We start from the raw sequence: 57,671 nt of genomic DNA on the forward strand, positions 1-57,671 counted from the left end.
CGGCCTTCTTTACTGCAACCTTGCGGCCGGTCTTCTTGACGGCAACCTTTTTCGCTGCCGACTTCTTGACCGCCTTCTTCGCGACAACCTTCTTTGCTGCGCCCTTCTTGACCGCGGCCTTCTTCGGGGCGGCCTTCTTGACGGCCACCTTCTTCGAAGCCCCCTTCTTCACGGCCTTCTTGGCGGCAGCCTTCTTCGGAGCGGCCTTCTTCACCGCCTTCTTGGCGGCGACCTTCTTCGAAGCGGCTTTCTTCACGGCCTTCTTGGCCGCAGCCTTCTTCGGAGCGGCTTTCTTTGCAGCCTTCTTGGACGCAGCCTTGGTCGGCGCGGCCTTCTTGGCAGCCTTCTTGGCGGCGGCCTTCTTCGGAGCGGCCTTCTTGCCGGCCTTCTTCGAAGCAGCCTTCACCGGTGCTTCTTCAGCAGCAGCGGCCTTCTTCGCCGGGGCCTTCTTCGCAGCCTTTTTGGCCGGAGCGGCTTCGACGACAGCCGGCTTCGCAGCCGCCTTCTTGACCACCTTGCGAGCCTTCTTCGCCGGCGCCGGAGCGGCCGGTTCATCGGCAACCACCGGGGCCACGTCAGCCACCGGAGCGGCTTCGGCTGCAACCGGCTTGGGCTTCTTCACGGCCGGCTTGCGCGGCTTCTTGATCTTGGCGACCGGGGCTTCGTCGGACACCGGGTGATCGGCGAAGTCGGAATCGCTGTGATCGGCCGTGCCTTCGAACAAGTCGGCGGGAGCCGGAGCGGCCTCGATGACCTTCCTGGCGACCGGCTTCTTCTTCACCACCGGCTTCGGGGCGACCGGAGCGGCGGTGTCTTCGACCGACTCGGCCGAGGCATGGGTGTCGTCGGAGGCAGCGTCTTCACCGGTGACGGTGGTGACGTTGTCTTCGGGCTGGATGTCGTTTACGGGCAACTCGCCCTCGACGGTCTGGTTTTCAATGGACATAGGTTTCCCTCTCCGCGGGGTTTCAGAACTTGCCGTAATAACCTTCCTTCAGGGCATCGAAGAGGTTGGCGGCGGTGTGCATCTCGCCGTCATATTCAACTTCTTCATTGCCCTTCAGTTCGACAACGCTACCGTCTTCCAATTCGAAGCGGTAGTGGGTGCTCTCAAGATCGGCTTCCTTGACGAGTACACCCTGGAACGCGGCGGGGTTGAAACGGAAGGTGGTACAGCCCTTCAGACCCTGCTTGTAGGCGTAAAAATAGATGTCCTTGAAGTCGTCGTAAGGATAATCGGTAGGGACGTTCGCTGTCTTGGAAATCGAGCTGTCGATCCACTTCTGCGAGGCGGCCTGGATGTCCACGTGCTCTTTCGGGCCGATGTCGTCGGCCGCCACGAAGTATTCCGGCAGCCGGATCTTCGGATCGTCGGTGAATGGCATCGCCTCGCTGTTGATCAGCGCCCGGTAGGCCAGCAGCTCGTAGCTGTACACCTCGACCTTTTCTTTCGATTTCTTTCCTTCGCGGATCACGTTGCGCGAATAGTGATGGGCGAAGCTGGGCTCGATGCCGTTGGAGGCGTTGTTGGCCAGGCTCAGCGAGATGGTGCCGGTGGGGGCAATGGAGGTGTGGTGGGTGAAGCGGGCACCGGTCTCGGCCAGGGCGTCCACCAGGGCCGGCGCCACGCCGGCCACGCGCTGCATGTAGCGGGAATACCTGGCGTGGAGCACGCTGCCGCGGATACGGTCGCCGGATTCCCATCCATCCCTCGCCATTTCCGGGCGCTTGCGCAGCATGTCGCCCGTAACGACGTACTCGCGCGCCAGCACCGGTGCCGGGCCTTTTTCCTTCGCCAGGTCCAGCGCCACTTCCCAGCCGGCCACCGCCATCTCGCGGGATACATCCTCGGTGAAGGACACCGCCTCGGCGGAGCCGTAGCGCATCTTCAGCATGGTGAGGGTGGAACCCAGGCCGAGGAAGCCCATGCCGTGGCGGCGCTTGGACAGGATTTCCTCGCGCTGCTCTGCCAGCGGCAGGCCGTTGATCTCCACCACGTTGTCGAGCATGCGGGTGAACACGCGCACCACCTCGCGGTATTCGTCCCAGTCGAAGCGGGCCTTGGGGCCGAACGGGTCGCGCACGAACAGGGTGAGGTTCACCGAGCCGAGCAGGCACGAGCCGTAGGGCGGCAGCGGCTGCTCGCCGCAGGGGTTGGTGGCGCGGATCTGCTCGCACCACCAGTTGTTGTTCATCTCGTTGACGCGATCGATGAGGATGAAGCCGGGCTCGGCGTAGTCGTACGTCGAGACCATGATCATGTCCCACAAATGCCGCGCGCGGATCTGGCCGTAGATCTTGCAGGCCACCAGGCCGTCCTCGCGCACCACGTAGTTCTCGTGGATGGGCCATTCGCGCCAGAGAACCTTGCTGGCGTCGTCCAGGTCGATCTCGTCGCGCTCCTTCACGTGCACCGGGAAGACGGTGGGCCAGTCGCGGTCGTGCTCAACGGCGTCCATGAAGCCATCGGTGATCAGCAGCGAGAGGTTGAACTGGCGCAGCCGGCCGTTTTCGCGCTTGGCGCGGATGAACTCCCGGGCATCCGGATGGCTCACGTCGAAGGTGCCCATCTGCGCACCACGGCGGCCGCCGGCCGACGACACGGTGAAGCACATCTTGTCGTAGATATCCATGAAGGACAGCGGACCGGACGTGTAGGCGCCGGCACCGGACACATACGCGCCGCGCGGACGCAGCGTGGAAAACTCGTAGCCGATGCCGCAGCCGGCCTTCAGGGTGAGGCCCGCCTCGTGCACCTTCTGGAGGATGTCGTCCATCGAATCGGCGATGGTACCCGACACGGTGCAGTTGATCGTGGAGGTGGCGGGCTTGTGCGCCAGGGCACCGGCGTTGGAGGTGATGCGGCCGGCCGGAATCGCGCCACGGCGCAGCGCCCACAGGAAGCGGGCATTCCAGTGTTCGCGCAATTCGGGGGTGGCCTCCACGTCGGCCAGCGCACGGGCTACGCGCTGGAAGGTGCCGTCCACGGAGTCGTCCACGGGCTCGCCGGACTTGGCCTTCAGGCGGTACTTCTTGTCCCAGATGTCGTACGAGGCAGGCTGTAACGGAATGGCCGCGGGATCGATGCCCATCGCGTGCGCACGTGCAGTGCTCATGTCGTCGTCATCCTCTCAGCCGGATGCGTGTCCGGCCTGTTGCCATGGGAGCGTCGTCGCACCGTGTCGGAGCCCTCCCCCGGAAGCGGCGCCGACCCATCGACCGTCTCTGCGTTACCGCGCGCGGAAAACCGTTTGCGGGCGATGGTTTGAAGCAGGAATCTCACGAGCCACAACACCACTTCTTGATGATCATCAGTTAACGAAACACAAGATGTTGTGGTTGCTGACGTGGCGAACCTTACCCCCGGCGCATGGCGATGTAAAGTGTCGGAAAACGCTGTCGCGCATCATGAAACCGATGCGTGCCGGCGTGGTCGAATGCGGCGATCCACGTGCCCGGAGCACACCTGCCAAGGAGCGTTTCCATGACCTCTCGCCTTCACCGGCCACTTCCCTCCCTGCTGCTCGGCGCAGCCCTGGCCATGGCGCTGGCTCCGCCCGCCTTCGCCTCGCTGCCGCCGGCCGTCAACGGCGAACCCCTGCCCTCCCTCGCGCCGATGCTGGCGAAGGTGACGCCGGCGGTGGTGAACATCTCCACGAAGACACGCGTGCGCACGCGCAATGCGTATGCCGACGATCCGATCTTCCGCCAGCTGTTCGGCGGCCAGGGCGTGCCGCGCGAGCGCGTGGAGCAGAGCCTGGGCTCGGGCGTGATCGTGGATGCCGGGAAGGGCTATGTGCTCACCAACAACCATGTCGCCGGTGGTGCGGACGACATCACGGTCACCCTGCAGGACGGGCGCGACTTCAAGGCAAAGGTGGTCGGCACCGATCCGGATACCGACCTCGCGGTGTTGCAGATTCCCGCCGAGCGCTTGCAGGCCCTGCCCGTGGCCGATTCCTCGCAGCTGCGCGTCGGCGATTTCGTGGTGGCCGTGGGCGATCCGTTCGGCCTGGGACAGACGGCCACGTCGGGCATGGTCTCTGCACTGGGGCGTTCGGGCCTGGGCAAGGGCTTCCAGAATTTCATCCAGACGGATGCCTCGATCAATCCGGGCAATTCCGGTGGCGCGCTGGTGAACCTGCGCGGCGAGCTGGTGGGCATCAACTCGATGATCTTCACGCCCTCGGGCGGCAACGTGGGCATCGGCTTCGCCATTCCCACCGATCTGGCCACGGGCGTGATGAAGCAACTGCTCGCCTACGGCAAGGTCCGTCGCGGCAACCTGGGCGTGGAAGTGCAGGACATCACGCCACGCATCGCCCAGGCGCTGGGGCTGAAGGACACCAATGGCGCCGTGGTCACGCGGGTGAACCAGGGCTCGCCTGCCGATGGCGCGGGCTTGCAGACGGGCGACGTGCTTACCGCCATCGACGGCAAGCCGGTGCGCGGCGCACAGGACCTGCGCAATGCCGAGGGCCTGCTGCCGCTGGGCGCGCAGGTGAAGCTGGCGGTGCGCCGCGATGGTACGCCGCGCGATGTGGAGGCCACGATCGAGGCGGTGAAGCTGGCGACGCTGGATGGCGCGAAGGTGGACAAGCGCCTGGCGGGGGTCACGCTGAACGACCTGTCGTCGGACCAGAAATCGCAGGGGCTGTATGGCATCGTCCTGAGTGCGGTGTCGCGCAGTTCGGTGGCCTATCAGGCCGGATTACGTGACGGCGACGTGATTGTCGCCATCGCCCAGCAGCGCATCAACGGTGTGAAGTCACTGCCCACGACGGGCTCGCTGCCGGTGCGGCAGCTGCTGCTCTCGGTCGTCCGTGACGACGCCGTCTACTACGTCGTCCTGTAGGAGCGCGCCTTGCGCGCGACCGGGTCGGAAGATGTGAGCGGGTCGCTCCGATCCGGTCGCGCGCAAGGCGCGCTCCTACAAAAATGGGCGTGTGGGGGCGCGCTCCTACAGCGTCAGCTTTGGTTCGGCTTCGGGAGGGCAGGATGCTGAACGACGTCAATGGTGCGCGCGGGCCTTCAATAGCCCACAATTGCGCCCTTCAGCCTACCCCGTTCCTTCCGAGGTTCTTGCCGTCCATGTCTCTTCGTCTCGCGCGACTGTTCACCGCCACGCTGATCGGCCTTAGCGCCTCTGCCACCGTTCTTGCCGCTGGAACGCAACTTGTCTGGCGTGGCGACATCACCACCGCGCGTGGCGTGGTCACCGATGTTGCCAAGGCATGGGAGAAATCCGGCAAGGGCAAGATCGAACTGCAGCCCTTCAACACCGCCTCGGGCATCGATGCCGTGGTCAACGGCACGGCCGACCTCGCCGGTTCGGCTCGTCCGAGCGTGGGCGCCGCGGAACAGGCGCTGACCTTCACGCCGGTGGCGTGGGACGCGCTGGTCATGGTCACCTACCCGTCGAACCCGGTGAGCAACATCACGCTCAAGCAGCTGCATGACATCTACATGGGCCGCATCACCAACTGGAAGGACCTCGGCGGCGACGACGCGCCGATCAACCTCTACTCGGTGGCCAGCCCGGGCGACGGCGTGGAATACAGCATGCGCAAGCTGCTGTTCGGACGCGGCAACCAGCCGGTGGCAGCGCCCCGCCTCTACGTGAACGTGGCCAAGCTGGAAGAGGGTGTCACCCTCGACCGCCACGGCCTCGGCGCTAGCACGCTCGCCGGCGCGGCAGGCAACAAGAAGCTCAAGGTTCTTTCGATCGATGGCGTCGCGCCGTCGTCGTCCACGGTGGGCAGCGGCGCCTATCCGCTCTACACCGAGCTCTACCTGGTCACCAAGGACGCCAATCCGAAGGCGGCCGACATCAAGGAATTCCTGGCGTTTGTCACGTCCGGTTCCGGCAGCTCGCTGCTGCGTGCGCATAGCCTGGTGCCCTACGCCGATGGCCTGGCCCTCGCCTCGGGCGATGCCGCGCGTCGCGCGAAGATCGCCTCCGTGGTCGGTACCCGCGCGAACGTGGGCGAACCGATGACCACGCCAACCGCCGTGGCTGCCGCTCCGGCTGCTGCACCGGAAGCCGTCGCCAAGGCCGAAACCAAGGGCAAGGGTGGCAAGACGAAGGAGCCGAAGGCCGCGGTCGCCGCCGCCGAGCCGTCGCAGTTCGCGAAGGTGCAGGGCACCGTCGCCACCACCGCGCACGTCGGTTTCTCGGGTATCCACGCCGATGCCATCACCGTGTCCGACAACGGCAAGCGTGGCGGCAAGTTCGCCAAGGTCACGTCCGACGTGGTCACCGTGAAGGGCAAGCCGGTCGCCAAGCCCCTGGCTCCGGCCGACAGCTCCGAGAAGCCCTCGGGCAAGATCGAAACGCCGAAGGTGAGCGAAGCCAAGCCGGCCAAAGTGCAGGAGGCCAAGCCCGCCAAGGTGGAAAAGAAGGAAGTGGCCAAGGCCGAGAAGAAGCCTGCTGCTGCCTCGCACACCTACAAGGTGTCCACCGGCGACACGCTCTATTCCATCGCCAAGCGCCACAACATCGACGTGAACCAGCTTCGTGCCATGAACGGCCTGAAGGACAACAACGTCAAGCCCGGCCAGGTGCTCAAGGTCGGTGCCCGCTAAGCCGTGCTGATCCGCGCCGTCTCGCTCGACCTCGATGACACCCTGTGGCCGGTACTGCCGGCCCTGATCGAGGCCGAGCACTGCGCCGATCGCTGGCTCAAGGAGCATCACCCCGCGGTTGCCAGCGCATGGCCTATCCAGGCCATGCGCGAACTGCGCGAGAAGATCTCCAGCGACTACCCGCATCTCGCCCACGATTTCAGCGAGCAGCGTCGCCTCACCATCCGCCACGCCTTCGCCACCTGCGGCATCGAGGATGCCCCGGTCGAAGAGCTCTGGCGCATCTATTACGTGGCACGCAACAACGTCGAGCTGTATCCCGACAGCCTCGCGGCCCTGGAACGCATCGCTGCGAAAGTGCCTATCGCCAGCGTGTCCAACGGCAATGCCGACCTGGAAATGATCGGCCTGCACCACCTGTTCAAGGCCCGCCTCAGCGCCGGCCGCGTGGGCTTTGCCAAGCCAGACCCGAAGATCTTCCTAGCCGCAGCCCACGAGCTGGGCGTGAGCCCGGCCGAGATCCTGCATGTCGGCGACGACCCGCTGCTGGACGTGGTGGGTGCCCGCGAAGCCGGGCTGCGCACGGTGTGGCTGAATCGCACGGGCGAGCGCTGGTCGCATGGCCCCACACCCGATTTCGAGTTCACCGACATGACCGCTCTTGCCGACTGGATTGACAACTCGGTCGATGCCCGCCGGTAGAATAGCGGCCTTCAATTGCAATCATCCATTGTCGCGGTTGCCAACGACCGCGAGGCACGGGAGCCGTAATGTCGTTGATCGAACGCAAGTCTGGAAAACGTAACGTCGTCGCCATCGAAACCGTCGACGCCGCCGGCATGGCCGCGGTCGAGGCAAGGCTCAGCGCGACACACCGCCAGTGGCTGGCGGCGACCGGCTTCCGTCCCACGCCTGGCGCCCTGGCGCTGCTTCCCGACGCCAAGGGCCACATCCATCGCGTGCTGGTGGGCGTGGATCGCGCCGACCCGGTGTCCGCACTGGGCGACCTGGCGCGCAGGCTGCCGGAAGGCTCCTACGAGCTGGTCGAGGATGGCGTCATCGACGATCACGAGCTGCTGGCGCTCGGCTGGGCATTGGGTGCCTACCGTTTCGAGCGTTACCGCAGTACGGGCCGCGAACCGGCCTCGCTGTGCGTCGACGGCTCCACCCTGCGCACGTTGCAGCCGCTGATCGAGGCCACCGCGCAGGTGCGCGACCTCGTGAACACGCCCACCGAAGACATGGGGCCGGAGCAGTTGTCCGAGGCGATCCATGCGCATGCCGCCGAGCACAAGGCGAAGGTGCGCGAGTGGGTGGGCGACGAACTGCTGGAAGCCAACTTCCCCACCATCCACGCCGTGGGTCGCGCCAGCCATCGTCCGCCACGCCTCATCGAGCTCACCTGGGGCAAGAACTCCAACCCCAAGCTGGTCATCGTCGGCAAGGGCGTGTGCTTCGACACGGGCGGCCTGGACATCAAGCCGTCCGACGGCATGCGCTGGATGAAGAAGGACATGGGCGGCGCGGCGCATGCGATTGCGCTGGCCGGCCTGGTGATGCGCGCGCGTCTGCCGGTGCGCCTCACCCTGCTGGTGCCTGCGGTGGAGAACGCCATCGCCGGTAATGCCATGCGTCCGGGTGAGATCATTCGCACGCGCGGCGGTCATTCGGTGGAAGTGGACAACACCGATGCCGAGGGTCGCCTGGTCCTGTGCGACGCCCTCGCCTTCGCGGCCGAGCAGGCGCCGGATCTCATCGTGGATTTCGCCACGCTCACCGGTGCCGCGCGTATTGCGCTGGGTCCGGACCTACCCGCGTTGTTCACCAACCGCGACCAGCTCGCCGATCACGTGATCGGTTCGGCCGAGGCCGTGCACGATCCGATGTGGCGCCTGCCGCTGTGGCGTCCGTACCGTCGCATGCTGGATTCCTACCTCGCGGACTTTGCCAATGCGGGGCCGTCGCGTCATGCCGGTGCCATCACGGCGGCGCTGTATATGGAGCGCTTCATTCCCGACAGCCAGAACTGGATGCACCTGGACACCTACTCGTGGAACGACGGCGACCGCCCGGCGCATCCGCGCGGTGGCGAGGCCCAGGGCCTGCGCGCGTTCTTCCGCTTCCTGTCCGAACGTTATTCCTGATCGGCGCCTTCGCCGGCAACCTGCGCGCTCCTGGCTTTCCACGCGATGACCGCGCGCAGGTTGCGCTCCATTTCCGCGAGGGTGAGCGGGAAATAGTTATCGTCCCGGTCCGAGGCCTGCCAGCTGGCGATGCGCTGGTCGGTGGCCGGCACGCCGATGGCGTTGAGGGCCTGGCGCACGTCAGCGGGGTCGAGATCGGTAGCCTGCAACACCAGTTGCCATAGCCAGTTCATGCGCTGCGGATCGACGCCACGCGTCATCGGCGGCCGGGTGTATTCGCGCGCGGGGATGTCCTGGTCTGTCATGCGAAGGCCTTGGGGGAGTCGGCGGGTCAGTATGCCGTCATTGCGCCTTCGCCGCTCTTGTAGGAGCGCGCCTTGCGCGCGACCGGTATTGCGCGAACGTTGAACATGATCGCAGCATCCGGTCGCGCGCAAGGCGCGCTCCTACAGGGTGTGTGCTTCCGCTTGTGATCCCTGCATCCTCAGGCTTCCCGCTGCACCGGGCGCACGACGTACCCGACCGGTAACCAGCCCTGCGCCCCGGGTGCCAACGACACGGTCTCGTACTGCGTCGCATGGACGAAGTGCGCGATGAAGATCACGTTGAGGTAATCGCCTTCCGGCAGGCCCACGGGATCGCGGACGCGCGTCACCTCGAACCATTCGCGCGATTGCAGCGGCCCCCGATCGATCCGTATCCGGCGCAGGTAGCGTTGCCATTCGCCGCGCGGCACGCGCTTCTGCATCAAGGCCCCGGCTTCCAGCCACATGGCATCGGAACGCCTGCCGTCGGCCAGGCGCACCCAGTGGGTGGCACCGCTGACGGCGTTGTCGAGGGAGTTTGGCTGGGGACCGAGCCGCGGAGTACCCGCGACAGTGAGCAGCGCGCCGATGGCGGCGGCGCTGGGCGTGACGGTGGCGATCCGGGCACCGTGAAAGCTCGACACGCTCATGGGATGTCCTCCGTGGGTGACGGGGACAGGGTCGTATCGTTGGAGGAGTGAGGCAATCGGCCTGATGGTCTAGGCCTGGGTGGTGGGGTCGCGCGGCCGGGCGTTGTGGCTTTGCCGGTCGCGCGCAAGGCGCGCTCCTACAAGGGCATCGGCGACTCTTAGGAGTCGCGCCTCGCGCGCGACCATCAAGCAGCCGCACGACCAGATCAGCGCCTCCCTGTAGGAGCGCGCCTCGCGCGCGACCATCGAGCAGCAGCACGACCAGACTAGCGCTTCCCTGTAGGAGCGCGCCTCGCGCGCGACCGGCGAAGCCGAGAAGTAGCCCCTCAGCGCTTGCCGAACGCCAGCACTTCGGAGGTGTAGGTCTCGACCACCAGGCTGAAAGGCTCGTTGGCGGCCGTGTACAGCACCGCACGATGCCTCAGCACCTCGTGCGGAATCGTCAGCGCGCCTGCACGCGGTGCCGGCAGCGGGGCGTCCATTTCCCAGCCCTTCGGCAGCGGCGCCCACAGGAGGTCGGCGCTGATCGTCTGGCGGCGGAAGTGGAGGTCCTGCACGACCTTGCCGAACGGCTGGTCGGTGGTGTCGAGGATATGGTTCATCTCCGGCGTAAGCCGCGCGGGGACATACCAGTTATCCGCCTCGGAAAGCACATGCTCGCCGCAGGCCAGCTGCACGCGGCGATAGCGCACCGGCTCGTCGGCGCCGATGCCCAGCGTCTTGCGATCTTCATCCGCCAGCGGCTTGTCCTGTCCCTTCACCCGCCGGGCGAGGATCTTCGCCTCACCGGCCAGCCCGTGATCGCCACACCAGCGCTCCAGCGTGAGCGTGGCGCTGGGATGGCTGAGCAGGTCGGCGTTGAGGGTTTCCAGCAAGGCCAGGGCCTGCGTGCGCGAGGCGACATCGTCACTCCACGCTTCGCGGGCCTGCACGGGAGCATTGCTGGTGGCGGCCATGACAGCGATGGAACCGGCAGCGATGAGGATACGGGTATGCATGGCTTAAAGCCCCTTGGCCGCCTGCGCCACGGCGCGGAACAGCGCGCGGCCCTTGTTCATGGTTTCTTCCCACTCGGCGCCCGGGTCGGAGTCGTAGACCACGCCGCCGCCGGCCTGCACATGCAGGCGGCCGTCCTGGATGACCGCCGTGCGGATCGCGATGGCGGTGTCCGCATCGCCCCACCAGCCCAGCCAGCCGATGGCACCGGCGTAGATGTTGCGCTTGAAGGGTTCCAGCTCCTGAATGATCTCCAGCGCGCGGATCTTCGGCGCGCCGCTGACCGTGCCCGCCGGGAAGGTGGCCTTGATGACGTCCATGTACGACATGTCGCCCTTCAGGTTGCCTTCCACCTGGGACACGATGTGCATCACGTGGGAGTAGCGCTCCACCACGAAGGATTCCGTAAGCTCTACCGTGCCCGTCTCGCTCACCCGGCCCACGTCGTTGCGGCCGAGGTCGATCAGCATCAGGTGTTCGGCGCGCTCCTTCGGATCGGCCAGCAGCTCGGTTTCGAGCGCGGTGTCTTCGGCTTCGTCCTTGCCACGGCGACGCGTGCCGGCGATGGGACGCAGCACCACGCGGCCGTTCTTCAGGCGCACGAGGATTTCCGGCGACGAGCCGACGATCTGCGTGGTACCGATGTCGATGAAGAACATGTACGGCGAGGGATTCATCGCACGCAGGGCGCGGTAGACGTCCACGGGCCGCGCGTTGAAGCCGATGCTCAGGCGCTGCGAGGGCACCACCTGGAAGATGTCGCCGGCACGGATGTACTCCTGCGCCGTGCGCACCATGGCTTCGTATTCCTCGCGGGTGAACGAGGATTTGAAATCGGATTCATCGAGCGCCGCAGGCTGCAGCAGCTGCGGATACGACACGCCGCCCTGGCGCAGGCGGAAGGCCAGCGCGTCGAGGCGGCGCGAGGCTTCCGCGTAGGCCTGCGGACGCGAGGGATCGGCATGCACGATGAGGTACAGACGGCCCTTGAGGTTGTCGAACACGGCCACTTCGTCGGCCAGCATCAGCAGGACGTCGGGCGTGCCCAGTTCGTCGCGCTTGTCCCACTGGGCCAGGCGTTCTTCGATGTAGCCGATGGTCTCGAAGCCGAAATAGCCGACGAGACCGCCGGTGAAGTCCGGCAGGCCGGGCAGCCTGGGCACGTCGTACTGCTTGCGCAGTACTTCGATCTCGGCGAGCGGGTCGTCGAGGTGACGACGCTCGACCACCTCGCCGCTTTCTTCCACCTCCAGCTCGTGGCCGCGCAGGCGATACACGCGGCGCGCCGGCAGGCCGATGATGGAGTGGCGTCCCCAGGTGGCGCCGCCCTCGACCGATTCGAACAGGAAGGTATACGGGCCGTCGGCCAGCTTCAGGTACACCGACAGCGGGGTATCGAGGTCGGAGAAGACCTCGCGCACCAGCGGGATGCGGGTGTGGCCCTGCGCGGCGTAGGCGTCGAATTGTTCGCGGGAGATCATGGGGAGTGCATTGAGGGGTGACTCCCGATTGTAGGCCCACCCGACGACCAGAGGCACGCCCCTGTAGGAGCGCGCCTTGCGCGCGACCGGATAAACCGGAGCGTTCAGGCCAAAACCGGTCGCGCGCGAGGCGCGCTCCTACAGGGGATGCCATTCCGGTTTATCCGGTCGCGCGCGGGCGCGCTCCTACACGGAGAGGCGTTGTCGGGGCATGCCGCGCAGGTGGAGGGTGAAGGCGACGCCGTCGTCGATGTTGCGGGCGCTGGCGGTGCCGCTGTGGCGTTCGGCCACGAGGCGCACGACGTAGAGGCCCAGGCCTAGATGCGGGGCATCGCCGGGGGTGGCCTTGTCGCGCAGGCTCACCAGCGAATCGAACAGGCGGCCCTGCATGGCCTCCGGCAGGGGCGGTCCCTGGTTGGCCAGCTCGATCTCGGCGCCGTCGGCCACCGGCCGCAGGCCGATGCGCAGCCAGCCGTCGGCCGGGGTGAAGGACAAGGCGTTGTCGAACAGCTTGTCGAGCGCCTGGGCGATCAGCTCGGGGGCCACGTGCATGCGCACCGGGCCGGGCGGCAGCTCGGTCTGGATACGCCGCTGGCCGGCCAGCCCGCGATACCCCTCGGCGCAGCCGCGCACGATCTCGGCCAGGTCCACGTCCTCGGCTTCGGCCGCGGCGATGGCGCGCTCCATGCGGCTGGCCTCGCTCATGGCGCGCACCAGCGCACCAAGACGGGCCACGCCATCGCGAGCACGCGCCAGGTAGGGCTCGGCCTCCTTCGGCAGGCCGGCATGATCGAGGTTGTCCAGCGACGATTTCACGATCGCCAGGGGCGTATTGAGCTCATGCGACAGCTTGGAAGCCAGCGTTCGCAGGTAATCCGTATAGCCGCCCACCACCTCGAACAGGCGCTCGAAGCTGCGCGCGAGGTCACCCAGCTCGTCGGTGGCATCGGTAAGGGGGAAGGGGCCGTCCAGCCGTCCGTCGTTCTGCTGCGCGCGCTCGGCGGCATTGCGCAGGCGACGCAGGCGGAAGGTGAGCCGCGTGGCAAACAGCAGCAATACGCCCCCGGCCACCAGCAGCACGGCAAAGCTGGTGATCAGCAGGCCGAACAGTGCCCGGTTCGCCAGCAGCGGTACGGAGCGGCTGGGCTGTTCCAGCAGCACCAGGCCGTGCAGCTTGCCGCGCATGGTCACCGGCATCGCCGCCGCCAGCACCACGCTGCCGCGTGCCTCGCCGGCACGCCATGCCGTGGAGGGGTGATCCTGCTGGAGCGCACGGCGCACCTCGGGCAGGTCGATGCGTGGAGCATCCTCGGCCCAGGGAGCGGCATCGTCCAGGCGCGTGGCGAGCAACGAACGGTAGACCAGCGACGCGAACCAGCCCGGACGATCGGCAGCCGGCATGTCCGGCAGCGACAGCTTGCCGGCCTGCCCCAGCAGCCATGCATCGGGCGACAGCACGCGCACCCGCACGCCATCCGGCGCCAGACGCGCCAGCTCCTGCGACAGCGCCGTGGAGAAATCGAGCAGCGGCCGGTTGTCGGCAGACAACGGCTCGCCACCGCCATCGGCGGCCAGGTGCACGCCAATGCCGAAGTGATCGAGGCGCAGCCCACGCGGCAGGCGGAATTCCGCATGAAAGCCACCGCCGTCTTCCTGCCACTGGGCGTTGATCCGGTCGGGTAGCACGCCGGCACCGGGATCGAGCGCGATGGCCGTGGTGGGTCCGGGCGCGGCGCTCGCCAGCAGGTAGCGCTGCGCATCGTCGCCGCTGGCGATGGACACGATCAGATGATCGGCCGAGAGGGCCAGGCGATCACCCGCATCCGCACGACGGCGCGATGGCGCGCGTACGTCGATATAGACGTAGAACCAGTGATCGTCCTCGGCCAGCATCACCCGGCCGTTGCGATCCAGCGACTGCGCCCAGGGACTCAGCGGTGCCCAGTCATCGCCGTAACCATCGACGGTGATGGGCACGTTGGTCCGCTGCACGTACCAGGATTTGCCGGCCGGCGGCAGCGGCGCGTCCACCACGACGAGGCTGCGCGCAAGTGCGCGGGCGGAAGCCACCAGTGCCTGCGCCTGGCCTTCGCGCAGCAGGGTTTCCATCTGGCGCACGTACAGCCATCCGGCCACCGGCAGGGCCAGTGTGCAGAGGGCGACGAGAAGAAGTTTGCGACGAAGCGTCATACCAGGGCTGTTGTAGGAGCGCGCCTTGCGCGCGACCGGGTGTCTGGAAGATATCGCAGGGACGGTCGCGCGCGAGGCGCGCTCCTACAGCGACCGATCAGGGTGTCCAGCGGTAGCCGACGCCGTGCACCGTTTCGATGGCGTCGAAGTCTGGCGCCAGCGCCACGAACTTCTTGCGGATGCGCTTGATGTGCGAGGTGATGGTGGCATCGTCCACCACCAGTTCCGCTTCGCGCATGAGCTGGTCGCGATTCTTCACGTGGCCGGGGAAACGCACCAGCGTGTGCACCATCCAGAACTCGGTGACGGTGAGCGGAATCTCGATGTTGTTCCAGGTGACCCGCATGCGCTCGGATTCCAGGCGCAGCGGACCATGCTCGATCACCGTCTCGCTCGCCGCCGGCGTCTTCAGCGACTCGATGCGGCGGAACAGCGCCGCGATGCGCGCGGCGAGCTGGTGCAGGCTGGTGTCCTTCGACAGGTAATCGTCGGCGCCCAGGCGCAGGCCGGAGATCACGTCGAAATCGGAATCGCGCGCGGTGAGGAAGATCAGCGGCAGCGTGGCCGACTTGGCACGCAGTTCGCGGCACAGGTCGAAGCCGCCTTCCGGCTCGTCGCCCAGGCCGATGTCGATGATCACCAGCTCCGGCAAACGCATGGCGAAGGCGTTGGATGCCTCGGCGCGCGAGCCGTAGCCCCGCGCCTCATAGCCGAAGCGATTGAGCGCCTCGACGTAGTTGGCACGGATCAGGGGTTCGTCTTCGACAATGGCGATGCTGCGGGCCATGGGTATTTCCGTAAAGTGAATCGGCGTGCGCAGGGTGCAACGCGCAGGGCCTTACCGCAAGCGATTAAGCCCCTTCACGCCGCTTTGCCCGGGCTTTGCCATAAACGGCCTGTAGATTGCCCCGGCGTCGCCGCTGCCGCCGCCCCACCGGGCGATGAACTAGGCACCACGGCGGCCCGTACCCGACCCGCTCCGAAGAGACCCCATGAAGACCAAGCTCGACGCCGACAACACCGAACTGGAACGCAACTTCGAACCCCTGCGGGTGATGCTCGCCCTTGGCGCGCTCGTGCTGGGCATCCTGTTCGGTCTGCACTGACTTCGTGGAACGTGCCAGGGATGGCACAGGAGCGACCGGCGCGCAGGGAAGTGCGCCGGTCGAGGGGCCTGGACGCCGGTTCCCGTCGATTGACCCGTTTCCCCTCTGGACGCTCCTTCAGCCGGAGCCCCTTCACTCCCCCGCCGGTTGGCCGGGGGAGCTTTTTTGCGAGCGCGCCGAGGCATCGCCTATCGGCACCAGCTGCATGTCGCCGACGGTGACGTGGGTGGAATACCCGTAGAAGAACTCCGCCTTTCGCGTCTGCAGGAAACGGGTGAAGGACAGCGCGCTCTGGGCGCCTGCCATGCCGGGTGCCATGCCGTTGGGCGAGGTGAGGCCATCGATGAAGATGCCCCCGCCGAAGTCGGCCAGCCAGGCGATCTGCCGGTACTCGCGATCAAAGCGCCGCTCGGCTCTGGGAGCGGCTACCTCGTCGGCGTACTTCGTCTTCAGGTCCTTCCAGTAGACGTTGGCCTGGGCCAGTTCTTCGGGCGATACCGAGCGAAAGGCGGAAATGAAGGCCGGCTCATAGGTGGGGTCGTGCCGCTCGGCCGAAAGCGCCAGCCAGGCCAGGCCCAGCGGGCGGTTTTTCTCCATGCGATCGCCGTTGAAGTACATGATGCCCAGGGCGTACTGGGCCGGCTTGCTGGCCCAGGCGGCGGCATCCTTGAGGCTTTCGCGCGCCGCGCCGAATTCGCCGCTCCAGTAATGGCGCGTTGCCGAGCAGAAGTAGTATTCGCCGGGCAGGAAGCGCTCCAGGCCGCCTGGACAGAGCGAAAGCAACTCCCCCACCTTGTCTTTCTGGTCGGGCAACGGTTGCGGGCGTTCGCCGGCAGATGCGCTGCCGGCGAGGATCAGTCCAAGGCACAACGATAGAACGACAGTCGTCTTCATCGGCGGTTCCTCCGCGATTCGCTCCCCCGAGCGAAGGGGAACATATCACCTGTCGCGTTGGCTCGCCGTGGAGCGATTCAGCCGGCGTCGATCGCCGCGTGCATGCGGCGGATCACGTCCGCGTAATCGGAGGCCGTGAAGATGGCCGAACCGGCGACGAAGGTGTCTGCGCCGGCGGCGGCGATCTGGCCGATATTGTCGGTGTTGACGCCACCGTCCACTTCGAGACGGATGGCGCGGCCGCTGGCATCGATGCGCTCGCGCGCCTGGCGGATCTTCTCCAGTGCATGCGGGATGAACTTCTGGCCGCCGAAGCCCGGGTTCACCGACATGATCAGCACGATGTCGATCTTGTCGATCACGTGATCGAGCCAGTTCAGCGGCGTGGCCGGGTTGAATACGAGACCGGCTTCGCAACCTTCGTCCTTGATGAGCTGGATGGTGCGGTCTACATGTTCGGACGCTTCGGGATGGAAGCTGATGCTGCGCGCGCCGGCCTTCGCGAAGTCGGGCACGATGCGATCCACCGGCTTCACCATGAGGTGCACGTCGATGTGCTCGGTGATGCCGTAGTCGCGCAGCGCCTTGAGCACCATGGGGCCGATGGTGAGATTGGGGACGTAGTGGTTGTCCATCACGTCGAAATGCACCCACTGTGCACCGGCGTCGAGCACCTTGCGCGTGTCCTCGCCGAGCCGGGCGAAATCGGCGGAGAGAATGGACGGGGCGATGATGGGGGATTGCTTGGCCATGGGGGGATACCGTTCGGTTTCAGCACAAGCCGCCAGATTACCGCAGTCCGCTTCCGTAGGAGCGCGCCTTGCGCGCGACCGGTATGGACGGGGTTTATTGGCGTACCTGATCCGGGGGCATCTGGAAGCTGCGCTTTGTGGCGATAGGTGCGGCTTTTTTGCTTCGTTGGCTGTCGCGCGCGAGGCGCGCTCCTACAGAAGGCTGGCGGCTGACAGGGCTTACTTGAAGCCGCGTTCGGCCTTGATGCGTTCGTAGGCGGCGTTGATTTCGCTGGCGCGCGCTTCTGCGCGGCGGCGCATGTCTTCCGGCAGGTCGCCCAGACGGTCGGGGTGGTGCTCGGAGATCAGCTTTCGGTAGGCGCGCTTGATTGCTCGTTCATCGGAATCGCGCTGGATGCCGAGCACGGCATAAGGATCAGGCCCCTGCGTGTTCCGCTGCGGAGGCACGTAGCCGCCACCGCCGCCACCGTAGGAACGATTGCCACCGCCCGTGCCGGCGTTCCACGCATAGCCCTTCATGGCCATCAGCGCCATGAGCTCCATGTCGCTCACGCGCAGCGCAAAGGCCAGCTGGCGCAGGATCGCCATCTTCTCCGGCGACGGCGCGCCTTCGGCCAGCACGGTGTCGATCACCACGTCGATCACCGGGAAGGCGTGGTCACGGCGATGGCCAACCCACTGGCGCAGTTCGTCGATGACTTCAGTGGCATTGAACTCGGGCTGCTTGCCCTCGTTGAACGCCTCGATGGCCCGGCGGCGCTCGTCCTGGTCGAGGCCCATGCGCGACATCATGCGTTCGGCAATGGCGATTTCCGCTTCGGAAATGCGGCCATCGGCCTTGGCGACCGCGCCGATCAGCGCGAACAGCGGCCCCACGTAACCGCCCTGGGCAGGCGTGCGGCGACGTTGCTGGCGACTGGCGTCGAACATGAAGCCCAGCGCACCGCCGATGAGGGCGCCGAGCAGGTTGTGGGTGAGCCACATGCCGATGACGGCGCCGATGAGCGTACCGGAGAAGTTCATGGAGCGGCCCTGGAGGGGGTCTGTGCGGAGAACCACTCGGCAAGCTGGTCGAGTTCCGCGTCATTGAGGGGACCGACCGCCGCACGCATCACGGGGATGTTGCGGCGGCCGTCGCGATACTGGTGCAAGGCTTCGCGCAGGTAGTCGAGCTTCTGTCCAGCGAGATTCGGCGCCCCGGGAATCCGCGCCATGCCGTTTTCGCCGTGGCACGCCGCGCACAGGCCCAGGCGCGCCGGCTTCGTGGGCGGCGCGGCGAGGACGGGGGCGGAGAGGGCCAGGGCGATAGCCGCGGTCGTCAGGATTCGCATGGACAAGGTGTGGGGACGGAAGCGCCCGATTCTAGCAGGCCCCTCACCTCCCCCGTGCTGCCCCAACCTACACCGCGCGATCTGTAGGAGCGCGCCTGCGCGCAACCGGGTTCAGAGAGGTGCGCTGGACGGCGCTACCCCCTCAAAGCTATCGATTCCATGGCGGTTTCGCTTCGTCGGCTGTCGCGCGCGAGGCGCGCTCCTACAGGCAGGGTCGGTACAATGGGGGGATTCCCCGCCTCACCGGAGCCCCGCCGTGCCCACCACCCTGAGCCAATCCGACCTGCCCGGCCTGGACCTCATCCATCGCGGCAAGGTCCGCGACGTCTACGCCCTGCCCGGCAACCGCCTGCTCATGGTGGCGACGGACCGGCTCTCGGCCTTCGACGTGGTGCTGCCCGACCCGATTCCGGGCAAGGGCGAGATGCTCACCCAGATTTCCAACTTCTGGTTCGCCAAGACGGCCCATATCATTCCGAATCACCTCACCGGCGAGGATGTCGCCTCGGTGCTGCCGCCCGGTGTCGATCCGGCGCTGTACGCGAAGCGCGCGGTCGTCACCAAGCGCCTGAAGCCGGTGCCGGTGGAAGCCATCGCACGCGGCTACATCATCGGTTCGGGCTGGAAGTCGTACCAGGCCACGGGCGATATCTGCGGCATCCGCCTGCCGGAAGGCCTGAAGCAGGCACAGAAGCTGCCGGAGCCGATCTTCACCCCGTCGACCAAGGCGGCCGTGGGCGACCACGACGAGAATGTCAGCTTCGAGAAGGTGGTGGCCGACGTGGGCGCCGACCTGGCCAACGCCGTGCGCGAGGCCACGCTGAAGATCTATCGCTTCGCTGCCGAATACGCGGCCGAGCGCGGTGTGATCATCGCCGATACCAAGCTGGAATTCGGTACCGACGAACACGGCGTGCTGCACGTGATGGACGAGATGCTCACCCCGGATTCCTCGCGTTTCTGGCCGGCCGACGAATACCAGGTGGGCATCAGCCCGCCTAGCTACGACAAGCAGTTCGTGCGCGACTACCTGGAGCGGATTGGCTGGAACAAGCAGCCGCCGGCTCCGAAGGTGCCTGCCGATGTCATCGACGGCACGGCCGCGAAGTACGCCGAAGCGCTGGCAAAGCTGGCCGACCTGCGCCTGGGCTGAGCCTTCCGCCCGTGGCGAAATGCGGCATCGCGAATTGAGCCGGATGCCCGGGCGGTGTAGAAGGTGGAAGCGTCCAATGCAGGACGCTTTCCGCCAAGGCAGACCACCCAACCCATGCGCGATGCAGCTACCTGGTTCGGCAACTACAGCCGCGACCACCAGAACCCCACCAACCGCCTGATCCACTGGATCTGCGTGCCGGCGATCACCTGGACCGTCGTGGCACTGGTGTGGCTTATCCCGGTGCCGTCCTGGCTGGGGCGCCCGGGCCTGTGGGCCGTGCTGGCGATGTTCCTGGCGTTCTGTTTCTACTACTACCGGCTGTCGCGAAAGATCGGCCTGGCCATGGCCGGAGCCTTCCTCATCCTGGCCTTCGTCACCGACACCCTTTACCAGGGCCTGGGCATCACGGGGCTGGCGTGGCTCGCCATCGGCGTCTTCGTGGTGGCCTGGGTGGGCCAGTTCATCGGCCACAAGATCGAAGGCCGCCGGCCCTCCTTCTTCACCGACCTCCAGTACCTGCTGATCGGCCCCGCGTGGCTGATGAGCAAGGCGCTGGGTCGCTTCGGCGTCAGCTACTGATGACGCAATCGCTGCTGACCCTGCTCTCGGCTGCCATCTGGTGGATCATCTATTCCAGCGCCGCCGCGGTGATACCCGCCGTGATGGTCTGGGCGGCGCTGCGCTGGCTGGAACGCGTGCCCGTGGTGTTCAACCGGGCCTACCTGGCCAGCCTGCTCTGGGCCCTGGCCATCGTTGCCACCTGCGGGCTGGTGATTGCCGCCCAGCACGGCAGCGCGGCCGGGCAGTCGCTGTTCGCCCTGCCCTGGATGCGCGGCGTGCTGGTGGCCGACATGCTGCTGGGCGCCTTCCTCATCTGGCGGCTGGTGCCGCGCATCGACGCCCGCCGGGTGAAGCCCACCAGCGCCTGCATGGCCGTGGCCCTTGTCATGGTGGTGGTGCTGGTGGTGGGAACCACGATCCATCGATAGGAATCCCCTATCGGGATCATCCAAAGCATCTGTTGGACTCTGGGGATGGCGCCCCCATAATGAGATTCATTCTTATTGGAGAGTCCAGCCATGGCCAGGAAAATCAAATACGCGGCGACGCATTTCAGCATCGCCTTCTCGATGAGCTATGCGGTGAACCAGAACGTCGCCATCAGCGCCCTGGTGGGCATCGCCGAGCCGTTCGCCTTCGCACTGGGCCGTAACGTGGCCCGCGAGACCCGTGCCGGTTTCCAGCTAACGCCCGCCGCCTGATCCACCACCGACGCGCGCGTTGACGGTGGTCACGGCGCGGGTAAAACCTTCGAACGGGATGTCGGTGATGCCGACCAGCCCGATATGCGCGTTCTCGCCATCGAGGATGCGTCCGGTGACAGGCTGGTCCACATACTGGAACCAGTGGGTGCCGACGATCACGCCCGACGCGGCCGCTGCGTCCACGAAGCGCGCATAGGCCTTGCCCCGCTCTTCCTCGTTCGCCACCGCCGCCACGCCATTGCCGAAGGGGCCGCGGTCCGCCGAGCCGAAATGGAACTCGGTGATGAGTACCGGTTTATCCCACTTGCGAAATTCGGCAACATCGAAGCCGTGTTCGGGCAAGTCTGTATAGGTGTTGATGCTGGTGACATCGGCGAAATGCGAACTGGCTTCTTCTACTTCGGGCGTGCGCACGGCGAGGCGACCACCCAGGAACATGTGGTGCGGGTCGGCCTTCTTCAGGGTGTCGGCCACGGTCTGGAAATAGCGGGTGGCATAGAGCTTCAGGAAGGCGATGTAGTCGGCGGCGATGGCCGGGTGCGCTTCGGAAGGATCCGGCGCATGGAATCCGGCGGCCTCGACGTGATTCCAGTCATGCGCTTCCACGCCCCATGCCTTCGCGAAGGCCACAGCGTCCGGATACGTTTTCTTCAGATACGCGAGAAAAGCCTGCTTGGCGGGACTGTCGGGCCCTTGCACCAGTGAGCCCACGGCAAGCGCCCAGCGCCCCTGGGGACCCTGCCCTGCCCACGCCAGTTCGTTATCGGCGAAGTAGCCCAGCAGCCAGGGATCGTCGCGCACGTTCTTGGTCGCGTTCGCCACGGCGGTTTCGGTCGCACGCACGAAGCGTGGATCGAACGGATCGGGCATGCGTCCCCAGTAGTCGTAACCGGTACTCACCGTGTTGAAGTCGCCGCGGATCAGGATGGGCACGGTATAGGCCATGCGCTTGTCGTTCACGAAGGCCGGATCGCTCCAGTTTCCGAGCGTGTTGAAACGCCAGGCGCGCAGGCGATCAACGCTGCGCTTGCGCCAGGACGCTTCGATGTTGCCGTCGAACGTGCGGGCGACATTGTTTGCGTAGATATCCCACCAGCGGCCGTGGTTCATGCCGTTGTCGCGCTGCGAGCCGTTGTTGCTGCGGCTGTCCGCCGCGCCGCCGTAGGGACCGTTCGCACCGTTAGTGTCGGTGAACATGAACTCGCGCCCCTGCACGTAGGTGCGACCGTCGGTGCGGTTCACGGCATTCACGCCCAGCGAGAAGAAGGCATGGCCTTCTGGCGTGACGAGCCACCAGCGGTTGCCTTGCTTCTGTGCGTGGAACCAGCCGGTGACCTTCATGGCGGGAAGATCGGTGCGACCACCGTAGCGGTCGAGGCCTTGCACGTCGGCAGAGGCCGTCACTTCGTTGGCGCGTTTCTTCAGTGCGGCGTCGCTGTCGATCTTTTCAGGCCATGTGGCACGCGTGAACTGGCCGTAGCGATCGACGATGCCCGTGTAGGCCGCGCGCAAGTCGTCATCGCCGGCCACGGCATCCAGCTTGCCGAACAGCACCGTCTGCGCTGCGCCGGGCTGGGGCATGGACAACGTCACGGATTGCACCGCGCTGGCATCGAACGCGCCATCGACGTTCGTGGCGACGAGGCGCTTGGTCGCTCCGTCGTCGAATGGCATCGGTGGGCCGACCTGCATGCCGAATGCGCGCGGCGAGGTGGCATGCAGGGGAATCGAAAGAATCTGCGGCGGACCAGGTGGCAATCCCACCGTCGCCTTCAGGTGTTTACCATTCGATGCAACATCCACCAGCAGGGTGACCGGCCAGGGCATGCCATTCTGCACGTCCAGGCGCAGCGTTCCATCGTTTGACCACGACCAGGCACCCTGGGTCGGTGCCAGCACGACGGAAGGCGATGGCGAGGGCTTGAACGTCACCGCGACAAGGTCGCGGCCGTCCGCCGCCTTGCGCACGGTGGGATCGACGGACGCATCGGTCGCCGTTATCCGGAGTGCATCGCCAGGATGCGTGAGATCCAGCGTTCCCGCGTGGGCGGAAGCGATGGTGCCTGCCAACAGAAGAGGAATGATGGGACGCATGAGCGGACCTTATCACTGTAGGAGCGCGCCTCGCGCGCGACCCGGTTACGCCCCGGTCATCCCAGTCGCGCGCAAGGCGCCCTCCTACTTGCGGCGGCGCCAGAGGTAGTAGACGGGAACACCGATCGCGATGATCAACAGGCTCATGCCAGCGTTCTGCGGTTGGGCGATGGCCGTGGCGGCGATCACGCAAAGTACCGTTGTCGTGAAGATAAGCGGCACCACGGGGTAGCCAGGTACGAGGTACGGCGAAGGCTCCGATTTCAACTTGCGTCGATACCAGAAGATCGTCGCGATACCAAAGGCATGCGACAGCCACTCGCCTACGGTCGTGTAATCGACCAGCGCTTCAAAGCTACCCGAAAGAATCAGCGCAATCGCCCAGCCACCCAGCGCGATCAGCGCGATCTGCGGTGCATTCGTGCGCGGGTCGATACGCGCGATCGGTTTGAAGAACATGCCATCGGCGCTCATCACCTGGAGCACGCGCGCACCGCCCGCAATGGCGATGCTGCAATAGCCGAAGGTGGAACAGGCGATACCGACGGCAATGACCGTGGCGCCGGCTTCGCCGAACACACGGCGCATGAGGTCGGCCGCAGGCGCCGTGCTCGCCGCGAGGCCGGCATGTCCCAGCCCCGCCATGTAGGCGATGTTCACCAGCACATAGCACACGACCACGCTGCCCATACCGAGACCGAGCGCACGCGGAAGGGTGCGTTGCGGGTCGCGCACTTCTCCGGCGAGATCGTTGAGGTAGTGGAAGCCGCCGTACGCGAACATGGCCGGCAGCAATGCGCCGATAAGCATGCTCGTCGGCACCTCGCGGGTGGTGTCTGCGACGAAGGCGAGCCCCAGATGACCGCGTGCAAGGTACAGGCCCACCACGATCAGCAACGCCACGGCGCTGAGCTTCAGGATGGTGAAGATGTTCTGCATCAACGCGCCGGCACGGATGCCGAACAGGTTCACGGCGACGATGAAGCTGATGGCACCGACGGCGATGGGTTTGACCCATTCGTGCGGCAGGCCTACGGCACGCGCGGCGTAATCCGCGAACGTGGTGGCCACCGCGGCGACGCTGCCGGGGTAGTTGATGAGGGCCATCGTCCAGCCGAAAAGGAAAGCCGGTAGCTGGCCGAAGGCTTCGCGCAGGTAAACGTAGGTGCCGCCGGCCTGGGGGCGCCTTGCGCCCAGTTCGGCGTAGCAGAGCACGCCGGCCAGGGTGAGCAGGCCGCCGATGGTCCACAGAAGGATGACTTCCGTGCCGGAGCCCGTGCTCTTGGCCACCGCCGCAGGGGTGCGGAAGATGCCCGCGCCGATGACGCCGCCAATGACGATCATCGCGGCATCCCAGATGCCGAGGCGACGGAGGTAATGAGCGGGCTGAGGGGCTGGCATCCGGCGACGATGCCATAAGCGACGGCGGTGTGCGATAGGCCGTGCCTGGCGATTTGTAGGAGCGCGCCTTGCGCGCGACCGGGAAAGACGGTGGATCACCAGGGCTCCGGCGTCTACGCCTTGTCGGCTGTCGCGCGCAAGGCGCGCTCCTACAGGAGGATGCTTTGATGTCGAACTATCAGCGACGGTTACGGGATGACGTTCAATACCGGACATTCACGCCTGCGCCATGGTCGCGTTTCCGAAACTGGCCGCATCCATCTCGTCACTACGGTGACCTGGAACCGCGCTCCCGTTTTCCGCGATTACCGTGCTGCCCGGATTGCCGCGCGCATCATCCACGGAAGATCAACCTGGCGGCAGGCCGAGTGCCTGGCATGGGTATTGATGCCGGATCACTGGCACGGGCTACTTCGCCTTGATGACGGAGGCGACCTGTCCAAAGCGGTGGGAAAAATGAAATCGTTGGTTGCGCGGGCGTTTCGGGAAGAAGGGCGAACGTCTCCGCTATGGCAGCGGGCGTTTCATGACCGCGCGCTTCGTGAGGACGACGATCTGAAAGCAGCGGCACGGTATATCGTGGCCAATCCGCTCAGAGCCGGACTGGTGCACCGGATAGGTGATTACCCGTACTGGAATGCCGTATGGCTGTAGGAGCGCGCCTTGCGCGCGACCGGGGAGCCCTGGGAATGACAAGGGTTCCTGCATCTGCGCCCTGTCGGCTGTCGCGCGCGAGGCGCGCTCCTACAGGGGCATCGACCATGCCATGCCGCGTGACTGTAGGAGCGCGGCTTGCGCGCGACCGGGGAACCCTGGGAATGACAAGGGTTCCCGGATCTACGCCTTGTGGGCTGTCGCGCGCGAGGCGCGCTCCTACAGGGGGCTTACTTTTTCTTGGGGATGTACAGGTCGGTGATCGTGCCTTCGTACACCTCGGCAGCCATGCCGACGGATTCGCCGAGCGTGGGGTGCGGGTGGACGGTGCGGCCGATGTCGCCGGCTTCGCAGCCCATTTCGATGGCAAGCGCCAGCTCGGAGATGAGGTCGCCCGCGTGCGGACCGACGATGCCGGCGCCGACGATGCGATGGGTTTCCTCGTCGAAGATGAGCTTGGTGAAGCCTTCGGTGCGGTCGATGCCGATGGCGCGGCCGGAGGCCACCCACGGGAACTTGCCCACGCCGATCTTCAGGCCCTTTTCCTTCGCTTCGCGCTCGGTCACGCCGACCCAGGCGATTTCCGGATCGGTGTAGGCCACCGACGGGATCACGCGTGCGTCGAAGAAGCTCTTCATGCCCGCAGCCACTTCAGCGGCCACCTTGGCTTCGTGCGTGGCCTTGTGCGCCAGCATCGGCTGGCCCACGAGGTCGCCAATGGCGAAGATGTGCTTCACGTTGGTGCGCATCTGGCGGTCGACCGGAATAAAACCACGATCGGTCACTTCCACGCCGGCCTTGTCCGCACCCACCTTGTTGCCGTTCGGCGAGCGGCCGACGGAAACCAGCACGCGATCGTACAGCGTGGTTTCGGGGATGCTGTCGCCTTCGAAGGTGACTTCGATGCCCTTCTTCGTGGCTTCGGCCTTTACCACCTTGGTCTTCAGGTGGATGCCCTTGTAACGCTTGGCGATGCGCTGCTGCAGCGGCTTCACCAGGTCGATATCAGCGCCCGGCATGAGCTGGTCGGCGAGTTCGACGACGGTGACTTCCGCGCCCAGCGAGGCATACACGGTGGCCATTTCCAGGCCGATGATGCCGCCGCCGACCACGAGCAGTTTCTTCGGCACGTCACGCAGTTCCAACGCGCCGGTGGAGTCGATGATGCGCTCGTCGTCCCACGGGAACGACGGCAGCTTCACCGACTGCGAACCGGCGGCGATGACGGCGTTTTCGAAGCGGATGAGCTTCACGCCATCGGCCGTCTGGACTTCCATCTCGTTGGGCGAGATGAAGCTGCCCACGCCGGTGACGGTGCGTACCTTGCGGGCCTTGGCCATCTTGCCGAGACCGCCGGTGAGCTGGCCGACCACCTTGTCCTTGAACGAGCGCAGCTTGTCGAGATCGATCTTCGGCTTGCCGAAGCTGATGCCGTGCGCGCCAATGGCTTCGGCTTCCTCGATCACGGCAGCGGCGTGCAGCAGCGCCTTGGACGGGATGCAGCCCACGTTGAGGCAGACGCCGCCGAGCGTTTCATAACGCTCGACCAGCACGGTATCCAGGCCGACGTCGGCGCCACGGAATGCGGCGGTGTAGCCGCCCGGGCCCGAGCCCAGCACGACGAGCTGGCATTCGATGTCGGCCTTGCGACCGGAGGCGCCGGCCGCCTGCGGAGCGGCAGCGCGCGGAGCGTCCTGCTTCGGCGGCGGCGGGGCCGGCGACGGCGCAGGAGCCGCCGGGGCGTCCTTCACCGAGGCCTGGCCGACGGCCTTTTCTGCCGCCGGCTGCTCGCCTGCGGCTTCGATGGTGGCGATGACGGTGCCTTCGTTCACCTCGGTGCCGACCTGGACCTTGATCTCGATGATCTTGCCGGCCTGCGAGGCGGGCACGTCCATCGTGGCCTTGTCGGATTCGAGGGTGATGAGGCTCTGGTCCTTCTCGACGGTGTCGCCGACCTTGACCAGGATCTCGATGACCGGCACGTCGTGCGAGCCGCCGAGGTCGGGAACCTTCAGTTCGATGTTTGCCATGATCGTGTCCCTCGCGTCAGAGCAACAGGCGACGGATGTCGCCGAGCTGCTGGGCCAGGTACACGGCGAAGCGCGCGGCCAGCGCGCCGTCGATGACGCGGTGGTCGTACGACAGCGACAGCGGCAGCATCAGGCGCGGCGCGAATTCCTTGCCATTCCACACCGGCTTCATCTGCGCCTTGGAGACGCCGAGGATCGCCACTTCCGGTGCATTGACGATCGGCGTGAACGCCGTGCCGCCGATGCCGCCGAGCGAGGAGATGGAGAAGCAGCCGCCGCTCATGTCGGCCGCGGTGAGCTTCTTGTCGCGCGCCTTCTTCGAGATGTCGCCCAGTTCGGCGGCGAGTTCGAGCAGGCCCTTCTTGTCGGCGTCGCGGATCACCGGCACGACGAGGCCGTCCGGCGTATCCACGGCGATGCCCACGTGGAAATACTTCTTGAGCGTGAGCTTCTCGCCCGTCTCGTCCAGCGAGGCGTTGAAGGTGGGGAATTTCTTGAGGGCCGCAACCACCGCCTTGATCTGGAACACCAGCGGGGTGACCTTGAGGTCCTTGTTTTCTTCGCCGAGCTTCTTGCGGAAGGCTTCCAGCTCGGTGATGTCGGCGTCTTCGAACTGCGTGACGTGCGGAATCATCGCCCAGTTGCGGGCGAGGTTCGCACCGGAGATCTTCTGGATGCGCGACAGCGGCTTTTCTTCCACTTCGCCGAACTTCGAGAAGTCGACCTTGGGCCACGGCAGGAGGGTGAGACCATTGCCACCGGCCACGGCGCCGCCAGCGGACGGACGCGCACCGGAGGTCATCACGTTCTTGACGTAGGCGGTGATGTCTTCGCGCTGGATGCGACCGCCACGGCCGCTACCCTTCACCTCGGCCACGTCCACGCCCAGCTCGCGCGCCAAGGCGCGCACGGCGGGGCTGGCGTACGGGGCGTTGCCCGGCATGATCACCGAGGCGTCGAACGACACCGGCGGCGTGCGCGGCGTACCGCCGGCAGGAGCCGCTTCAGACTTCGACGGGGCCGAAGCGGCTTCGCGCGCAGGCGCGGGGGCCGGGGCCTCGGAAACGGTGGGCTGTGCGGCCGGTGCCGGAGCAGCGGCTTCGCCACCGCCCTGGCCTTCGAGGATGGCGATCAGGTCGCCGTCGTTCACTTCGTCGCCGACCTTGACCTTGATTTCCTTGATGACACCGGCGGCAGGCGCCGGGATGTCCATCGTGGCCTTGTCGGATTCGAGCGTCATGAGGCTCTGGTCTTTCTCGACCGTATCGCCGACCTTGACCATGATCTCGATGATGGGTACCGGCTTGCCGCCGATGTCCGGGACATTGACGTCGACCGGGCCGGAAGCCTTGGACGGTGCGGCGGCCTTGGCGGCGGCCGGAGCCGGGGCGGGAGCGGGAGCGGGAGCCGGCGCGGCGGCCTTTTCTTCCTGCTTCGGCGCTTCGGCCCTGGCGGCCGGGGCATCGCCCTCGGCTTCGACCAGCGCGATCACGGCGCCTTCGTCGACCTCGTCACCGACCTTGACCTTCAGTTCCTTGATGACGCCGGCGAACGGCGCAGGAACTTCCATCGTGGCCTTGTCGGACTCGAGCGTCACCAGGCTCTGGTCCTTCTCGACGCGATCGCCGACCTTGACCATGATTTCGATGACGGGAACCGCTTTGCCACCGATATCGGGGACGCGGGCTTCTTTGACGTCGGCCATGGAACCTCCTGAGGAACTTGCGGCGACGGGCGGCGAACCCGGCGTCGGGGGAAGAAAGGGCGCCGTGCTGCGGCGCAACCCATCGATTGTAATCCCTCAGAAGCCGATTCCCACGATTCAAACGATTGTTTAGGACATTCCGCCCTTCTGTAGGAGCGCGCCTTGCGCGCGACCGGCACGGAGAAAAGCGTTTCCAGGTCCGCGCCTTGCGACCGGAAACGCCCCGTTTTTACCCGGTCGCGCGCAAGGCGCGCTCCTACAAGGGGTTGCAGGACGCAGGGTTTCAGGTCGCCGGGGTTTCGGGGGCGGCCGGGTTGATCAGGCGGATCTCGCTCTGCGGGAAGGGGATGGTGATGCCCTCGTCGGCGAAGCGCTCCTTGATGCGGCGCAGGAGGTTGGTCTGGGCGCCGTACATGTCGGGGACGTTGGCCCAGGCACGGATCACCAGGTTCACGGCCGAATCGCCGAGGGTGTCGGTCCAGACGCCCGGGGCCGGATCCTTCAGGATGCGCGGATCGGCGGCGAACAGCTCCTGGATCACCTCCATGGCCTTGCCGATGTCGTCGCCATAGCCGATACCCACCTTGAACTCGAAACGACGGGTACCGCGCACGTTGAAGTTGATGATGGCATCGCCACCCACCTTGGCATTGGGCACCACGGCCTCGCGGTTGTCCGCGGTGACGATATAGGTGTGCATGAGATTGATGTTCTGCACCGTGCCTTCGACACCGCCCACCAGCACGTAGTCGCCAATGCGGAACGGGCGGAACAGGATCAGCAGCACGCCCCAGGCCAGGTTGGACAGCGAGCTGTTCAGAGCCAGGCCGATGGCCAGGCCGGCAGCGCCGAGGGCGGCGATGAACGAGGCCGTGGGAATGCCGGCCATGCCCATCACCTGGACGATGATGAAGGCGATCAGCAGGCCATAGATGGCGTTGCGCAGGAAGTTGGCGAGCGTGACATCGACACGCGCCCGCTCCAGGGCGCGGCGGCCGACGTTGGCCAGGCGTGCGGCGATCCAGATGCCGATGACCAGCGCAACGAGCGACAGGCCGATGCGGATGGCGTAGCCAATGAGCAGCACGCGCGTGGCGTGGTCGATGCCTAGGTGGTCGAGAAAATCGATCATGGGCGGGCCCTTGCCTCTGTGGAATTCGTGGCAAAGGCTAGCAACGGGTTTGTGAATACCCGGTTTCTGTATCCGCGGATATCGATCCGGATCGATGACACCACCGCGATCATGGGCCGACCTGCGCTTCCACCGGCTCATGGAAACGGCAGCAATGGTCATATCTCTCTGAAAATGCGAAAATTTGCGGTTGAAGGCGGCCCTCGAAGCGCCAACGACCCACCCGGATACCGTGAAGACCCCACCAGGATTGCAGGCGCTGATCGATGACGGCGTCATCGATGAAGTGCTGCGCCCGCTCAAGAGCGGCAAGGAAGCGGCTGTGTATGTCGTCCGCAGCGGCGACGACGTGCGCTGCGCGAAGGTCTACAAGGACATGGCCCAGCGCAGCTTCCAGCAGCGCGCCCAGTACCAGGAGGGTCGCAAGGTCCGCGGCAGTCGCGAAGCCCGCGCCATGGAGAAATCCACCAAGTACGGTCGCAAGCAGCAGGAAATGGCCTGGAAAAACACCGAGGTGGATGCGCTGTATCAGCTGCGCGATGCCGGTGTGCGCGTGCCCGTGCCCTATGGTTATTTCAACGGCGTGCTGGTGATGGAGCTCGTCACCGATGCCGACGGTTTCTCCGCGCCACGTCTTGGCGAGGTTGAGCTCACCGCCGGACAGGCACGGGAGTACCACGGCGTGCTGGTGCGGCAGGTGCTGCTGATGCTTTGCTGCGGGCTGATCCACGGCGACCTGTCCCCGTACAACGTGCTGGTCGCGCCGGATGGCCCCGTGGTGATCGACTTCCCGCAGGTCGTCAGCGCCGCCGGCAACAATGCCGCGCGCACGATGCTGCTGCGTGACGTCAACAACCTCACCGCGTATCTCGGGCGCTGGGCCAACGAACTGCTGGAAACCTGGTACGGCGAGGAGATGTGGGCGCTGTTCGAGGCCGGCGAACTGCATCCGGATACCGTACTTACCGGTGAATTCACGCCGGACGAATCCGAGGTGGATCTGGACAGCATCCGCCAGTCGATCAACGACGCCCGCGAGGAAGCATTGATCCGGCAGCAGGGTCGTGAAGCGGCGGAAGAAGATTACTGACGCAGTGGCAAGGCGTCAGTACATACGTGATTCAAAAACGCTCGCCTACCGGCAGATAACGCCACTGGCCCGCAGGCATTGCGCCATTCGGGCCCTTGCCCAGGCCGATCTTGCCGATACGAAGGCGACGGATCGAGATCACATCCAGATCGACCTGCGCGCACATGTCGCGCAACTGGCCGTCACGCACGCCCTTGATGGCGAAGCGCAGGCGGGTTTCGTTCTGCCAGCTGACCTTGCATGGTTGCAGGGGACGGCCCTTGTAGCTCATGCCACGGGAGAGTTTCGCCAGGCCATAGGGAGCGATCTGGCCGCTGACTTCCACCACGTATTCGTGCTCGATGAGGTCGGCGTCGTCGGTCAGGCGGCGCCATACGCGGCCATCCTGGGTAAGCACGACGAGGCCGCTGGCTTCGGTGTCCAGCGATACGAGCGGGGTGAGGCGATGGAAGTGGCGGCGTAGCAGGCGTTCGCCGCTGGGATCGTCGGCCCAGCGGGTTTCCGGGGTCACGAGTGCGCTGGCCGGGCGAGTGCCTTCGATGGCGTGGAAGCCGGCAGGTTTGTGCAGCAGGATCGTGGCCGGCTCCACCGCGTCGAGGCGGGCCTCGGGGTCGAGTTCGACGCGCTCGTCGGTGACCTTGTGTTGCGGCAGTTCGATGACGTCGCCGTTCACGGACACCCAGCCGTTGCGGATGAATTGCTCGGCGTCGGCACGGGAAAGGCCGAACTGTTCGCAGACGCGATGGGCAAGCCGGACGGGAATGGACATGAAGCAAACCTGCTGTTGTAGGAGCGCGCCTTGCGCGCGACCGGGTGTGACGGAGAAATCGGTCGCGCGCAAGCACGCTCCTACAGAAGAGGGTTGCATGCGGCGGAAGAGAAGGGCCGGTCGCGCGCGAGGCGCGCTCCTACAAGGGCTGGGCGCGGCCGGTGTGTGGTACCGGCCCCGCGCAGGGTTTTACGGGCTGTTCGGAGCCGGCTTGTCGGCCTGGGCCGTCTGCGGAGCGTCGACCTTGCGGCCGCCGTACGGCAGCACCTGGGAGGCCAGCTTCGCATCGCCCTTGATGAGCGCCACTTCGTCGCTGACGATGTGGGCGGCTTCATCCATCGGCGTGTCCTTGGCCTTCTTCGCGTCGGCTTCCTGCTTGAGGTCGGACTTGATGCTGCGCTCGTTGGCGTTCAGGCCGTCGTCACCGCTGTTGTCATCCGTGGTGTCCAGGGCGCTGTCACCGAAGATGGCCTTGCGACGGTTGCGGAAATCGGCCTGCGTGGCGTCGAACTGCTTGCGCTCGGCCATGCGGGTGGCGAAGTTCAGCGAGATGTCGGTCTTGTCGCGCATCTTCTTGTACTGCGCCAGCTCGTCGAGCATCAGCTTCCACGCCGGAGAGCTGGCCACGCGCGCTTCGTGCTTCTGGTTGAGCGGGCCGAAGATGGGCTTCAGGTTCGCCACCGGCTTGTAGTCGGCCGGATCGATATGGCGCCACGGCAGCGCGTTGTCGTAGGTGGATTCGCCAAATTCCTTCGCGTCGCCGTTTTCCGGGAAGCGGACATCGGGCGTGACGCCGTGCAGCTGCGTGCTGTCGCCATTGATGCGGATGAACTCGGCGATGGTCATCTTGAGTTCGCCGTACTTGGCGTCCTCACCCGTGGTGGCCTTGCCGAACTTGTCGAGGTCGACGAGGTTCTGCACGGTGCCCTTGCCGAAGGTGGGCTCGCCGATGATGATGCCGCGGCCGTAATCCTGGATGGCGGCAGCGAAGATTTCCGACGCCGACGCCGAACCGCGATTGACCATGACAGCCATGGGGCCATCCCACGACATGCCCGGGTCGTCGTCGCCCTGTGCTTCCACCTGGCCACGTGCATCGCGCACCTGCACGACCGGGCCGGTGTCGATGAACAGGCCGGTGAGTTCGGTGGCTTCGTTGAGCGAGCCGCCGCCGTTGTTGCGCAGGTCCATGATGATGCCGTCGACCTTTTGCGCCTTGAGCGCGGTCAGGAGCTTCTTCACGTCGCGCGTGGCGCTCTTGAAGTTGGCGTCGCCGGCACGGCGCGCGCCGAAGTCCTGGTAGAAGGTGGGCAGCTCGATCACGCCGATCTTGCGGGTGACGTCGCCGTCCTTCACGTCGATGACCTTCGACTTGGCGGCCTGCTCTTCCATCGTGACCTTCTTGCGTACCAGGGTCACGATCTCATGCTTGCCATCCACGCCGGCATCGGCCGGGAGGATTTCCAGGCGCACCGTGGTGTCCTTCTTGCCACGGATGAGCTTGATCACGTCATCCTGGCGCCAGCCGACCACGTCGACCATGGTGCCGGTTTCGCCCTGGCCGATGGCGACGATGCGGTCGCCGGGCTTCATCTTGCCGGACTTGATCGCCGGGCCACCAGGGACCAGCTCGCGGATGGTGGTGTAGTCGTCGCGTGCCTGCAGCACCGCGCCGATGCCTTCCAGCGAAAGGCGCATGGCGATGTCGAACGCATCCGCCGCACGGGGGCCGAGGTAGTCGGTGTGCGGATCGGTGGAGTTCGCATAGGCCGTCATGAAGGCCTGGGTGGCGTCTTCGTCGTCGAGCTGGCGTACGCGGGTGATGTAGTTCGCGTAGCGCTTGTCGAGCGTCTTGCGGATGTCGTCGTCGCTCTTGCCGGCCAGCTTCAAGCGCAGCCAGTCGTTCATCGTGCGCTTGCGCCAGATGTCGTCCAGCTCGGCCTGGTCCTTCGGCACCGCGGCCTTCTTGCGGTCGAAGTTGAAGCTCTCGTTGCCGCTGAGGTCGAAGCCTTTCTTCAGCAGGCCGCGCGCGAAGTTCATGCGATCGACGGCACGCGTGATGTACAGGTTGAACACCGAGAACGGACCGGAGAGGTCCTGGTTCCAGATGGCGTCGTCGAACTGCGTCTTCAGCGGTTCGAACTTGGCCATGTCTTCCTGGGTGAAGAACACCTTCTCACCGTCGAGCGAGTCGAAGTAGGCCTTGTAGATCTTGGCCGACATCGCGTCGTCGAGCGGCTGGGCCTGGTAGTGGAATCGGGTGAGGAAACGCGCGGAAAGCTGCGCGGCCTGGGCCTCGGCTGCGGTGGGCTTGAGCGGAAGGCTGGATTCCTTGCGCTGCGGCTCGGGCGAGGTGGCGGCCTCCGAGGCGTCCTTCGGCTGGGGGGCCGAACTCTTCACCGGCGGTGTCGCGCCCGGCTGCGGCTGCTGGGGAGCATTCTGGGCTTGCGCCCCTGCGGTAGCGAGGACCAGCAGGAGGGCGAGCGACACGGGGCGAAGAGTCATGTAATGGAGGCCTCGGAATGCTGTTCGGTTATTCGACGACGCCGGCGGCGTGGGCCATCAGGTCGGCATGGTAGGAGGATCGCACCAACGGGCCGGAAGCGACATGGGAGAAGCCCATGTCCTCGCCGGCGACACGCAGCGCCTCGAATTCGTCCGGCGTCCAGTAGCGGACCACCGGGTGATGGTGCGCCGTCGGCTGCAGGTACTGGCCGATCGTGATCATGTCGACGTCATGGGCGCGTAGATCGCGCATCGTCTCGATGACCTGGTCGTAGGTTTCGCCAAGGCCCAGCATGATGCCGGATTTGGTGGGGACCTCCGGGTGCTGCGCCTTGAAGCGCTTGAGCAGGTCGAGCGACCACTGGTAGTCGGCACCCGGGCGCACTTCGCGGTAGAGCTGCGGCACGGTTTCGAGGTTGTGGTTGAAGACATCCGGCGGGAAGTCCTTCATGACCTCGAGTGCGCGCTCCATGCGGCCCTTGCCGCGGAAGTCGGGGGTGAGGATCTCGATGCGGATGTTGGGGCTGGCATGGCGCACCGCGCGGATGCACGAGGCGAAGTGCTCGGCACCACCATCGCGCAGGTCGTCGCGGTCCACCGAGGTGATCACCACGTACTTCAGGCGCATGTCGCGGATGGTCTCGGCCAGGCGTGCCGGCTCCAGCGGATCCGGAGCCAGCGGGCGGCCGTGGGCCACGTCGCAGAACGAACAGCGGCGGGTGCAGACCTCGCCCAGGATCATGAAGGTGGCCGTGCCCTTGGAGAAGCACTCGTGGATGTTCGGGCAGGAGGCTTCCTCGCACACCGTCACCAGCGAGTTTTCGCGCAGGCGCGCCTTCAGCTGCTGCACGGCGTTGCCCTGCGGCAGGCGTACGCGGATCCAGCTGGGTTTGCGCAGCGCGGGCTGATCGGCATCGAAGCCCGCGCGGTTCAGCGCGATCTTGTCGTTGCCGAGCATCTTCTCGCCGGGCTTGTCGACGACGGCGATGGGGATGCTGCGGGAGGGGGAAGTGGCTGTCTGGCTCATGATGACTAGGCCTTCAGACCGCAAGGCGCGCGGGGAGTTCGGGGAGGGAGGCGTCGGCCGACACGGCGTGGAAGCCAAACTGCTTGCAGAATTCCTGTACCAGGACGTCTTCCACGTCTGCCAACCGCGACGGACCGCCCAAGTCTATCACCTGGGTGGTTTCCAAACCCTTGTAGCCGCAGGGATTGATGCGGTGAAAGGGCTCCAGGTCCATGTTCACGTTGAAGGCCAGGCCGTGGAAGCTGCAGCCCCGGCGGATGCGCAGGCCCAGCGCGGCGACCTTGGCCCCGGCGACGTAGACGCCCGGGGCACCGTCCTTGCGTTCGGCGCCGATGTTCCACTCGCTCAGGGTGTCGATCAGGGCCTGTTCGATGCGGTCCACGAGCTCGCGGACGCCCACGCCGACGCGGCGCAGGTCGATCATCGGGTAGGCCACGATCTGGCCCGGGCCGTGGTAGGTCACCTGCCCGCCCCGATCCACGCGCACCACCGGGATGTCGCCGGCGAACAGCACGTGTTCCTCGAGGCCCGCCTGCCCCAGCGTGAACACCGGGTCGTGCTCCAGCACCCACAGCTCGTCGACGGTATCGTCGGTGCGGTTGTCGGTGAAGGCGCTCATGGCCTTCCAGGTGGATTCGTAGGGGACGCGCCCCAGCCTGCGGACGTTGAGGGGGAGGGTCATGGGAATGGGAGCGGTGGTGGGCAATGCCCGGAACCTATGGGCCCGGGAGCCGATATACAACTGCAGGAGCGCGCCTTGCGCGCGACCGGGGAACCTGTCGCCGCACCGATCGCGGTGAGGCGTCACCGGAGGCCGTCGTTCTTCCGGTCGCGCGCGAGGCGCGCTCCTACAGGGCTGCGTTACATCGTGAAGCGGATGTTTTCGTCGGCGCGCAGGGTACTGTGCGCCTCGAGGTACTTCTCGCGGCTGGGCGCCACGAACGAGACCGTGACCGACTGGTAGTTGCCGGCCGGCGTCAGCTTCGTCGACAGGGTTTCGTGGAGCACTTCCAGGCCGATACCGTGCAACAGCGCCGGGACGTGCTTGTCGAGCCCGGCGTTCGCGTTGCCGATGGCGGTGATCTCGAACTCACCGGGAAACTGGAAGCCCTTGCCGTCTTTCTGGGCCTGGCTGAAGTCGATCTCACGCATGGCGTGCTCCTTACTTCTTGTCGCTGTCGCTATGGAACCACAGCATGATCGTGTCCCACAGGCGCGAGAAGAAGCCGCCTTCCGGTGCGTCGTTCAACGCGACCAGCGGGACGGTGACGACGGGCTGGCCGTCGAGCGTCACACGCAGGGTGCCGACCTGCTGGCCCTTCTTGAAGGGGGCGATCAGGGTGGACGGCACGTCGAGGTTGGCCTTGAGCTTGTCGTAGTCGCCGCGCTTCACGGAAACCAGCACATTCTCGCTGACGCCCAGCGGCAGGGTGTTTTCGGCGCCCTTCCACAGCTTCGGCGTGGCCAGCGGCTTGTTGGCGTCGTAGAGCTTGTGCGCTTCGTAGAAGCGGAAGCCGTAGTTCATGAGCGCCAGCGCGGAATCGGCGCGGCCCTTTTCGCTGCCTGCGCCCATCACGATGGCGATCATGCGGGCATCGCCCTGCTTGGCCGAGGCGGCGAGGCAGTAGCCGGCGGCGGCAGTGTGGCCGGTCTTGATGCCGTCGACGGTGTTGTCGCGCCACAGCAGCAGATTACGGTTGTGCTGCTTGATGCCGTTCCACTCGAATTCCTTCACGGCCGAGATAGCGTAGTCCTCGGGGAAGTCGTGGATCAGCGCGCGCGACAGGATCGCGATGTCGCGGGCCGTCGTGTAGTGGTTGGCAATGGGATAGCCCGACGCGTTCTCGAAGTTCGAGTGCGTCATGCCGATCTGCTTGGCATAGGCGTTCATCAGGTTGGCGAACGCCGGCTCGGAACCTGCGGTGTGCTCGGCGAGCGCGATGGCCGCGTCGTTGCCCGACTGGATGATGAGGCCGTAGAGCAGATCCTTCAGCGGCACCTGGCTGTTGAGCTTCAGGAAGCTGGTGGAACCGTCGGTGCCGGCACCGCCGCCACGCCAGGCGTTTTCGCTGATGGTGACCGGGTCGGTCATGTGGATCTTGCCGTTGGCGACCTCGGCGGAGACGACGTAGTCGGTCATCACCTTCGTGATCGAGGCCGGCTCGACCTGGAGGTCGGGGTCCTTCGACGCGATGATCTGCCCCGTGTTGTAGTCCATCAGGACCCAGCTCTTGCCCTCCACATCCGGCGGCGGCGGCACCGGCGCCTCGGGCATCACCGGACGCGGGACGCTGGGACGGGGCGGCGTCTGCTGCGCCACGGTCACGCCGGCGACGAGCGCGGCGGCGGCGAAAGCGAACAGGGAACGGGGCAAGAGCTTCATCGTTTCAACGGTCCAGTCAAAGCAGGAAAAAAGAGGGTCAGTCTACCGCGACCTGGGGCCTGGGCAGGCCCATTTTCTCGATCTGGTCGGTAACCTTGTCGGCGGTGTCTACATCGGCCAGCGGCCCTACCCGGACCTTGCGCACGCTGCGCCCGCCGATGGAGGTCTCGATCACGCTGACGGGCCCGAGCCCCGCGCGATTCAGCTGGTCGGCCACCCGGGAGGCGTTGGCCATGTCCGAGAAGGCGCCCACCTGGAGGTAGATGCTGGGTTTGCCTAGCACGGCCGGACCGGCGGGGCTCGTCGCAGCGGCAGGCTGCGCCGTGGCGGCCACGACCGGGGCGGTGCCGGTCTTCGGGGGCGATGCAGGGGCCTGCGTGGCCGGCCGCGACTGGGCGGACGACGGCAAGGGCGTATTCGAGGCCTGCTGGCCGGCGGATGGCATCGGCGGCAGGGCTTCCGCGGCGGTCACTCCGGTCATGCCGGGGATGTACTCCGGCGGCTCGCCCGTGCTCGTGGAGGATGCCGGCTTCGGCGAGGTAGCGACGATGGTAGCCGCGGCCACGCTGGCAGCCGTGGGGGCCGTACGTGCGGAGGGAGGCGGCGGCGAGGCAGCGGGGCGTGAAGGCGGTGGGGGTGCGCTCACCGGCGCCGGGCGCGGTGCCGTCGCGACGATGGGTGGCGCCGTATTGCTGCGCGGGTCGGAAGGGTCGATCGCACGGACTTCGACCAGGCCGGTGCCCTTGGGCCACACGCCGATTTTCACGGCGGCGGCGAACGAGAGGTCGATGACGCGGTTGTCGTGGAACGGCCCGCGATCGTTGACGCGCACGATCACGCTCTTGCCGTTCTCCAGGTTGGTGACGCGCGCGTAGCTCGGCAGCGGCAGGGTCTTGTGCGCCGCCGAGAACTGGTACATGTCGTATTCCTCGAGGTTCGAGGTTTTGTAGCCGTGGAACTTGTTGCCGTAGAACGAGGCGATGCCTCGTTCCACATAGCCGCGGGGGCTATCGAGCACGGTGTAGCTCTGGCCCAGCACCGAGTACGGCGACTTGTTGCCGTAGAGCGAGCGCGGCTCCACTTTCGGCACGGGCTCGGGGAGCTTGCTGACGTCGGGAATGTCGGTGGGCACGCTGTCGCTGCGCGAGCGATAGCGCGACGACTGCGACTTGCTGATGTCGTCGTAGCCACGCGACGACTTGCTGCCGCCACGTGAGCCCGGACGGGTGTTCTTGCCGCCTCCGCAAGCGGTGAGTACGAGCGCCAGCATCACGATCACGATGACCTGTAGGAGCGCGCCTTGCGCGCGACCGGTCGTCGCGATAGATACCGGTCGCGCGCAAGGCGCGCTCCTACAGGTCTTGCGTGCGGGAATCCTGCTCCCAACGATCACCGCCCCCACGGTGTTCCCCGTCATCGCGCGTTCGGTCCTTTCACGCGGGCGCGGATTTCCTGCGCCAGCTGATCCACGGCCAGGGCGTACATCGGGCTGCGGTTGTAGGTGGTGATGACGTAGAAGTTCTGGAAAGTGAACCAGTATTCGTCACCCGCCGGCCCATCGAGGCGCACCAGCTGCGCGTCGCGGCCCGGGTCGAGATGCTGCACGGGGGCGAAGCCGTCGGCCACGAAGGCCTCCACTGGCGCCACGGGCTTCCAGTTCTTCGGCAGGTCCGGCGCGCGGGCACGGCGGTCCGGCTGCGCGCGGGCGACCACGGGGCCACCGGTTTCCCAGCCGTGCTGGGCGAAATAATTGGCCACGCTGGCGAAGATGTCACCCATCGAGCCCTTCATGTCGATACGGCCGTCGCCGTCGTAATCCACGCCCCACTCGCGGATCGAGGTGGGCATGAACTGACCCCAACCCTGCGCGCCGGCATAGGAGCCCGTGAGGGTGTCCAGCGGGCCGCCGAGATGATTGGACGGCAGTTCGAGAAGGGTCTTCAGCTCGCCACGGAAGAACGGCGCACGCTTGGGGTAGTAGAACGCCAGCGTCGTGAGCGCATCGAGCACCTTGTACTTGCCCGTATTGCGGCCGTAGAAGGTCTCCACGCCGACGATGGCGACGATGTATTCCGGCGGCACGCCGTACTTGCGGCCGATGGTATCGAGCAGCTGGCGATGGGTGCGATAGAACTCGGCACCGGCGGCGATACGCTCCTCGGTGAGGAAGATCGGCCGGTAGTCCTTCCACTGCTTGCCCTCGGCCGGACGGTTCATCGCATCGATGATCGACTGCTGTTTCTTCGCGCCATCGAGCAGCTTGTTCAGCGCCGCCGGACTCTTGCCCGTATCGCGCGCCACCTCGCGCACGAGCGCGGCCTGCCCCGGATGGGTCTCGGCCTGCGCCGCGACGGCGGCGAACATCAGGGGAAGTGCCAGCATCGCGCCGGCAAGGCGCGGGAGGAAGCGTACGGGGCGGGCGCGGCGCGCGATCAGAACATCATCCATGCGCCGAAGCGTAGCACGCGCCACGGCGCTGGCCATGGCACGCTTCTGTCACGATTCAGGCACGATCACTGATAGATCACGGACGGGTCCCAGCGGGTTCCATCGCAGTAGTAATCCGTGCCATGAGCCGCCACCATGAAAAACAGGCCGTCGCCTGTGGCCACATCACGGAAGGTATCGATCGACTTGCCGACGGTATCGCCATTTTCTATGGAGGCCGCGTAGATTTCCGTCCCGTTATGGACGACCGATACGTCTACGCCATTCCCGCAAGCGATGTCGGCATCCCGCACCGTACCTTCGATCCGCACGCGCCCGGCCCGCGGTGCCACCCACTTCAGCACGGGGGTCTCATAGGCTGCCGGATGCATCGAATCGTTATAAATGGCCGACCAGCGGTCGATGCCCCGCCAGAAACTACCATCGAAGGTCATATCGTAAATGACGTTGTCCTTGCCCGACTGATACCACCAGACCGGTCCCTGGTTAGCGGAATAATCTACGGATTGGCGGTAGTACCTCGGGAAACCCGACAAATTCACTCGCCACCGATATAGGCCCACCTGCGGGATATTTTCCGGCAAGGGATCTTTCACACAATAGACGTCGAACTGCCCCTTGGCCGCGCCATCCGCATAGCCATCGGGGTCGACGATGCTGCAGTACTGGTATCCACCGCCGGGACGCAGGCTTCCCGATGATTCATCGGCGAGCACCGCGCTGAGGGACCATTGGATTGCGTCCGTGGATTCAAAGAGCTTGACGAACGAATCCTGGCCGTCGCCGGACATCATCGATAGCGACAGGTAGTACTTTCCCGTCAGGGAGGAATAAATGGCCTGGGTATGATTGATCCCGAAGGGCCCCAGCAGCGTCGAACGCCCTCCCAGACTGGGCTCCGTGAAATTACCGGCGTAGTACTTGTACCAGAGCCCTACTCCGACTGATCCCGAGCGTGCTGCCGACAGCACATCCGCAAGGCGCGCCCTGGAAACACCCAGGCCTGCGGCCGGCGCGCTTCCATCCCCGGTGTCCGCGTAATAGACGTACAGATAATCATCCTTGATCAGATAGGGCGCCCCCTGGATATTGGACCCTGAAGGGTCACCATACTGACTGACGATACGCCCCAGATATGCCCAGGTATTCCCGCCGTCGCTGGACCAAGCGAGCCCGATACGCTGCCTGTCCGTGCCACCAACGCTCTCTTCATGGATGATACCGAGAAGTTCCTGATTTGATGGATCAGGTTGATATACCCCGACAAACCAGAGGTCCTGCACGTCCTGGGGAACCACCCGCGTAAACGCGAAACCAGAACCATCGACACAGAAGTTCGACACACGTTTACATGTCGACTTGAGCCACTTGTCAGTGGCAAACGGATGATTTACGTCTCCTTCGGTCAGGGCATGCTCTATCTGCGTATCCCTGCCCCAGATCGAGGTGAGCCAGAAACGCTGGCCCTGAATCATAAACGACGAGGTCGAGGCATCTGGTCGCGTATTGGCACGATTGCCGTTTTCCAGATCGGCGCGGGTTGCGACGATCACAGGTGACGCCACTTGAATGGCCGCACGAACCGGAGTCGCCATCAGGAATGAGACGACGGACGCCCCCGTGGCGGCCAATCTGATAAACCAATGCATTTACCCCTCCCTGTCCTTCGGACGTTGCTGGATAGAACCTACTCGTGAAGCTTCCGGTTGGCGTGGATCGACATGAGCACGCCGAAACCGGTGAGCAGCGACACCGCCGAGGTGCCGCCGTAGCTCACCAGGGGCATGGGCACGCCCACCACTGGCAGGATGCCGGCGACCATGCCGCCGTTCACCGCGACGTATACGAAGAAGCTCATGCCGATGGCGCCTGCCAGCAGGCGCGAATAGGTGTCGCGGGCGTTCATCGCGATCCACAGGCAACGGCCGATGATGAAGGCGTAGAGCAGCATGATCGCGATGACGCCGATGAGGCCGAATTCCTCGGAAAACACGGCGAAGATGAAGTCGGTGGTGTGCTCGGGGAGGAAGTCCAGGCGCGACTGCGTGCCGTTCTGCCAGCCCTTGCCGAACATGCCGCCCGAACCCACGGCGATCTTCGACTGGATGATGTGCCAGCCATTGCCCAGTGGGTCGGATTCCGGGTCGAGCAGCGTGCGCACGCGGTTGCGCTGGTATTCGTGGAGGAACTGCCAGGCCACCGGTACGGCGCCCGCCGCGCTGCCCACCAGCAGGCCGATGCGCCACCACGCCATGCCGGACAAAAACAACGCGAACGCGCCCGCGCCGGCCACCAGCAGCGCGGTGCCCAGGTCGGGCTGCTCCGCGATGAGACCGGCCGGCACGGCGATGAGCAGGCCGACCACGACAATGTCCTTCCAGCCCGGCGGCAGCTGCCGCGGATGCAGGTACCACGCCACCATCATGGGCATGGTCAGCTTCAGCAGCTCCGAGGGCTGGAAACGCATGATGCCGAGGTCGAGCCAGCGGTAAGCGCCGCGCCCTTCACCCAGCGCGGCCACCACGAGCAGCAGTGCCGTGCTGCCGGCGTAGAGCCACGGCGTCCACGAGCGCAGCACCGAAGGCGGAATGCGTGAGATGACGACCATCAGCACCGCACCCAGCACGAAGCGCGCAGCCTGCCCGCCCACCAGCGAATAGTTGCCACCACCTGCGCTGTAGAGCGTGGCGAGGCCGGCGCCGGCCAGCACGATGAGCGCCAGCAGCAGCGGCAAATCCAGGCGTGGCCGGGTGAGCAGGCGCAGGCCGAAACGCTTCAGGCGGACGGTGAATTGCTCGATCATGGTTACTGGTCCTCTCCGCCGTCTTCAGGCGGCGCCAGCACGCTGGAAGGCTCGGCCGGCTGCGCACCCTGCACGGACGAGCTCTCCGCCGGAGCCGCCGCGGGCTCCGGAGCGGCATCCGCCGTGACCACCTGCCCCGGCGTCGGATCGACCGGACGCTGGCCGCCCTCGTCCACGACCCACTGGTCGAGGATCTTTCGCGCGATGGGGCCGGAATCCTGGGCGCCCCAGGCGCCGGCTTCCAGCACCACCGCGACCGCGATCTTCGGATCGTCGGCCGGCGTGTAGGCGATGAACAGCGCGCGGTGGCGGCTGGCCAGGTAGGCCGTATTCTTGTTGGTGTCGTAGGCGTCGGTCTTGCGCGAGAAGCGTTCGGCCGTGCCGCTCTTGCCCGCGATGAGGTATGGGAAGCCGCCGCCCAGCTTCTTGCCGGTGCCCGAGTTGATCACCGCCTCCATGCCTTCGTTCACCGCATCCCAGTCGGCGGGCTTGCGGATCAGCGACGGACCGCTCGGCGGGAAGGACTGGGGTTCGCGCGGTGAATCCACGCCGTCCTGCGTGTCCAGCATCAGGTGCGGCACGTAGGGCACGCCATGACCGGCGAAGGTGGCGGTGGCATGCGCGAGCTGCAACGGGGTCACTGCCCAGTAGCCCTGGCCGATACCCGAGATGATCGTCTCGCCGGGGAACCAGCCCGCCTTGCTGCGCGCGGCCTTCCATTCGCGCGACGGCAATACGCCCGTGACCTCGCCCACCAGGTCGATACCCGTCTTGCTACCGAAGCTGAAGCGGCTCATCCAGTCGGAAAGACGATCGATGCCCATGTCCAGCGCGAGCTTGTAGAAATAGGTGTTGGTCGATTTTTCGATGGCCCGGACCATGTTCACCGTGCCGTCGCCGCCTCGCTTGTCATCGCGATAACAGCGGGATTGCCCGGGAATACAGAACTCACCCGTGGAAAGCACCGTATCGGAGGGCCTGCGCAGGCCAAGCGTGAGGCCACCCAGGGCGAGGAACGGCTTCACCGTGGAGCCCGGCGGATACACACCACGCAGGGCACGGTTGTAGAGCGGCTTGTCCGGTGCGTCGGTCAGCGCCTTGTAGTCGGCGGAGCTGATGCCGTTGACGAACAGGTTGGGGTCGAAGTCCGGCACGCTAACGAAGGCCAGCACCTGGCCGTTGCGCGGATCGATGGCGATCGCCGCGCCCGCCCTGCCCGCCATCGCCTCGGCGGCCGCCTTTTGCAGGCGCACGTCGATGGTCAGGTAGACATTCTTGCCCGGCGTCGGCGGCGTGGTGTCGAGCACGGCCTGGGTGCGGCCATCGGCATTGACTTCCACCAGTTCGTAGCCGGGCGCGCCGTGCAATACGTCTTCGTAGTAGCGCTCGATACCGATGCGACCGATATGCGTGGTGCCCTTGTAGCGCGCCTCGTCCACGCGTTGCAGGTCGTCGGCGTCGATGCGGCTGACGTAACCGATGACGTGCGCCATCAGCGGGCCGAGCGTGTAGCGCCGGGTGAGGTACGGCACGACGTCCACGCCGGGGAAGCGCCAGCGGTTCACGGCAAAACGACCGATCTCGTCCTCGGTGAGCTTGAGCTTCAGCGGCACGCCATCGAAACGGCGGCTTTGCTTCACCTGCTTCTTGAAGGTGGTGATGTCGTCGTCGCTGATCGGCACCACGGCACTCAGGCGCGCCAGCATCTCGTCCATGTTGCCGACCTGCTCGGGCGTTACCTCAAGGCGGAACGCGGGAACGTTGTCGGCCAGCAGGACGCCGTTACGGTCGTAGATGAGTCCACGCGCGGGCGGAATCGCGCGCGGTTTCACGCGATTCTGCTCCGAGCGCGCCACGAACTCGTCGTGGTGATAGACCTGCAGGTAGACGTAGCGCGATACCACCGCGCACAGGCCAAGCAGGATCAGTGCAAAGCCCGTGAGCGCTCGACGGCGGAACAGCGCCGCTTCGCCGCGTAGCTCCTTCAGCGAGGCGCGCCGGGAGCTCATGCGTCATGAATGCGCAGGCGCGCACGCAGGTCGTCGAGAATGAGGAACACGAACGGCCACAGGGCCGCGCCCACCAGGGGCGAGATCCAGAATTCCGGCGGCGGCAGCGGATCCCCACCGAACACGCGCACCAGCAACAGCAGGATGCGGTCGTTCACCAGCAGGCCGAGCACGGCCAGCGACTGCTGCCACATGGGGAAGAAGCGCAGGCGCGAGCGGAACCGCAACGCGATGAAGACCATGGCCGTGAGGCGCAGCGCCTGTTCGCCCAGCACCATGCCGTCGAACAGGTCGGCGCCGACGCCCAGGCAGAAGGCCATGCCCAGCGTGACGCGGTCGCCCGATTGCAGGCACCAGTAAAGCAGCACCAAGGCAGGCCAGTACGGCTTGAACGGCGCCAGCGGTCCCGGCATCGGGATCAGCATGAGGAACAGGGAGATGAGCAGCGTGACGGCGAACCACAGCTGGCGGACGCGAACCTTGTTCATGGCTGGGCCGCTCCCGAGGTCGCGGCATGCGCAGGCACCGGCGTCACCGACGGCGACGTCACGGACGGCAGGGTCGGCGGCGGAGGCGCGTTGGGATCGGGCGCGAGGCTCGTGGGCGGCCCGGCGTTCGGCGCGGGCTGCGGCGGACCGGCCGGCTCGGCCAGGTCGTGCAGCAGCAGCACGTCTTCGCTGCGGTCGAGATCCGCTGCCGGCTTCGCCTGCGCGGACAGGAAGGTGCCCGACGGGGTCTGCGCCACGTCGCGGATCTCACCTACCGGGAAGCCCGGCGGAAACCGTCCGCCCAGGCCCGAGGTGACCAGCTTGTCGCCCGCCTGTACATCGGCGGCCACGGGGATATTGGGCAGCGTGAGCATGTCACCGGCGCGCGAGCCATAGGCGACCGTACGCAGGCCGGTGCGTTCGATGGTCACGGGAATGGCGTGGTTCGGGTCGGTGATGAGCATGGCGACGGACGTGGTGGGCATCACCTCGACGATCTGGCCCATGATGCCGCGAGCGTCGATCACCACCTGGCCAGGCTGTACCTTGTCGCGGGCACCCACGTTCAGCACGATGCGGTGGCGGTAAGGCCCCAGATCCACGCCGACCAGGCGTGCCAGCTGCACGTTCAGCGAGAGGCTGTGCTGGGTGTCGAGCAGTTCCTTCAGGCGCTGGTTCTGCTCGGCTACCGAGGCCATGCGGTTGAGCTTGGCATTGGCCAGCAGCAGATCCTCACGCAGGCGCTGGTTGGCCTCCGTGAGCGCCTGGCGATCGGCGAAGGCCACCGTGGCCGCATGGAAACCCTGCGACGGCAGGCCGGCGACGCGGTAGATGGGCTCCACCACCAGCGACAGGCCATAGCGCACGTTGGCCAGCCAGCCGCCGCGGTGATCCAGCACCATGAGCACGCAGGCGAGCGCCAGATAGACGATCAGGCGCAGGGTGCCGGCCACCGCGGGCGAAAACAGCGGCGACTTGTCGTCGCGATTCAGGGCCATGGATCAACGCGCTCCGGCCGTATGCGCGGCGCGCGCGATCATCATTCGAAGGCGAAGAAGTCGCTGCCGTGCTGGTCGATCATCTCCAGCGCCTTGCCGCCACCACGGGCGACGCAGGTGAGCGGGTCGTCGGCCACCATGACGTGCAGGCCGGTTTCCTCGGAGATGAGGCGATCCAGGTCACGCAACAGCGCGCCGCCGCCGGTGAGCACGATGCCGCGCTCGGCCACGTCGGAGCAGAGCTCCGGCGGGGTCTGCTCCAGCGCCGCCTTCACCGCCGCCACGATGCCGGAGAGCGGCTCGTGCAGGGCTTCCAGCACCTCGTTGGAGTTGATGGAGAACATGCGCGGCACGCCTTCGGCGAGGTTACGGCCGGAGATTTCCATCTCGCGGACTTCGCTCTGCGGGAAGGCGCAGCCCACTTCGAGCTTGATGCGCTCGGCGGTGGATTCACCGATGAGGGTGCCGTGGTTGCGGCGCACGTAGTTGATGATGGCCTCGTCGAAGCGGTCGCCGCCGACACGCACCGACTGCGAGTAGACGATGCCGTTCAGCGAGATCACCGCCACTTCGGAGGTGCCGCCACCGATGTCGAGCACCATGGAGCCGCGGGCCTCGTGCACCGGGATACCGGCGCCGATCGCGGCCGCCATCGGCTCTTCGATGAGGAAGACGTCGCGGGCACCGGCGCCTTCGGCCGATTCCTTGATGGCGCGGCGTTCCACCTGGGTGGAGCCGCAGGGCACGCAGACCAGCACGCGCGGGCTCGGGCGCAGCATGCGCGAGCGGTGCACCTGCTTGATGAAGTGCTGGAGCATCGCTTCGGTCATGGTGAAGTCGGCGATGACGCCGTCCTTCATGGGGCGCACCGTGGCAATGTTGCCCGGGGTACGGCCCAGCATGCGCTTGGCGTCGCCACCGACGGCTGCAACCGCCCTCGGACCACCCGGGCCGCGGTCCTGACGGATCGCAACAACCGACGGTTCGTTAAGGACGATGCCCTGGCCCCGCACATAAATGAGCGTGTTGGCCGTGCCGAGATCGATGGAAATGTCGTTCGAAAAGATTCCGCGGAACTTCTTAAACATGATGCGGCGGGCGCCAATTGCGGGAAAAAGTAAGCGTGGAAGTCTAGATTGGCGCCCTCCCCCACGCAAGGGCAAAGAAGTTAAGAAAGCCTTGTAAGTCCGGGTGATGCGTGAGAATGCTGTACCAGTCCCGTAAATCTGTACGACTCCGGGTTATCGCCTACGGAAATGTTTTTCGGTACCATCGATGGGTTTACCGGACCCTGCATGGGCCGGGTTCGCAGCGGCCGGGTCACGGCCGCGCCATTCACTTCAGGGTCGCCCACGCATGACTGCCGTAATCTGCGGATCTTTAGCCTATGACACCATCATGGTGTTCCAGGACCAGTTCAAGAACCACATCATTCCGGATCAGGTCCACATCCTGAACGTGTCATTCCTGGTGCCGGCCATGCGCCGCGAGTTCGGCGGTTGTGCGGGCAACATTGCCTACAACCTGAAGCTGCTCGGCGGCGACCCGATGCCCGTGGCCACCGTGGGCCAGGATTTCCTGCCCTACCGCGCCCACATGGAAAAGCATGGCATCCGCCTCGAAGGCGTGCGCCAGTACGACGACATGTTCACGCCGCAGTGCTTCATCACCACGGACCTGGACAACAACCAGATCACCGCCTTCCATCCGGGCGCGATGTCCAACGCCCACGACAACCACGTGCGCGATATCCCGAACTACGAATTCGGCATCGTGGCACCGGACGGTCGCGAGGCGATGCTCCAGCACGTGGAAGAGTTCGCCGCCCGCGGCGTGCCCTTCATCTTCGATCCGGGCCAGGCGATGCCGCTGTTCAACGGCGACGAGTTCCGCTCGATGATCGAGAAGTCCACGTACGTCATCGTCAATGACTACGAGTCGCAGCTGCTGCAGCAGCGCACGGGCTGGAGCGCGGCCGAGATCGCGTCCAAGGTGAAGGCGTACATCGTCACCCTGGGGCCGCGCGGTTCGCAGATTCATGTGGATGGCGAGACGATCGAGATCGGACCGGCGCGCGAGCGCAAGGTGGTGGATCCGACCGGTTGCGGCGACGCGTATCGTGCCGGCCTTATCTTCGGCATCATGAAAGGCTACGACTGGAAGACCATCGGCAACATGGCGTCGCTCATGGGCGCGCTGAAGGTGGAACATCCGGGCACGCAGAACCAGTACTTCACGCACGAGCAGTTCGCGGCGGAGTTCAAGGCGCAGTTCGGTTACGAGCTGGGTTGAGGCTGGTTTTGTGAGAAGGGGCGGCGCAGTGATGCGTCGCCCCTTTTTTTGTGGTGTTTTCGCTCAGACGGTCGCGATCAATTACGCGGCTTGAACCCCATCGTTGCATTCACCGCCTGCTTCCACCCGTCATACAGATCGTCACGACGATCCTTCGCCATGGCCGGCTTGAACTCGCGGTCCACGGCCCAGCGCTTGGCGATGTCGTCCTTGCTCTTCCAAAAACCCACGGCAAGACCAGCGAGATACGCCGCACCCTGGGCCGTGGTCTCCTGCACCTTCGGACGTAGCAACGTCACGTCGAGGATATCGGCCTGGAACTGCGCCATGAAGTCGTTGGCGATGGCGCCACCGTCGGCGCGCAGCTCCTTCAGCTGAATGCCCGAATCGGTCTGCATCGCTTCGAGCACGTCGCGCGTCTGGTAGGCCATGGATTCCAGCGCGGCGCGAATGAACTGCTCCTTCGTGGTGCCGCGCGACAGACCGAACACGGCACCGCGCACATCGCTCTTCCAGTACGGCGCACCGAGGCCCACGAAAGCCGGCACGAAATACACGCCATCGTTGTCCTTCGCGCGTTCTGCATAGGCCTGCGAATCGGACGCCTTGCCCAGCATGCGCAGACCATCGCGCAACCACTGGATCACCGAACCGGCAACGAAGATGCTGCCTTCCAGTGCGTATTCGACCTTGCCATCGACACCCCATGCGATGGTGGTAAGCAGGCCGTTCTTCGAACGCACCGCTTTCTCGCCGGTGTTCATCAGCATGAAGCAACCCGTGCCATAGGTATTCTTCGCCAGGCCCTGCTCGAAACAGGCCTGGCCGAACAGCGCTGCCTGCTGGTCGCCGGCCACGCCTGCGATGGGCACTTCGCGACCGAAGAAATGCTTGGCCAACGTGTTGCCATACACTTCGCTGGACGACTTCACCTCGGGCAACATGGCCTTAGGCACGTTGAGCATCCTCAGCAGCTCGTCGTCCCACTGGCGCTTGTAGATGTCGTACATCAGCGTGCGCGAGGCATTGGTGTAATCGGTGACGTGCACCTTGCCGCCCGTGAGGTTCCAGATCACCCACGTATCGATGGTGCCGAACAGCAGTTCACCCTTCTCGGCTTTCTCCTGTGCGCCTTCCACGTGATCGAGGATCCAGCGCACCTTGGTGCCTGCGAAATAGGCATCAATAAGCAGGCCGGTCTTCTCGCGAACCATCTCTTCATGGCCTTCGGACTTCAGCCGCTCGCAGATCTCGGCCGTCTGGCGAGACTGCCACACGATGGCGTTGTAGATGGGCTGGCCGGTGGATTTTTCCCACACCACGGCCGTTTCGCGCTGATTGGTGATGCCGATGCCTTCGATCTGCGACGCGTCGATGCCGGAGCTGCTGATGACCTCGGTCATCGTCGACAGCACGCTGGTCATGATTTCGCGCGGGTTGTGCTCGACCCAGCCCGGCTGCGGGAAGATCTGGGTGAATTCGCGCTGCGCGGTGCCGGCGATGTTGCCGTCATGATCGAACAGGATGGTGCGCGAGCTGGTCGTACCCTGGTCGATCGCCAGAATGTATTTCTTGCCCATGTCCGGCCTCACTTGATGTTTTGCGGAGAAGACTTGCCGGCTGCCGCAAGACGCGCTTCTTCAAGCGCACGCTGGCGGGCCGGGAGGAAGGGATGCACCAGTAGCTGGTATGCACCGCCACCGACGACACCGCCGATCAGCGGACCCACGATGGGCACCCACCAGTAGTTGTCGGGCGACGGCAGGGCCGACGGACCCCAGCCGGCGAAATAGGCGAACAGGCGCGGGCCGAAGTCACGCGCGGGGTTGATCGCCCATGCTTCCAGGTACCCCATGGATGCACCGATGGTGGCCACCAGCAGGCCGATCATGAGTGCACCGGAGTTGGCGCCCGGCGCCGTCTCGTTGTACTGCTCGGTGATGGCGAAGATACCGAACAGCAGGAAGGCCGTCAGGATGACTTGGTCGGACAGCGCATGCATCGGCGTGATGGCCAGGCCCGGATGCGTGAAGAACACACCGGCCGCACCACCCGCTTCACGGGTGAGGTTGTGCGTGGCGTTGAAGTGGTCGATCACCGGCCCGAACAGCACGTAGACGATGGCCGCACCGAGAAAGGCACCGATGACCTGGGCGATCCAGTACGGCACCACCTTTTTCCAGGAGAAATTGCGGAACAGCGCCAGGGCCAGCGTCACCGCCGGATTGGCGTGCGTGCCCGACACCGACGCCGTGGCATAGATGGCGATGGTGACCGCAAGGCCCCACGCAATACACACGCCCCAGTACGCGTTCTGGTACGGACTCGGATCGTAGAGTACATACATGCACGCCACGGAATCGCCGAACGCGATGATGATGAACATCGCCAGCGCTTCGGATATCAACTCGCCAATCTGTTGCCGCATGACCCTACTCTCCATTGGTTTCACGGTGTGGCGCCCACCACGGCGCTAAGGGTTCGTTGTTTTTTCGTTTTTCGCGAAACGGTGGGCGAGGTAATCGGTAAGGCGCTGCACGCCGGCCGCGTCGATGCGCAGGCCGAGCTTGCTGCGACGCCAGAGCACATCTTCGGCTTCGGTGACCCACTCGTGGCGCACGAGGTAGTCCACCTCGGCCTGGTAGAGATCGGCGCCGAAGTGCTGGCCCAGCGCGTCGAGGCCGCCGGCTTCGCCGAGCAGGTCGCGGGCACGGGTGCCGTAGCTGTGCGCAAGGCGCCATGCGTGGTCTTCGGTGAGCCAGGGGCGGCTGGAACGCAGGTCGGTGATGAGCTCGTCCATGTCGCGCTCGCCGCCGCCGGGCAACGGCGGGGCATCCGCCGTCCACGCGGGCTTGTGGTTGCCAAGCAAGGGGGCAAGACGATCCACGGCTTCCTCGGACAACTTGCGGAAGGTGGTTAGCTTGCCACCGAAGACGTTCAGCAGGGGAGCACCGTGTTGGTCTATGTCGAGCAGGTAATCGCGCGTGACCTCGGAGGCACTGCCCGAATCGTCCTGGAGAAGCGGACGGACGCCGCTGTAGCTCCAGACGACGTCGGCCGGGGTGAGCTGTTTCTTAAAATAACGATTGGCCGCCTCGCACAGGTAGGAGGTCTCCTCGTCCGAGATCTTCGGCTTCGAAGGGTCGTCCTTGTATTCGATATCCGTGGTGCCGATCAGCGTGAAATCGCGCTCGTAGGGGATGGCAAAGACAATGCGGCGGTCGGGCTGCTGGAAGATGTACGCATAGCGGTGTTCGAAGATCTTCGGCACCACGATGTGGCTGCCCTTGATGAGGCGCAGCGAGTGGTCATGCTTTACGTGGGCCACGTCGTCGAGGAACGAGGCCGCCCACGGGCCGGCCGCGTTAACGAGCGCACGGGCCTTCACGAAATGACGGGAACCGTCGCGGGATTCCAGTTCGGCGATCCAGCCCTCGCCGTCGCGGCGGGCACTGACGCAGCGGGTGTGCGTTTCGATGTGGGCACCGCGTCGGGCGGCATCCATGGCGTTCAACACGACGAGGCGGGCGTCCTGCACCCAGGCATCGGAATACACGAAGCCCTGCTTGAATTCCTGGCGCAGCGGCTCGCCGGTGACGTGCTTGCCGAAGCGCACGCGACGTGAGCCCGGCAGCGTGCGCCGCCCGCGACCGAGGTGGTCGTACAGGAACAGGCCGATGCGGATCATCCACGCCGGACGCAGGTGCGGCTGGTGCGGAAGCACGAAACGCAGCGGCCAGATGATGTGCGGTGCCGCGCGCAACAGCACCTCGCGCTCGGCCAGCGCCTTGCCCACAAGGGCGAATTCGAACTGCTCCAGGTAACGCAGACCGCCATGGATCAGCTTGGTGCTGGAACTGGACGTATGGGACGCCAGGTCGTCGCGCTCGCACAGCCACACGCTCAGGCCTCGCCCCACGGCATCGCGGGCAATGCCCACGCCGTTGACGCCACCACCGACCACCAGAACATCGACCTGCTCGACCATCACGCACTCCGCTTGGCTGGAGGCGAGACGTCGCTGAAGGGGCACCCTACGCTCGGGTACGTTCGTTTTCGGTAACCGATACGCGAAATCCTGCGCGTATACGAACATTTCACACGTTCAGCGGCGCCTAGCCCGCGTTGAAATGAGCATATTCGAACACAAACGAACATCGCACGCTGCATTGCAGCGAATCGGCAAGTCAGCGGGCGGTCGGATAGCCGGCTTGCCAGCCCGGGGCCGGCTCGCGCACAGTCATGGTCTTCGCCGTCAGGAGTCCCGCCATGGAGTGGAGTGACGTACGTATCTTTCTGGCCGTGGCCCGCCAGGGGTCCCTGGGCGCTGCCGCGCGGACGCTCGGCCTCAGCCATCCCACGGTGGGGCGTCGCGTGCGGGCGCTAGAAGAAGACACCGGCCACCCCCTGCTCCAGCGCCATCAGGATGGTGTACTGCTCACCGACGCCGGCACCCGGGTGTTCCGGCTCGCGGAAGAGATGGAAGCCTCCGCGCTGGCGATCGAGCGCCGGCTGTCCGGAGCGGACGGCAAGACGGCCGGTCCACTACGGATCTCGTCCGCCGACTGGTTCGCCACCTATGTGCTGCCTCCGGTCATCGAGACCCTGCTGCACGAGCACCCCGGCATCGAGCCGGAGCTGCTGGTCAGTTCCCGACGCTATGACCTGTCCCGGCGCGAAGCCGACGTGGTTTTCCGCGTGGTGCCTTTCGAGGAGCCCGGCGTGGTGCAGTGCCGGCTGCTGCGAATCGATTACGGCCTGTATGCGCGGGACGATGCCGACATGCCCGCCCGGGGCGATGGCCGAGGCACGAAGGTGGTGCTGATGGATACCTCGGTTCATCGGTATCCCGAGGTGGACTGGCTCCGCGAGGTGCTTCCGCACGCGCAGGCCGTCGCGACGACCAACCATCGGGCGCTGCAGGCACGCCTGTGCCAGCGAGGCATGGGGCTGGCGGTGCTGCCGTGCGCGGTGGGTGATACCAGCATCGGGCTGAAGCGCCTGGATGTGGGTGATGCCCCGCCTTCGCGCCATATCTGGATGGGTTACCACGAAGACATGCGCGGCATGGACCGGGTTCGCGCGCTGGCCGATATCGCCACGCGGCTGCTTGGTGGCGAAGCCGAACATTCCTGAAGGACCGGGGCACATCGGTGTCAGTGTGACGACTCGCCTGGTCGCGGCACGCTGGGGCTCCTTTTCATGGAGTTCCTTTCATGTGCGACGTCGATACTGCCCTTCTGCCTCCTGCATCGTTCGCGACCGTCGATAAGGCAACTTTCCATCGTGTACGCATCGGCACGATGACGATCATTGCCCTGTGCGACGGACACTTTCCACTGGTGGCACATGACGTACTACGCAGCGGGCCGGCGTCCCTGGACAGCCTGTTGTCGCAGGCACGGCTTACTGATGTCGTGCCCAGTCACGTCAACGCGTTCCTCATCGATGATGGTGAGCATCGTGTGCTCGTCGATGCCGGCGCGGGCAGCTTGCAGGATGCGACGCTTGGGCGGATGAGCACGCACCTGGCCGAGGCCGGATATGACGTCGACGACATCGATACCATCCTGCTTACTCATCTGCACCCGGACCATATGGGAGGGATTACCCGGAATGGCGAAGCCGTGTTCCCAAAGGCCGTCGTCCATGTGCCGCGCGATGAGGCGACGTTCTGGCTGAAAGAGGGAGGCCTTGGCGATGTGGACGAAAGCGTCCGTGCCACGTTCGATCATGCGCGGCATACCCTTTCGCCTTATATCGCGGCCGGGCGTTATCGAACCTTCGATCCTGGCACCTGCTGGTTCGACATGCTTACCGCTGAATCACTGCCGGGGCATACCTGTGGCCACACCGGATATCGCTTGCGCACGGATGTGGCGGATGTCGTTTTCTGTGGTGACTTGTTTCATGTAGCCGCGGTGCAACTGGCTACACCGGCCGTAACGGTCTGCTACGACAGCGCCCCCGGACAGGCGCGGGCCACGCGCGAGTCCTTCCTTGCGCAGGCGCATCACCGTGGCGATATCGTTGCCGCCGCCCATGCTCCCTTCCCCGGCCTGGGAACTATTCACGGCACCACCTCAGGCTACGCCTGGCACCCTCTCGGCACCTTGTAGGAGCGCGCCTGCGCGCGACCGGATGTCGCCAAAAAACGGTCGCGCGCAAGGCGCGCTCCTACAGGGAGTTGCGCTGGATTGACGCATCGGTGCCTCGCCGACCGATGTAGGAACGCGCCTGCGCGCGGCCAGGTTGTCGCGAAAAGTGGCGCTATTGCATCAACCTGCAATGTGGAGCTGGGTGTTCGAGGTTTCCAGCACGGATACCAGTTCATCCGGCGGACGGCGATCCGTGAACCACGCATCCACCCTGGAGAAATCGCCCAGCCTCACCATGGCATTGCGGCCGATCTTGCTGTGATCCGCGCCCAGGAAAACCTGCCTCGAATGGTCGATGATGGCCTGCGCAACACGGACTTCATGAAAATCGAAATCCAGCAATGTGCCATCCAGCTCGATGCCTGAAATACCGATGATGCCGTAGTCCACCTTGAACTGACGGATCAGCTCGATGGTGGCCTCGCCTGTCACGCCATGGTCGCGTCGACGCACGACGCCGCCGGCCACAATCACCTCGAACGTGGGGTTGTCGCTGAGCAGGATGGCGATATTTAGATTGTTGGTAATAACCCGGAGATCCCGGTGGTCAAGCAACGCCCGGCCGACACCTTCGTTCGTGGTGCCAAGGTTGATGAACAGCGATGAGCCATCCGGGATTTCACGGGCGATCGCCTGGGCAATCAGCCCCTTCTCTTCCGCCTGCAGCGTCTGCCGCGCGGCATAGGCCACGTTTTCCACACTCGACGGGGCGCTCACACCACCGTGATAGCGACGGATCAGGCCACCGTCCTCCAGCAGGTTGAGGTCACGGCGGATCGTCTGCGGTGCAACGTCGAAATGGCTGGCCAGTTCGTCGACACCGAGGAAACCCTCCCTCTGGACGAGGGCAATCAGTTCTTCCTGGCGGCGGTTGAGTCTTGGGTCCATCGTCGTTCCGTTGCTGCAGCGTACGGAACCATCATGACGCGTTCCCGGATAGGTGTCATGCGGCGTCCGCATAGAGTGCCTCCTTACGCTTGCCCATTCCGCCTATCGATAACGTAGATAAACGACATTCGCTGGCCTCGTATCCCCGGATCATCCCCCGGCGTTCAGGGCACCGACCGGTGCCTGTGCGTTCGCGCGACAGACAGCCGTGCGCATTCACACCCGAACGGCAGCCGCGATCCTCCACGCCATGGCTGGGAGGTGAAGCCCTGCCGCGGGCCATGATTCCCTTCGAAGAGTATTCGTACCAATGACCTTTCGTTTTGCCGTACTCGCTGCTGCACTCACCGCCTCGGCGGTTGCCCAGGCCCAGGACCTGCCGACCAGCATCGTCACCCTGCCGCCGCTCCTCCAACCCGCCGATGCGCCTGTGCAGATCGAAGCACCGTCCCCCTTCGTGGTGTTTGCCCCTGCACCTGCGCTTTCGAGCATTCGTGTATACGGCGTCGGTTCGTCGAACTGCGGTTGGGAGTATCCCGCCGCCGGCCAGATGACGACCAACTGCGACCATGGCGGCGCACAGCTGCGCGTTGCCGTGCTGGAGATCGGTTATGGCAGCAATGCCATTGCGTGGATGAATGGCGGACAGCTGCCGCGATCGGCTCAGTATGCGAGCACCACCGTATGCATCACGGGCAGCAATTACACCTGGCCATGCACGGCGGGCCAGACTGTCGTGGGCTGGCTCAACGAGTACAACCTGGATGGCCAGCAGTCGGGTTTGTTCAAGTACCAGAACACGTCGACCAATGCGCCGTGGAATACGATTTCGACGCAGATCAATATTCGTTGAGGGTGTTTTAGTGCGTAATGCGCACATGAAAGTAAAAAGCCCGGTTCGTGAGAACCGGGCTTTTTTGTGCCCTCGTGGCTGGTACCGAGCCCTGGCGCGAGCCTGAAAACTAGCCTCCGGAAAGCGCTGTACTCACTGATTTTTTGCAGGAGCGCGCCTGCCGCCCGGCGTGGGCCGCCCGGGTCGGCGCCGACGCCAACGCCGACGCCGACGCCGACGCCGGGCCATTGTAGGAGCGCGCCTTGCGCGCGACCGGTTAGTCAGGGAGGCATCGGTGATGCGAGGTGCTGAGGGACCAGGGGTCGTGCGCAGGCGCGCTCCTACAGGGATTGGGCGCAAAGAAAAAACCCGGTCTCGTGTGAGACCGGGTTTTTAGGATAAAGCCCCTGGCGGTGACCTGTTGCGGGTCGCGCACGCGCAAAGAAAAAACCCGGTCTCGTGTGAGACCGGGTTTTTAGGATAAAGCCCCTGGCGGTGACCTGTTGCGGGTCGCGCACGCGCAAAGAAAAAACCCGGTCTCGTGTGAGACCGGGTTTTTGGGATAAAGCCCCTGGCGGTGACCTACTCTTGCATGGCTTGAGCCACACTACCATCGGCGCATGCGCGTTTCACTTCTGAGTTCGGGATGGGATCAGGTGGTACCACGCCGCTATAGCCGCCAGGGAAGGGGTGGGAGCAGCGCTTTTTGAGCGCCGGCTCCGCAAAGGTGTAAACGAGTGACAAGCGTCCGGGATGTAGTCGGATTCGACTTGAGTTAAGACGGTGAAGCGTCTTGGGGTTATATGGTCAAGCCTCACGGCTCATTAGTACGCGTAAGCTCAATGCATTGCTGCACTTCCACACCGCGCCTATCAACCACCTAGTCTTGATGGTGCCTTAAGGAGAGTCTAGCTCTCGGGAGATCTCATCTTGAGGCGCGCTTCCCGCTTAGATGCTTTCAGCGGTTATCGCTTCCGTTCATAGCTACCGGGCAATGCCATGGGCATGACAACCCGAACACCAGCGGAACGTCCACTCCGGTCCTCTCGTACTAGGAGCAGCCCCTCTCAAATCTCCAACGCCCACGACAGATAGGGACCGAACTGTCTC

At 65.3% G+C, this 57,671-nt stretch carries 49 protein-coding genes and 2 rRNA genes (2 of these 51 running past the window's edge); 14 read left to right on the plus strand and 37 right to left on the minus strand.

Features of this window, described 5'->3' with window-relative positions:
* Positions 1-946, minus strand: partial view of a hypothetical protein gene (locus KR767_RS21425; protein ID WP_425602719.1) — the 5' portion only. Its footprint begins 260 nt before the window's first position; only the first 946 of its 1,206 coding nucleotides appear in the window; it begins with the start codon at positions 944-946; its stop codon lies beyond the left edge, outside the window.
* 22 nt (positions 947-968) lie between these two features.
* A complete protein-coding gene (locus tag KR767_RS03690) occupies positions 969-3,116 on the minus strand; it encodes an adenosylcobalamin-dependent ribonucleoside-diphosphate reductase (RefSeq protein WP_250878140.1) in 2,148 nt (715 codons plus the stop codon).
* 368 nt (positions 3,117-3,484) lie between these two features.
* On the opposite strand from KR767_RS03690, the gene KR767_RS03695 reads away from it, so the two are divergent.
* The 4 genes from KR767_RS03695 to KR767_RS03710 all read left to right on the plus strand — a co-directional run bounded on the left by KR767_RS03695 (position 3,485) and on the right by KR767_RS03710 (position 8,729).
* Entirely contained in the window at positions 3,485-4,855 is a 1,371-nt protein-coding gene (locus KR767_RS03695) for a Do family serine endopeptidase (protein ID WP_425602720.1), read from the plus strand.
* A gap of 236 nt (positions 4,856-5,091) precedes the next feature.
* Complete coding sequence (locus KR767_RS03700; RefSeq protein ID WP_250878141.1) at positions 5,092-6,585, plus strand: LysM peptidoglycan-binding domain-containing protein; 1,494 nt, start codon at positions 5,092-5,094, stop codon at positions 6,583-6,585.
* A gap of 3 nt (positions 6,586-6,588) precedes the next feature.
* Positions 6,589-7,287 carry an HAD family hydrolase gene (locus KR767_RS03705; RefSeq protein ID WP_250878142.1) on the plus strand — a complete coding sequence of 233 codons (699 nt, stop codon included), beginning with the start codon at positions 6,589-6,591 and terminating at the stop codon, positions 7,285-7,287.
* Between the two features lie 68 nt (positions 7,288-7,355).
* Entirely contained in the window at positions 7,356-8,729 is a 1,374-nt protein-coding gene (locus KR767_RS03710; RefSeq protein WP_166952272.1) for a leucyl aminopeptidase family protein, read from the plus strand.
* Here the strand turns inward: KR767_RS03710 and KR767_RS03715 are convergent.
* From KR767_RS03715 to KR767_RS03760, 10 genes are all read right to left on the minus strand, one after another.
* Positions 8,720-9,034 carry a hypothetical protein gene (locus KR767_RS03715; protein WP_166952269.1) on the minus strand — a complete coding sequence of 105 codons (315 nt, stop codon included), beginning with the start codon at positions 9,032-9,034 and terminating at the stop codon, positions 8,720-8,722. The genes KR767_RS03710 and KR767_RS03715 overlap by 10 nt on opposite strands.
* A 179-nt stretch (positions 9,035-9,213) precedes the next feature.
* Entirely contained in the window at positions 9,214-9,684 is a 471-nt protein-coding gene (locus KR767_RS03720; RefSeq protein WP_166952266.1) for a DUF4019 domain-containing protein, read from the minus strand.
* Between the two features lie 326 nt (positions 9,685-10,010).
* Positions 10,011-10,682 carry a hypothetical protein gene (locus KR767_RS03725; protein ID WP_250878143.1) on the minus strand — a complete coding sequence of 224 codons (672 nt, stop codon included), beginning with the start codon at positions 10,680-10,682 and terminating at the stop codon, positions 10,011-10,013.
* 3 nt (positions 10,683-10,685) lie between these two features.
* Entirely contained in the window at positions 10,686-12,161 is a 1,476-nt protein-coding gene (gene trpE / locus KR767_RS03730) for an anthranilate synthase component I (RefSeq protein WP_166952260.1), read from the minus strand.
* A gap of 186 nt (positions 12,162-12,347) precedes the next feature.
* On the minus strand, positions 12,348-14,351 hold the full coding sequence (locus KR767_RS03735) for an ATP-binding protein (protein WP_250878144.1): 2,004 nt from the start codon (positions 14,349-14,351) through the stop codon (positions 12,348-12,350).
* A 97-nt stretch (positions 14,352-14,448) separates the two neighbouring features.
* The gene (pdsR, locus tag KR767_RS03740) at positions 14,449-15,138 is read right to left on the minus strand and encodes a proteobacterial dedicated sortase system response regulator (RefSeq protein ID WP_166952254.1); all 690 of its coding nucleotides are present in this window, start codon (positions 15,136-15,138) and stop codon (positions 14,449-14,451) included.
* A 451-nt stretch (positions 15,139-15,589) separates the two neighbouring features.
* The gene (locus tag KR767_RS03745; RefSeq protein WP_250878145.1) at positions 15,590-16,351 is read right to left on the minus strand and encodes an SEL1-like repeat protein; all 762 of its coding nucleotides are present in this window, start codon (positions 16,349-16,351) and stop codon (positions 15,590-15,592) included.
* 77 nt (positions 16,352-16,428) lie between these two features.
* A complete protein-coding gene (rpe, locus tag KR767_RS03750) occupies positions 16,429-17,103 on the minus strand; it encodes a ribulose-phosphate 3-epimerase (RefSeq protein ID WP_250878146.1) in 675 nt (224 codons plus the stop codon).
* Between the two features lie 219 nt (positions 17,104-17,322).
* Positions 17,323-18,126 carry a co-chaperone DjlA gene (gene djlA, locus KR767_RS03755; RefSeq protein ID WP_166952245.1) on the minus strand — a complete coding sequence of 268 codons (804 nt, stop codon included), beginning with the start codon at positions 18,124-18,126 and terminating at the stop codon, positions 17,323-17,325.
* Positions 18,123-18,434, minus strand: a complete 312-nt coding sequence (locus KR767_RS03760; RefSeq protein ID WP_166952242.1) for a c-type cytochrome — start codon at positions 18,432-18,434, stop codon at positions 18,123-18,125. The genes djlA and KR767_RS03760 overlap by 4 nt, the downstream gene beginning before the upstream one ends.
* 256 nt (positions 18,435-18,690) lie before the next feature.
* On the opposite strand from KR767_RS03760, the gene KR767_RS03765 reads away from it, so the two are divergent.
* The 4 genes from KR767_RS03765 (at position 18,691) to KR767_RS03780 (ending at position 20,852) form a co-directional block, all read left to right on the plus strand.
* Positions 18,691-19,587 carry a phosphoribosylaminoimidazolesuccinocarboxamide synthase gene (locus KR767_RS03765; protein ID WP_166952239.1) on the plus strand — a complete coding sequence of 299 codons (897 nt, stop codon included), beginning with the start codon at positions 18,691-18,693 and terminating at the stop codon, positions 19,585-19,587.
* A 114-nt stretch (positions 19,588-19,701) separates the two neighbouring features.
* Complete coding sequence (locus tag KR767_RS03770; RefSeq protein ID WP_166952236.1) at positions 19,702-20,169, plus strand: Mpo1 family 2-hydroxy fatty acid dioxygenase; 468 nt, start codon at positions 19,702-19,704, stop codon at positions 20,167-20,169.
* Positions 20,169-20,579, plus strand: a complete 411-nt coding sequence (locus tag KR767_RS03775; protein ID WP_250878147.1) for a hypothetical protein — start codon at positions 20,169-20,171, stop codon at positions 20,577-20,579. The genes KR767_RS03770 and KR767_RS03775 overlap by 1 nt, the downstream gene beginning before the upstream one ends.
* A gap of 90 nt (positions 20,580-20,669) precedes the next feature.
* Complete coding sequence (locus KR767_RS03780; protein WP_166952230.1) at positions 20,670-20,852, plus strand: DUF2061 domain-containing protein; 183 nt, start codon at positions 20,670-20,672, stop codon at positions 20,850-20,852.
* Here KR767_RS03780 and KR767_RS03785 read toward each other — a convergent pair.
* Positions 20,835-22,949, minus strand: a complete 2,115-nt coding sequence (locus KR767_RS03785) for a beta-agarase (protein WP_250878148.1) — start codon at positions 22,947-22,949, stop codon at positions 20,835-20,837. The two genes, KR767_RS03780 and KR767_RS03785, sit on opposite strands and share 18 nt — an antisense overlap.
* Before the next feature lie 84 nt (positions 22,950-23,033).
* Positions 23,034-24,350, minus strand: a complete 1,317-nt coding sequence (locus tag KR767_RS03790) for an APC family permease (RefSeq protein WP_250878149.1) — start codon at positions 24,348-24,350, stop codon at positions 23,034-23,036.
* Positions 24,351-24,545: 195 nt separating this feature from the next.
* On the opposite strand from KR767_RS03790, the gene KR767_RS03795 reads away from it, so the two are divergent.
* Positions 24,546-25,004, plus strand: coding sequence for an REP-associated tyrosine transposase (locus KR767_RS03795; protein WP_250878150.1), 459 nt, complete (start codon positions 24,546-24,548; stop codon positions 25,002-25,004).
* A gap of 230 nt (positions 25,005-25,234) precedes the next feature.
* Here KR767_RS03795 and lpdA read toward each other — a convergent pair whose 3' ends face one another.
* The 3 genes from lpdA to KR767_RS03810 form a co-directional block, all read right to left on the minus strand.
* Positions 25,235-27,034 (minus strand): dihydrolipoyl dehydrogenase, encoded by a 1,800-nt coding sequence (lpdA, locus tag KR767_RS03800; RefSeq protein WP_250878151.1) that lies wholly within the window; start codon positions 27,032-27,034, stop codon positions 25,235-25,237.
* Positions 27,035-27,050: 16 nt separating this feature from the next.
* Entirely contained in the window at positions 27,051-28,739 is a 1,689-nt protein-coding gene (gene aceF / locus KR767_RS03805; protein ID WP_250878152.1) for a dihydrolipoyllysine-residue acetyltransferase, read from the minus strand.
* A gap of 283 nt (positions 28,740-29,022) precedes the next feature.
* On the minus strand, positions 29,023-29,871 hold the full coding sequence (locus KR767_RS03810) for a mechanosensitive ion channel family protein (RefSeq protein ID WP_166952212.1): 849 nt from the start codon (positions 29,869-29,871) through the stop codon (positions 29,023-29,025).
* 232 nt (positions 29,872-30,103) lie between these two features.
* Here KR767_RS03810 and KR767_RS03815 point away from each other — a divergent pair, with 232 nt between their 5' ends.
* Positions 30,104-30,961, plus strand: coding sequence for a PA4780 family RIO1-like protein kinase (locus KR767_RS03815; protein WP_166952209.1), 858 nt, complete (start codon positions 30,104-30,106; stop codon positions 30,959-30,961).
* Positions 30,962-30,992: 31 nt separating this feature from the next.
* Here the strand turns inward: KR767_RS03815 and KR767_RS03820 are convergent, their stop codons facing one another.
* The 14 genes from KR767_RS03820 to KR767_RS03885 all read right to left on the minus strand — a co-directional run bounded on the left by KR767_RS03820 (position 30,993) and on the right by KR767_RS03885 (position 47,479).
* Entirely contained in the window at positions 30,993-31,730 is a 738-nt protein-coding gene (locus KR767_RS03820; RefSeq protein ID WP_250878153.1) for an rRNA pseudouridine synthase, read from the minus strand.
* 189 nt (positions 31,731-31,919) lie between these two features.
* Entirely contained in the window at positions 31,920-34,235 is a 2,316-nt protein-coding gene (locus KR767_RS03825; protein WP_166952203.1) for a carboxy terminal-processing peptidase, read from the minus strand.
* A 28-nt stretch (positions 34,236-34,263) separates the two neighbouring features.
* A complete protein-coding gene (gene lipA / locus KR767_RS03830; protein ID WP_250878154.1) occupies positions 34,264-35,262 on the minus strand; it encodes a lipoyl synthase in 999 nt (332 codons plus the stop codon).
* Positions 35,263-35,275: 13 nt separating this feature from the next.
* The gene (gene lipB, locus KR767_RS03835) at positions 35,276-35,944 is read right to left on the minus strand and encodes a lipoyl(octanoyl) transferase LipB (RefSeq protein ID WP_250878155.1); all 669 of its coding nucleotides are present in this window, start codon (positions 35,942-35,944) and stop codon (positions 35,276-35,278) included.
* Between the two features lie 179 nt (positions 35,945-36,123).
* Entirely contained in the window at positions 36,124-36,414 is a 291-nt protein-coding gene (locus KR767_RS03840; protein ID WP_166952194.1) for a DUF493 family protein, read from the minus strand.
* Positions 36,415-36,424: 10 nt separating this feature from the next.
* Positions 36,425-37,645, minus strand: a complete 1,221-nt coding sequence (locus KR767_RS03845; RefSeq protein WP_166952192.1) for a D-alanyl-D-alanine carboxypeptidase family protein — start codon at positions 37,643-37,645, stop codon at positions 36,425-36,427.
* A 37-nt stretch (positions 37,646-37,682) separates the two neighbouring features.
* Positions 37,683-38,915: a septal ring lytic transglycosylase RlpA family protein gene (locus tag KR767_RS03850; protein ID WP_345779908.1), complete on the minus strand. Its 1,233-nt coding sequence runs from the start codon at positions 38,913-38,915 to the stop codon at positions 37,683-37,685.
* A 143-nt stretch (positions 38,916-39,058) separates the two neighbouring features.
* On the minus strand, positions 39,059-40,093 hold the full coding sequence (gene mltB / locus KR767_RS03855) for a lytic murein transglycosylase B (RefSeq protein WP_425483516.1): 1,035 nt from the start codon (positions 40,091-40,093) through the stop codon (positions 39,059-39,061).
* A 65-nt stretch (positions 40,094-40,158) separates the two neighbouring features.
* A complete protein-coding gene (locus KR767_RS03860) occupies positions 40,159-41,742 on the minus strand; it encodes a DUF4185 domain-containing protein (protein ID WP_250878157.1) in 1,584 nt (527 codons plus the stop codon).
* A 38-nt stretch (positions 41,743-41,780) separates the two neighbouring features.
* Positions 41,781-42,896 carry a rod shape-determining protein RodA gene (gene rodA, locus KR767_RS03865; RefSeq protein WP_250878158.1) on the minus strand — a complete coding sequence of 372 codons (1,116 nt, stop codon included), beginning with the start codon at positions 42,894-42,896 and terminating at the stop codon, positions 41,781-41,783.
* 2 nt (positions 42,897-42,898) lie between these two features.
* On the minus strand, positions 42,899-44,905 hold the full coding sequence (gene mrdA / locus KR767_RS03870) for a penicillin-binding protein 2 (RefSeq protein ID WP_250878159.1): 2,007 nt from the start codon (positions 44,903-44,905) through the stop codon (positions 42,899-42,901).
* Positions 44,902-45,393 carry a rod shape-determining protein MreD gene (gene mreD, locus KR767_RS03875; protein ID WP_166952184.1) on the minus strand — a complete coding sequence of 164 codons (492 nt, stop codon included), beginning with the start codon at positions 45,391-45,393 and terminating at the stop codon, positions 44,902-44,904. Before mreD ends, mrdA begins: the two co-directional genes overlap by 4 nt.
* The gene (gene mreC / locus KR767_RS03880; RefSeq protein ID WP_250878160.1) at positions 45,390-46,391 is read right to left on the minus strand and encodes a rod shape-determining protein MreC; all 1,002 of its coding nucleotides are present in this window, start codon (positions 46,389-46,391) and stop codon (positions 45,390-45,392) included. Before mreC ends, mreD begins: the two co-directional genes overlap by 4 nt.
* A 41-nt stretch (positions 46,392-46,432) precedes the next feature.
* Positions 46,433-47,479 (minus strand): rod shape-determining protein, encoded by a 1,047-nt coding sequence (locus KR767_RS03885; protein WP_166952178.1) that lies wholly within the window; start codon positions 47,477-47,479, stop codon positions 46,433-46,435.
* Between the two features lie 268 nt (positions 47,480-47,747).
* On the opposite strand from KR767_RS03885, the gene KR767_RS03890 reads away from it, so the two are divergent.
* Entirely contained in the window at positions 47,748-48,683 is a 936-nt protein-coding gene (locus tag KR767_RS03890; RefSeq protein ID WP_250878161.1) for a carbohydrate kinase family protein, read from the plus strand.
* A 77-nt stretch (positions 48,684-48,760) separates the two neighbouring features.
* On the opposite strand, the gene glpK is transcribed toward KR767_RS03890, so the two are convergent.
* The 3 genes from glpK to glpD are packed head-to-tail and all read right to left on the minus strand — an operon-like array spanning position 48,761 to position 52,671.
* Positions 48,761-50,263 (minus strand): glycerol kinase GlpK, encoded by a 1,503-nt coding sequence (gene glpK / locus KR767_RS03895; protein WP_250878162.1) that lies wholly within the window; start codon positions 50,261-50,263, stop codon positions 48,761-48,763.
* Positions 50,264-50,271: 8 nt separating this feature from the next.
* The gene (locus KR767_RS03900; protein WP_425602721.1) at positions 50,272-51,111 is read right to left on the minus strand and encodes an MIP/aquaporin family protein; all 840 of its coding nucleotides are present in this window, start codon (positions 51,109-51,111) and stop codon (positions 50,272-50,274) included.
* Positions 51,112-51,156: 45 nt separating this feature from the next.
* The gene (glpD, locus tag KR767_RS03905; protein WP_250878164.1) at positions 51,157-52,671 is read right to left on the minus strand and encodes a glycerol-3-phosphate dehydrogenase; all 1,515 of its coding nucleotides are present in this window, start codon (positions 52,669-52,671) and stop codon (positions 51,157-51,159) included.
* Positions 52,672-52,952: 281 nt separating this feature from the next.
* Between glpD and KR767_RS03910 the strand changes: the two genes are divergently transcribed.
* Together KR767_RS03910 and KR767_RS03915 are read left to right on the plus strand one after the other, a co-directional pair.
* A complete protein-coding gene (locus KR767_RS03910; protein WP_250878165.1) occupies positions 52,953-53,819 on the plus strand; it encodes a LysR family transcriptional regulator in 867 nt (288 codons plus the stop codon).
* A gap of 80 nt (positions 53,820-53,899) precedes the next feature.
* Complete coding sequence (locus tag KR767_RS03915; protein WP_250878166.1) at positions 53,900-54,802, plus strand: MBL fold metallo-hydrolase; 903 nt, start codon at positions 53,900-53,902, stop codon at positions 54,800-54,802.
* A gap of 159 nt (positions 54,803-54,961) precedes the next feature.
* On the opposite strand, the gene KR767_RS03920 is transcribed toward KR767_RS03915, so the two are convergent.
* Positions 54,962-55,729: a DeoR family transcriptional regulator gene (locus KR767_RS03920; RefSeq protein ID WP_243853349.1), complete on the minus strand. Its 768-nt coding sequence runs from the start codon at positions 55,727-55,729 to the stop codon at positions 54,962-54,964.
* A 310-nt stretch (positions 55,730-56,039) separates the two neighbouring features.
* Between KR767_RS03920 and KR767_RS03925 the strand changes: the two genes are divergently transcribed.
* Entirely contained in the window at positions 56,040-56,582 is a 543-nt protein-coding gene (locus KR767_RS03925) for a YolA family protein (protein ID WP_250878167.1), read from the plus strand.
* Between the two features lie 548 nt (positions 56,583-57,130).
* Here KR767_RS03925 and rrf read toward each other — a convergent pair.
* Both rrf and KR767_RS03935 read right to left on the minus strand, forming a co-directional pair.
* Positions 57,131-57,245: ribosomal RNA gene (gene rrf / locus KR767_RS03930) — 5S ribosomal RNA — on the minus strand.
* 119 nt (positions 57,246-57,364) lie between these two features.
* Positions 57,365-57,671 (minus strand): 23S ribosomal RNA (locus tag KR767_RS03935); it runs 2,578 nt beyond the window's last position.

The sequence above is a fragment of the Luteibacter anthropi genome, assembly GCF_023699965.1.
Taxonomy (GTDB): domain Bacteria; phylum Pseudomonadota; class Gammaproteobacteria; order Xanthomonadales; family Rhodanobacteraceae; genus Luteibacter; species Luteibacter anthropi.

Excerpts from the sequence above, each read along its gene's own strand:
- KR767_RS03690 (WP_250878140.1), bottom strand. The coding sequence starts at position 3,116 with ATGAGCACTGCACGTGCGCACGCGATGGGCATCGATCCCGCGGCCATT.
- KR767_RS03695 (WP_425602720.1), top strand. The coding sequence starts at position 3,485 with ATGACCTCTCGCCTTCACCGGCCACTTCCCTCCCTGCTGCTCGGCGCA.
- KR767_RS03700 (WP_250878141.1), top strand. The coding sequence starts at position 5,092 with ATGTCTCTTCGTCTCGCGCGACTGTTCACCGCCACGCTGATCGGCCTT.
- KR767_RS03710 (WP_166952272.1), top strand. The coding sequence starts at position 7,356 with ATGTCGTTGATCGAACGCAAGTCTGGAAAACGTAACGTCGTCGCCATC.
- KR767_RS03715 (WP_166952269.1), bottom strand. The coding sequence starts at position 9,034 with ATGACAGACCAGGACATCCCCGCGCGCGAATACACCCGGCCGCCGATG.
- KR767_RS03720 (WP_166952266.1), bottom strand. The coding sequence starts at position 9,684 with ATGAGCGTGTCGAGCTTTCACGGTGCCCGGATCGCCACCGTCACGCCC.
- KR767_RS03725 (WP_250878143.1), bottom strand. The coding sequence starts at position 10,682 with ATGCATACCCGTATCCTCATCGCTGCCGGTTCCATCGCTGTCATGGCC.
- trpE (WP_166952260.1), bottom strand. The coding sequence starts at position 12,161 with ATGATCTCCCGCGAACAATTCGACGCCTACGCCGCGCAGGGCCACACC.
- KR767_RS03735 (WP_250878144.1), bottom strand. The coding sequence starts at position 14,351 with ATGACGCTTCGTCGCAAACTTCTTCTCGTCGCCCTCTGCACACTGGCC.
- pdsR (WP_166952254.1), bottom strand. The coding sequence starts at position 15,138 with ATGGCCCGCAGCATCGCCATTGTCGAAGACGAACCCCTGATCCGTGCC.
- KR767_RS03745 (WP_250878145.1), bottom strand. The coding sequence starts at position 16,351 with ATGAAGACGACTGTCGTTCTATCGTTGTGCCTTGGACTGATCCTCGCC.
- rpe (WP_250878146.1), bottom strand. The coding sequence starts at position 17,103 with ATGGCCAAGCAATCCCCCATCATCGCCCCGTCCATTCTCTCCGCCGAT.
- djlA (WP_166952245.1), bottom strand. The coding sequence starts at position 18,126 with ATGAACTTCTCCGGTACGCTCATCGGCGCCGTCATCGGCATGTGGCTC.
- KR767_RS03760 (WP_166952242.1), bottom strand. The coding sequence starts at position 18,434 with ATGCGAATCCTGACGACCGCGGCTATCGCCCTGGCCCTCTCCGCCCCC.
- KR767_RS03770 (WP_166952236.1), top strand. The coding sequence starts at position 19,702 with ATGCGCGATGCAGCTACCTGGTTCGGCAACTACAGCCGCGACCACCAG.
- KR767_RS03775 (WP_250878147.1), top strand. The coding sequence starts at position 20,169 with ATGACGCAATCGCTGCTGACCCTGCTCTCGGCTGCCATCTGGTGGATC.
- KR767_RS03780 (WP_166952230.1), top strand. The coding sequence starts at position 20,670 with ATGGCCAGGAAAATCAAATACGCGGCGACGCATTTCAGCATCGCCTTC.
- KR767_RS03785 (WP_250878148.1), bottom strand. The coding sequence starts at position 22,949 with ATGCGTCCCATCATTCCTCTTCTGTTGGCAGGCACCATCGCTTCCGCC.
- KR767_RS03790 (WP_250878149.1), bottom strand. The coding sequence starts at position 24,350 with ATGCCAGCCCCTCAGCCCGCTCATTACCTCCGTCGCCTCGGCATCTGG.
- KR767_RS03795 (WP_250878150.1), top strand. The coding sequence starts at position 24,546 with ATGACGTTCAATACCGGACATTCACGCCTGCGCCATGGTCGCGTTTCC.
- lpdA (WP_250878151.1), bottom strand. The coding sequence starts at position 27,034 with ATGGCAAACATCGAACTGAAGGTTCCCGACCTCGGCGGCTCGCACGAC.
- aceF (WP_250878152.1), bottom strand. The coding sequence starts at position 28,739 with ATGGCCGACGTCAAAGAAGCCCGCGTCCCCGATATCGGTGGCAAAGCG.
- KR767_RS03810 (WP_166952212.1), bottom strand. The coding sequence starts at position 29,871 with ATGATCGATTTTCTCGACCACCTAGGCATCGACCACGCCACGCGCGTG.
- KR767_RS03820 (WP_250878153.1), bottom strand. The coding sequence starts at position 31,730 with ATGTCCATTCCCGTCCGGCTTGCCCATCGCGTCTGCGAACAGTTCGGC.
- KR767_RS03825 (WP_166952203.1), bottom strand. The coding sequence starts at position 34,235 with ATGACTCTTCGCCCCGTGTCGCTCGCCCTCCTGCTGGTCCTCGCTACC.
- lipA (WP_250878154.1), bottom strand. The coding sequence starts at position 35,262 with ATGAGCCAGACAGCCACTTCCCCCTCCCGCAGCATCCCCATCGCCGTC.
- lipB (WP_250878155.1), bottom strand. The coding sequence starts at position 35,944 with ATGACCCTCCCCCTCAACGTCCGCAGGCTGGGGCGCGTCCCCTACGAA.
- KR767_RS03840 (WP_166952194.1), bottom strand. The coding sequence starts at position 36,414 with ATGCGTGAGATCGACTTCAGCCAGGCCCAGAAAGACGGCAAGGGCTTC.
- KR767_RS03845 (WP_166952192.1), bottom strand. The coding sequence starts at position 37,645 with ATGAAGCTCTTGCCCCGTTCCCTGTTCGCTTTCGCCGCCGCCGCGCTC.
- KR767_RS03850 (WP_345779908.1), bottom strand. The coding sequence starts at position 38,915 with ATGCTGGCGCTCGTACTCACCGCTTGCGGAGGCGGCAAGAACACCCGT.
- mltB (WP_425483516.1), bottom strand. The coding sequence starts at position 40,093 with ATGGATGATGTTCTGATCGCGCGCCGCGCCCGCCCCGTACGCTTCCTC.
- KR767_RS03860 (WP_250878157.1), bottom strand. The coding sequence starts at position 41,742 with ATGCATTGGTTTATCAGATTGGCCGCCACGGGGGCGTCCGTCGTCTCA.
- rodA (WP_250878158.1), bottom strand. The coding sequence starts at position 42,896 with ATGATCGAGCAATTCACCGTCCGCCTGAAGCGTTTCGGCCTGCGCCTG.
- mrdA (WP_250878159.1), bottom strand. The coding sequence starts at position 44,905 with ATGAGCTCCCGGCGCGCCTCGCTGAAGGAGCTACGCGGCGAAGCGGCG.
- mreD (WP_166952184.1), bottom strand. The coding sequence starts at position 45,393 with ATGAACAAGGTTCGCGTCCGCCAGCTGTGGTTCGCCGTCACGCTGCTC.
- mreC (WP_250878160.1), bottom strand. The coding sequence starts at position 46,391 with ATGGCCCTGAATCGCGACGACAAGTCGCCGCTGTTTTCGCCCGCGGTG.
- KR767_RS03885 (WP_166952178.1), bottom strand. The coding sequence starts at position 47,479 with ATGTTTAAGAAGTTCCGCGGAATCTTTTCGAACGACATTTCCATCGAT.
- KR767_RS03890 (WP_250878161.1), top strand. The coding sequence starts at position 47,748 with ATGACTGCCGTAATCTGCGGATCTTTAGCCTATGACACCATCATGGTG.
- glpK (WP_250878162.1), bottom strand. The coding sequence starts at position 50,263 with ATGGGCAAGAAATACATTCTGGCGATCGACCAGGGTACGACCAGCTCG.
- KR767_RS03900 (WP_425602721.1), bottom strand. The coding sequence starts at position 51,111 with ATGCGGCAACAGATTGGCGAGTTGATATCCGAAGCGCTGGCGATGTTC.
- glpD (WP_250878164.1), bottom strand. The coding sequence starts at position 52,671 with ATGGTCGAGCAGGTCGATGTTCTGGTGGTCGGTGGTGGCGTCAACGGC.
- KR767_RS03910 (WP_250878165.1), top strand. The coding sequence starts at position 52,953 with ATGGAGTGGAGTGACGTACGTATCTTTCTGGCCGTGGCCCGCCAGGGG.
- KR767_RS03915 (WP_250878166.1), top strand. The coding sequence starts at position 53,900 with ATGTGCGACGTCGATACTGCCCTTCTGCCTCCTGCATCGTTCGCGACC.
- KR767_RS03920 (WP_243853349.1), bottom strand. The coding sequence starts at position 55,729 with ATGGACCCAAGACTCAACCGCCGCCAGGAAGAACTGATTGCCCTCGTC.
- KR767_RS03925 (WP_250878167.1), top strand. The coding sequence starts at position 56,040 with ATGACCTTTCGTTTTGCCGTACTCGCTGCTGCACTCACCGCCTCGGCG.